The sequence below is a fragment of the Mesorhizobium sp. M0217 genome (assembly GCF_040321955.1).
In the GTDB taxonomy this organism is placed as follows: domain Bacteria; phylum Pseudomonadota; class Alphaproteobacteria; order Rhizobiales; family Rhizobiaceae; genus Mesorhizobium.
In genome coordinates, this window is the sequence record NZ_JAMYSN010000034.1 from 1 (window position 1) to 41,812 (window position 41,812).

Here is a 41,812-nt window from a genome sequence, read left to right on the forward strand (position 1 = left end):
GGCGTTCCTTCGCGGGAATCAGGTGACGTGAACAATCACCAGCCTGCCATGACCGCCCCCTCTCAGCGAATTTGCAGAACTCTCAGCACACTACCTCGCCTTCGGCGACATCTCCCCTAAAGGGGAGATTACCCCACCAGCGTCTCACACCCTCCCAGCCGCATATTCCAGCGCCACCACGCCATTGCTGAACTGTACGGTCGAGATCGGCTCCAACGCCACCGGCATATCGGGCGGGAACAGCTTCTTGCCCTCCCCGACGGAGCCAGGGTAGCTCAGCAGCCTGACGCGATCGACCAGACCATGGCGCAGCAATTCCCGCGCGACGCTCAGGCTGCCATGCACATAGATGTTGCCGCCGCTGCCTTGCTTCAGCGCCCGAACCGCTTCCGGCAACACACCCTTCAGCAACTCGGCCGGTTTCCAGTCGAGTGCCTTCGGGCTTGTCGACGCGACATATTTCGGCAGCGCATTGAACCGGTCGGCGAAGTCTCCGGTTTCCTTGGGCCAAGAGCCGGCAAAAATCTCGTAGGTCGTGCGCCCCAGAAGCATGGCCCCGCTGTCGGCAAGCTCGTCCTCCTTGAACCTTTGCATCTCATCGTTCCAGGTCACGCTGGGCAGCTTCTCGACCTCGGCGATGCCATCGATGCTGATGAATTCGGTGACAATAAGGTTTCTCATGGCGCTCTCCTTCTTCTGTCAAAGGACGAACCGTGTGAGCCTTTTGCGACCGCTCTGCGAAAAAAAAGCGCTTTGTTGAGCAGGCGTTGCTGTCGGGCGCTGGCCCATCGCGCTTAAAGGGGGGCGCTTCGGACACCATCGACAAACGCCAGAACGACCACACACGGAGCAACGCAGTAAACCAGTCTCGCTCTGCGGCCCGTCTTCGTCACAGCGTCGCTTGCGTCGAGATCGACGGTGATGTCCTCATAGCCCAGCACTTCGCCATCAAGCGGGTAGGCGGCCTTGTAGACAGCTTCCTTGGCGGCAAAAAGGATGCGACCGGCAAGATACGGGTCGGTTGCGTCGATCCGGTCAGCGGGGGCTGCAACCAGCGCGAAGATGTCGTCGGGCAGGGGCAAAGCGGGCTCGATATCGATGCCGAGCGAGGCGACGTGGGAGAGCGGCGCGACGGCCGCCACGGCCATCTCGTCGTCGTGAGCCAGCGACCCCGTTACTCCATGAGGCCATACCGGTGCGCCGGAGGAGCCGCGGAGGATAGCGACGTCGTTCAAGCCCATATCCGCCAGCAACTCGTGCGCGATCCACCGCGCCGCGCCACTCGCCCGCCGCATCAGCGGCAGGCGTGACGGGATGGAGTGTGCTTCCTGCGGCAGCAAATGGTTCTCATCGCCTTCGCGGATCGTGCGGCATCCGATCCGAACGCCGGCGGGTGCCATGGCGGCCATCGCCGCCAGCAACTGCGCCGACAGGCTGGCGCCGGCATCGAGCGGGCGCGTCATGGCTGTTCGCCCCGCAGAGCGAGGTCGGCGATCATTTCCCCGTCCTCGTCGGGCCCTTCTTCGACGAAACCGGCAGCGCGATAGAGGCGGCGTGCCGCTTCATTCCCAGGTTCGTAGCAGATCGAAACGTGGCTGATGTGGCCGAGCCGCATGATTTCATCCAGCACTTCGCGCAAAGCGGCCTTGCCGTAGCCTTGGCCCTGATGGACGCGATCGATCATGAAGCGGTAGATCCGCGCCTCGTCGTCGTCCTCTGGCGCCTCATACATCAGGAAACCGACGACGCGATCCCCTGCCATGACGACGCGCGGCCGTGCGTCCCCGTCGGTTTCGGCTTCGTCCAGCGACTCCGCATTGCTGGCGACAAAATCGATCTGATCCGCGGCCAGTTCCAGAGCCGCGACCAGGGCCCGGTTGGCCGCAGTCACCGAAACGAGACGGACGTCTGCGCCCATCAAGCCGTTGCCTTGACGCTATCCTCCGGCAGCGGCTCGACGAAGCGATGCAGCTTGGCCGGGTTGCCCCGCCAGATCGAGTTGGGTTCCAGCTCTTCGCCCTTCATCACGAAGGAGTCCGCGTCGACCATCGAGCCTTTGCCCATCACCACGCCGTAGTGGACAAAGGCGGAAGGTCCGAGCGTGCAACCATCGCCGATGCGGATGAAATCGGACTTGAACGCGCCTTCTTCCAGCGAGTGGGCCTGAATGACGCAGCCCTCGTTGAGCGTGACGTCGTCGCCGATCTCGACCAGCGAGCGCTCGGTCAGGTTGCTGCCGCCATCATAGACCCGGCTGCCGACCTTGACGCCGAGCAGGCGCAGGATCATCGGCCGGAACGGCGTGCCGGCGAACAGGCGCACGATCGGCGAATCCGCCAGCTTCCAGTGGCGTTCGTGGCGCCAGAAGGCGACGTCGTAGATCGTCGTCATCTGCGGCTTTAACCGGCCAAAGCCAAGGCTTGCCCGCTCGACCAGAATGTAGAACGGAATGGTGATCGCCGAGGTCAAAAGCACGGCGGCGAACAGGGCGACCTCCGCCCATTCCGTATAGTAGTTTAGCGCCCGGTCCCAGATCGCCAGCGTGACGAACAGCATGACCCATTGCGTTGCCAGGAACAGAAGAATGGTCACCAGGTTGTGGCGGTTCTTGTGCGGGATGCGCCGGCGCCGGTCGGCCTCGTCGACGCCGGCTATAAGCTCCTTGTCGCGGTTCACCATGCGCGGGATTTCAAAGGCAGGCGAACCGAGAAGGCCGACATTCTGGCGCACCGGCCCGTCGATGGGGATCATCACCTTGGTGCCGAGCAGCACGTTGTCGCCGGTGCGGCCGTCCGGCGGATAGTAGATGTTGTTGCCGAGATAGTTGCGTTCGCCGATGCGCGTCGGCTCGAGCCTGAAGGCCGAGGCGGACTTGTGCATGTTGATCATGAACAGCCCGTCCGAGACCATGGTCTCGGTGCCGATCTCGCACAGAAGCGGGTTTTCATGCTGCTGGTTGGAGCCGAAATTGGAGCCGGTCTGCACCACTCTGTTGAGGTTCCAGCCGATGGCGCGCATGTAGTGCACGATTGCCGAGCTGTCGCCGGCCAGGAGCCCGAGCACGCGGGAATTGCTGGCGAATTCGGCGACGGTCTGCAGCCAGTAGCGGAAACCGTAAAGCGTGTAGGTGCGGCCCGGCTTCAAGATGAGGCTGGTCAGGCGCGGCACCAGCGTCGCTGCCAGGAAAGCCGCCGCGATATAGCCGAAAAGCGTGACCGTGGTGCCGATTGCGACAAGGCCGATCGTCTCCTGATAGTCGTCGCCGACATATTCCCAGTAGCTGTGGAACAGGAGCGGCAGCGGGGTGACAAGGCCAAACAGGCCGACCAGCTGCAGCGCTTCATAGAGGAAGCGCCGGACCTGGTAAGGATTGACATTGCGCACCTTGCAATAGTCCGCCGTGGTCGGCACCGCCGGCGATCCATGCCAGTGCTCGCCGTCCGGGATGCTTTGCCCGCGATGCAGCGAGGACGAATGGCCGAGCTGGGCGCCGTTGCCGATCCTGGTGTCGATATCGAGCGTGGAGCCGACGCCGACGAAGGCATCGCGGCCGATGGTCAGCGGCCCGGTGTGGATATAACCGGACTGGGCCCTGAAGCCGAGGATCATCGATTCCTTGCGCAGGATGGTGTTGGCGCCGATGGAAATAAGATCCGTGCAGACGGGCACGGATTTCGATTCGATGACGGCGTTTTTCCCGAGCTTGGTGCCGAGCAGCTGCAGATAGAGGCTGTAGAGCGGGCTGCCGCGGAACAGCACGACGGGCGCGGTGCGGATCAATGTCTTGACCACCCAGAAGCGGAAGTAGCGCACGCCCCAGATCGGAAACGCCTCGGCCTTCCACCGGCCGATGAGCACCCATTTCGCAAGGACGGCAAAGCCCGACATGCCGAAGAACACGGCCGCCGAAAGCGCCACGCACCGGATATAGAGCTGCAGCGGATCGTCGAGCGCGTCATACATCCAGTTGAGGCCGTCATTGATCGCCCAGAGCGCCACGTAGCTGTAGAGGCCGTAGAACGAAAGCTGCGCCGCGCCGCAGGTCCAGTAGGCGAAATTCGAGGCCCGGCGGGTGAGGACCGGCTCGTTGGTTGCCGTCGTCATCTCCTCCGCTACCCCCAGATGCAGCGCCAGGCGCGCCACTGTGGGATAGAGATAGATGTCGCGCATCGACGTCGTCGCCCATTCCTTCCTGGTGCGCACGCGCGCGCAGAAATGCGCCATCAGCAAGGAGTTGGCGCCGAGATCGTCGAAGAAGTGATCCTCGACCGACACCGCGTCGAATTTCAGCACCGTGGCCAGCGCTTCCGCCAGGAATCGCTCGTCCTCATTGCCGGGCGGCACCATCGTGCGATCGGCCGAAAGCCGGACGCTCGTCGGCTTCGGCAGTTGGCGCAGGTCTACCTTGTTGGAGACGGTCATCGGGATGGCGGGCAGCTCCTCCAGATAGGCGGGCACCATATAGTCCGGCAGCCGCCGCTTCATCGTCTGGGCGAGATCCCCTCGGGAAATCGCCGCTACGCCGGTTTTAAGCGCGTAATAGGCAACCAGTTCGACGCGGCCGGGCTCGATCTCCCAGGTGGTGACGGCGGCCTGCGCGATCTCGGGCTGGTCGAGCAGCACCGCCTCGATCTCGCCGAGCTCGATGCGATATCCGCGAATCTTCACCTGCGTGTCGATGCGCCCGGCATACTCGATCTCGCCGCTATCGTTGATCCGGCCAAGATCGCCGGTGCGGTAGATGCGCTGCGACGGGTTGTTCGGCAGGCCGACGAAATCGGCGATGAATTTCTGGTCGGTCAGGTCCGGCCGGTTCAGATAACCGACGGCGAGCCCGATGCCGGCAATGCCGATCTCGCCCAGTTCACCGGGCTCGGCAAGTTGCGGCAGCGAAGCGTCGAGAATGACGATCGAGTAGGTCGGCAACGGAGCGCCGATGGTCACCGGACGGTCCGGCGTCAGCGCCCCCATCGTTGCGGTGACGGTCGCCTCGGTCGGCCCGTAGGTGTTGAGGATCTGCCGGCCCGGCTTCGACCAGCGCACCACCAGATTGTGGGGGCAGGCCTCGCCGCCCACCAAAAGCGTGCGCAGGCTGGGCACATCCGATGTCATCGATGACAACAATGTCGGGCTGCAGGCCATGCAGGTGATGTCATGGAGGCGCAGGAAATCCGCCAGTTCCTCGCCCACCAGCGGCATCTGGCCAGGTGCCGGCACCACCGTCGCGCCGGCGACGAACGGCACCCAGATCTCTTCGGAGGAAAAGTCGAAGGCAATGGTCATGCCCTGATAGACCCGGTCGCCCGGCCGGTAGCCATAGGAGGCGGCGGCGACGTGTATGAAATTGACGAAACTCTGGTGCGTGATGACCACGCCCTTGGGCTTGCCGGTGGTGCCCGAGGTATAGAGGATGTAGCAGATGTCGTCGTTCGCCTGCTGCTTCAGCGGCGCGGGCGACTGTGTGGAGATGTCGGCGGCGGCGCTGTCGATCAGTACATGGGGAACGGGCAGTTGACCGGCGCGCGACGCATAGGCGGCGATGGTGACGATCATGCTGACGCCGGCGTCTTCGATGATCAGCGCCATCCGCTCCTGCGGAAACGCGGTGGCCAGCGGCACGAAGGCAGCCCCCGCCTTCATCACCGCCAGCAACGCCACATAGGTCTCCGCCGACCGGTCGAGAATGAGCCCGACCCGGTGGCCCGGCCGCACGCCGTGCTTGATCAGCATGCGGGCGAACTGGTTGGCGCGGCTGTTCAGCTCCTGATAGGTCCACACGCGCCCGTCGGAGATCACCGCCGGCAACGTGGCGAATGTCACGGCGAGCTGCTCGAACACCGTATCGAGCCGCTCACCCGGCTGCAGGGCAAAGTCGGCGCCCGTCAGGACCTGGCCGTCCCTTGTCGGGCCGCGAGCGATCCGTGCCAGCGCATCGATGCCTGGCAGGCCGCCGATCGGCATTGCCGCGTCGCTGTCCAGTTCGGCGATATCGTAGTCCATGTCCATACTTTCTCGTCCTCGCCGGGCATCGCCCGGCTGTTCATGCCGCCGCTGGAGCAGGCACTGCGCCGCCGCTGCGATTTTGTTGGTGGAGGGCTTCCAAAAAGGAAGTGCCCGGAATCCCGACGGGGAAGCTTATGCCACCCGATCTTTTCGCCGGTTTTTCCGAACTGTTGAATTTTGTTTCTGGAGTGTGTCTGGGCGGGGATTTGCCGGGCCTCGTTGACCCTTGCGGGGCAGGGGTTCAGCCTCAGTGGCGACCCGGAAAGAGACTATGAGCGAACCTCATGCGGACGGCGCCGGCGAGCTGTCTATAATGGAGCGCTACGGCGACCCAGCAGCAGAGCGATGCCCAACGCCGGAAGCGTCGCCGCCGCGACGGCGAAGAAGACGAATTGCAGCCCGGTCGACGCAGCGACCAGGCCGAGCGCCGGACTGCCGAAGCCGAGCGCCACGTCGAGGAAGACGGTGTAGAGTCCCATGGCCAGGCCGCGGCTGCGCGACGGAAGACGGCTTACGGCCTCGGCGCCGAGGCCGGGATAGACCAGCGAGTAGCCGAGGCCAGTCAGGCCCGCTCCGATCGCGGCGACAACAGGCCCGGTCGCAAGCCAGATCAGCATCAGCCCTGCCGCCTCGACCACAACGAAGATCACAGCGACGCGTGCGCCCCCAAGCCTGTCGGGCAGGTGGCCGAAGCACAGCCTTGCCACGATCAGCGACGCGGCATAGGCCGTGAACGGAAGCCATACCGGCTGCCAGCCCCGCTCGGAGAAGAGCAGGGCGCCGAAGCCCAGAATAGCACCATAGCCGAGGCTGCTGAAAGCAGCTCCGACGCCAGGAAGCCAGACCGCTTTCGCCACGCTCCTCCATGACTGCGGCACGCTGCCCGCGACGGCGCTGGTGTCGCGCATCGGCAGGATGCCAAGCAGCGTCGCCAGCGGCAGGACGATCGTCGCGAGCGCGATCGCGGTGAAACCGCTCGCCGCATAGAGCGCAGATCCGACCGGCGCTCCCAGCGCGAGCGCCGCAAACATGGCCGTGCCCACCCAGGCTATGACTTTTCCGGAGTTCTGTCCGCCCGCAACGGAGAGGCCCCAGGCGACGCCGCCGGTGATGATGAAGCTCTCGGACGCGCCCAGTACTGCCCGGCCGGCGAAGAGCGCCGATGCGGACGCTACCGGCCGGTCGAGCAATGCCAGCGAGCCGAGGTAAAATAGCCCGGCAAGGGCAGCGGCAATGAGGCCGACGACGACGGCGCGCTTGCCGCCGCGTCCATCGGCATAGTTGCCAGCCCCGATGCGCGACAGCATCGAAGCGACGAACTGGCTGCCCGTCACCAGTCCCACTGCGAAGGGGCCGAAGCCGAGCTGCAGGTGAAGATGCAGCGGCAGGACGGGTAGCGCCAGGCCGATCAGCAGGAAGCCGGCGAAGACGGCCGCCATGATCGGCACCAGCTCCGCCATGACGCCATTTCGGTCTGACATCCGCGCCATTTTGGTCAATCGGTAATCCAACTGTTCGGATCAGTAGCGTTCGTAGGTCACGCGCCAGCCTTCGGTCGGGTTGTCAGGCGTGAGGACCAGTTTGTTGTCCGAGACCTCGAATTTGCGTTTCATGCTCTTGCCGACAAGGTTGCGGACCAGGGAGGACTCGATCGTGATGACGAAAGTCTTGTCCTGGTCGTTGATGGCGACCGGCCCGTAATAGGCTTCGTAGCCATTCGCCGTGTAAGGCGTGTCCGGCGCCTTGGGGTCGGGGTTCTGCGCCTGCACCGAGAGGGTGCCGGCCTCGGTGAAGATGACCTGGCCGGAATAGGGCACGGGCTTCAGGTTTCCCTCGGCGCCGGCCTCCAGCGACGTCATGCGCCATGCGCCGATGATCGCAGGCTCTTGCGAGAAAGCTGGCGTGGCGACCGAAAGCGCAAGCGCAAGGGCGGCAATCTTCAATCTCATCGTCATATGTTGTCCCTTTTCTGAGTTGTGGGTGCGCACAGGCCGTCCGCCCGATTGCTGCTCACACCGAAAGCATGACCTTGATGGCGCGACGCTCGTCCATGGCGCGGTAGCCTTCAGCGACCTCGGCCAGCGGCAGCTTGAGGTCGAAGACCTTGCCGGGCTTGATCCGACCTTGCAGCACACGGTCCATCAGGTCGGGCAGGAAACGGCGCACCGGCGCCGGGCCGCCCAGCATTCGTTTCTGGCCGAAGAATAGTTTTTGGCCGTCGAAGTTCACGCCATGCGGCACGCCGACATAGCCGATGGTGCCGCCGGGGCGGGAGCAGGCCAGCGCCTGGTCGAAGGATTCTCCCGTGCCGACGCATTCCAGCACGGAGTCCGCGCCGACGCCCTTGGTGAGTTCCTTGATGCGGGCCACGCCTTCCTCGCCGCGCTCGGCGACGATTTCGGTGGCGCCGAACTCGCGGGCGAGCTTTTGGCGGCTGGCGTGCCGGCTCATGGCGATGATGCGCTCGGCGCCCATCTCCTTGGCCGCAAGCACGCCCATCAGGCCGACCGCACCATCGCCGACCACCACCACCGTCGATCCTTCGCGGACCTCGGCTGCGTCGGCCGCATACCAGCCGGTGCCGAGCACATCGGACACAGCCAGCAGGTCAGGGATGAGTTCGGCCGGCGGCACCTCGGCGGTGGCGACCAGTGTGCCATCGGCCAACGGCACGCGGGCGTAAGGCGCCTGCGCGCCCGACATGAACTCGCGCTGCACGCAAGACGACTGGAAGCCGAAGCGGCAATGCGGGCAGGTATTGTCCGAGAGGCAGAATGACCCGACGACGAACTGGGCGGGGCGGACCGTGCGCACCTCTGCGCCGACCTCGACGACGATGCCGCAATATTCGTGGCCCATATGCATCGGCCCGGCGACCGGCTGCAGCCCGCGATAGGGCCACAGGTCCGAGCCGCAGATGCAGCTTGCCGACAGCTTGATGATGGCGTCCGTCGGCCGCATGATTTTCGGATCGGCGATTTCCTCGCAGCGGATGTCGCCCGGTTTGTGAAGAACGGTTGCAAGCATGTTGGTTCCTTTCGAGGGGAGAAGATCAGGCGCCGTAGTCGGCGTCGCTGACATGTTCCAGCCAGTCCACGACCTTGCCGTCCTTGACCTCCTGGAGGGCAATGTGGGTCATGGCGGTCTGAGGCGACGCGCCGTGCCAGTGCTTTTCGCCGGGCGCGAACCAGACGACATCGCCCGGATGGATTTCCTCGACCGGGCCACCTTCGCGCTGAACTCGGCCCAGGCCGGAGACGACGATCAGCGTCTGGCCGAGCGGATGCGTGTGCCAGGCGGTGCGGGCGCCAGGCTCGAAGGTCACCTGCGCGCCTTGAACCCGCTCGGCGTCGAAGGGATTGAAGAGCGGATCGATCCGCACCGTTCCGGTGAACCAGTCAGGCGGTCCCTTGCCGGAAGGCCTGGTGCCGGCGCGAAGAATGTCCATGGTGATCTCCTTTGCGTCCTCAAATGCGTTCGATGCGAAGCGGGAATTTGCCGCGAATGTGCAGGGCCTGCTCGCCCTCGTCGAAGCGGCCAAGCCTGATCAGCCCGGGATGGCGGTAGTCGGCGTAGAACATGGCCAGGTTGCCCCACGGCATGAAATAGCACAGGTCGTAGGGCTGCTCGTCGGCGAACGGGCCGCTTCCCTCCTCGGTCAGCTTGCGTGGCAGATAGGCGATCTTCTCGTTATGGGCGTAGTCATCGATCTCGAGGTCGAGCGGCAGCATGGAGAAGAAGTCGCGCGCCGAGGGATTGTCGTAGAGCGTGGCGGTCATGATGCGGCCGTTGAAAACCATCCTGATCTTCATTTCGGTGGGCTCCTGGCCGACGGGAGATTGGCTTTCCTGGCTGGCGGCTGTGCGAGGCAGGGCCGCCACCGCGAGCGCGACGCCGAGCAATGTCCGGCGGCTGAGCGGCGCACGTTCGATCGTCATGGCAAAGACCTCCGGGCCATATGCGCTGCGGCGAGGGCGGCGAGCGCCGATCCGCAGAGCAGCAGCGCGCCCAGAGTGAACGGTGCCCACCAGCCGACCGTATCGAACAGCGTGCCGCCGATCGCCGCGCCGCCGGTGATGGCGAGCTGGATCACGGCTACCTGCAACCCGCCGCCGGCCTCCGCGTCGTTCGGCAATGTTCGGCTGAGCCACGTGCCCCAACCAACCGGCGCGGCCATGCCGAAGAAGCCCCAGGCAACGAGCAGCAGCGCTGTGGGACCCGGGAGTGCACCGAAGGCGATGAGCGCGGCGGCCAGCGCAGCCATGACCAGCGGGATGACGGTGAGGATGCTGAACAGACGCGTGCGCAAGAGCCGGCCGACGCACCATGTGCCGAGCACCCCGGCCAGCCCCATCGCCAGCAGGACCGCCGAGAGGGCGGCGATATCGAGCCGGGTGACGTTCTCGAGGAAGGGCCGCAGATAGGTGAAGAGCGCGAACTGGCCCATGAACAGCATCATGATCGACGCCATGCCGGTGGCGACGGGAAGACGGCCGAGCAGCGCCAGCGGATTGCCGGCACGATTCCTGCGGCGCGGCGGCAGCGCCGGCAGGCTTGTCCACTGCCAGGCCAGCGCCAGGAGGCCAAACGGCACGACGAGGAAGAAAGCGCCGCGCCAGCCGACATAGGCGCCAAGAAAACTGCCCAGCGGCGCGGCGATGGTGGCCGCAATGGCATTGCCGGCGTTCAGCATGGCGAGACCCTTCGGAACCATGTCTTGCGGCACGAGGCGCATGACGATCGCGGTCGACATCGACCAGAACCCGCCGATCGCGATGCCGAGCAGCGCCCGGCCGACCATGAGCAACGCGTAGTTCGGCGCGAAGGTGACAGCCAGACCGGACACGATGAGGAGGAGGGTGAAGCCGGTCACGACCAGTCGGCGGTCGATGTGGCGCGGGAGGCCGGCGACCAGCAGGCTGGTCACGACGGCGAAAGCGCCCGAAATCGAGATCGCCTGTCCCGCCCGGCCCTCGGTGATGCCGAGATCGGCCGCTAGCGGCGACAGCAGGCTGACCGGCATGAATTCCGATGCGATGAGCACGAAAACACACAGCGCCATCGACAACACCGCGCCCCATGCGGCGCGGTTTTCAACAAGCCCTGTGTCGTATGTGGTTTCCATGATTGGCATCCTGGCAAAGCGCCGGACGGATCAGCCGCAAATTCCCGTCGCTGCTGGAAGATATTGCAGGGGAACCCATTTAAGTAGACTAAGCAATCCGCATGGACTTATCTGCTCATGATATGAATGTCCGACGGGAGGTGCCCTGTGCAGCGCGATGGCATGAAGGATCTGCTCTGGTTCGTGGCGGTCGCCCGGGAGCGCAGCTTCACCAGGGCGGCGGCAAAGCTCGGAACCTCGCAGTCGACCCTGAGTTCGACAATCAAGGAGCTTGAAGCTCGTCTTGGCGTCCGCCTGCTGACGCGTACGACGCGGAGCGTCTCTCCGACCGAGGCCGGCGAGCGACTTTTCCAATCTCTCGTTCCCCGCTTCGAGGAAATCGAATCCGACCTCGCAAGCCTGGTGGCGTTTCGCGACAAGCCCTCCGGAACGGTCCGCATCACCCTGTCCGACCATGCGCTCCAGACGACCGTCTGGCCGAAGCTCCAGCCCTTGCTCAACGACAATCCCGACGTTCGCGTCGAGCTCTACAGCGACAACGGCATGAAGAACATTGTGGAGGAGCGCTTCGACGCAGGCGTGCGGCTTGGCGAGAGCATCGACCGGGATATGATCGCGGTGCGCATCGGGCCGGATTGGAGGCTCGTGGCCGTGGCTTCGCCGGACTACTTTTCCCGCCATCCGGTTCCGACCGCGCCCCAGGACCTGGTCGACCATGACTGCATCAATATGCGGCAGGCGACGTTCGGCGGATTGTATGCCTGGGAATTCGCCAGGGACGGCCGCGACCTTCGGGTGCGGGTGGAAGGCCAACTCACCTTCAATTCGTCCATTCCCATGATCGAGGCTGCGGCAAGCGGCTTCGGGATCGCCTACGTTCCGGAAAACCTCGTCAGCCACCACATCGCCGAGGGACGCCTCAGGCTCGTGCTTGACGACTGGAGCCCGCCATTTGCCGGCTATCACCTCTACTATCCGAGCAGGCGACAGCTCTCCCCTGCCATGGCGGTGATCATCGACGCGCTCCGCCATCGCATCTGACGCCAGGACTGTTTGGATTATGAAGCTGACCTGGTGAATGCAGGTCCTACCTGGGCATCGCCCGGCTGTTCATGCCGCCGCTGGGGCAGGCGATGCGCCGCCGCTGCGATTTTGTTGGTGGTCCAAAAAGGAAGAACGCGGAATCCCGACTGGGAAGCTTATGCCACCCGATCTTTTCGCCGGTTTTTCCGAACTGTTGAATTTTGATTTGTGGAGTGTGTCTGGGGCGCACAAGATGCAGTAGGGTCTGGTGCTCAGAAGGCGGCGCTACTGGTGCTCGCGCTCTAAGCCGCATAAAGATCTTGCCAAACCCGCCAAGGAACTATTCATAGGGGTACAGCGAATTCAGGGGCGACTCGTGACTGCCAGGAAACTAAAGGCGATCGATCTCTACTCTGGCGTAGGAGGGTGGTCATTGGGCCTCCGACTGGCAGGAATCGATGTTGTGGCTTCGTATGAGCTTTGGGGGCCAGCAAACGAAACCAACTTCAAGAACAATTCCCATCAGGCGCAAACTGTCGACATCCGGCGGCTGTCCTTGGAGGATTTGCCAAAGGGGATCGACATCGTTGTGGGGAGCCCGCCTTGTACGCAGTTCTCGTTCAGCAACAGGGGGGGCGGCGGCGACATCGCTGACGGTTTGCAGGACATCATCAGATTCCTAAATATCGTAGATCGTCTTAAACCAAGGCTATGGGCGATGGAGAACGTCCCCCGCGTGGCCAAGATCATTGAAATGGAGCTCAGATCCGGAGGCGCGCTAGCGGAATTCGCCCACCTTGGCTGTGCCACACATATCGTTGATATGGCCGAGTACGGACTCCCCCAACGTCGGCGCCGATGCATCGCTGGCAATTTCGATGTCGACCTGCTGCAGTCCTATCGAGAGAAAGCGAAAATGCGTACGCTTGGGGACGTGATCACCGCCTTGGCGAACGACTGCGTGGACGATCCCCTATTTGGTATCACGATGCCGCGAGCGGAGGTGACAGATCACGTAGAAGAGGACATCCTCAGCACTGAGGAGGTACGCATCAACTGTGCAAACAAGATGACCCACACGGTCTATAATGCCATGCCTTTCCCGGATCCGCTCCATCGCAGCGTTCGCACGATTACGGCAACATGCACTCGGGTATCCCGCGAGAGTATTGTCATAGCCACGCAAGATCGCCCTGATGCGTTCCGTCGGTTGACCTTACGTGAGCGCGCTAGCTTGCAGGGTTTCCCAATTACATTCCAATTCTATGGCGCCAACTACAGTCAGAAGCTAAGGATGATCGGGAATGCAGTGCCGCCTGCCTTCGCCTATCTCATGGGTCACGCGCTCCAGGATCATGCGGCAAACGAAGTCCTTTCGCTCGACCAGGCTGGCAAGTATTTGAAACGGCCCGTGCCGTTACCGGTTGAGACGGCACCCGATAGAGTTGGCGCAAAGTATCCATCGGATAGGACCTTCAGGTTCGCTATTCCAAGCCTTCAACTCAAAAGCGGCGTCCGGTTTGAGCTGTGCAATGACCGCTCGGGCGATGTCGTCATTTGGCGGATGGCCTTCTATTTCGGGACTTCAAAGGCGATCCATGCAGTGGCGCTGGATGAGGCATTGGCACAGGACCTCGCGCACGGCATGTCGGCGGCATTAAGTGCTGTGGTCAAGACTGCGCTTGACGATGTGAAGCGCTTCATCGCGACCGCCGACATACCCAACATGCAAGCTGTGTGGGCTCACCGGGGACCGGGAGGTACACGCGCGTTTATGGTGCTGGACAAGCTTGATCAGGTCGGAGCAGCGCTTGTCGATGTGCTCTCAAAATACGACGGCGAGGCCCGCCTTCTGGTTGAGAAGGCGATCATCAACGAACACGGTTCAAAAGCTGAAAAACTGCCGGGTTTAGCAAAGCTAGCAAGAAACGCCACAACGATCCTTGCGGGATTGCTGATCGGCTCCGCAGTCAATCCGCTCTTCGACGGTCACGCGCATCGGAGCCCGGCTAGCAGAAAGCCAGCTTTTGGGATGGGGTGACTATGGTCGGGGAGACCCCCGCCCTATATTCGGCGTATGGTTGATCGTCTATCGCCAGCGGGGCGAAGCGCCCTCATGTCACGCATCCGAAGAGCGGACACCAAGCCTGAACTCATCGTCCGGCGACTGCTGCATGGTCTTGGGTACCGTTTCCGCACTCAGTTGGCGCAGGTACCGGGCCGTCCGGATATCGCGTTCCCGGCTCGCCGCAAAGGCATCCAGGTACATGGATGCTTCTGGCACGCGCATGGCTGCAGCCTGTCGCGGCTACCCAAGAGCCGTACAGCCTTCTGGCAAGCGAAGTTTGCTCGCAATAGGGAGCGCGACGAACGGCTGGAAAAGGCTGCCGCTGAAGTAGGCTGGGTAATCCTGACGATCTGGGAATGTGAGACACTTGATGCGGAGCATCTGCGCGATCGTCTGGTTGAGTTTATTGGCGAGACACGGTTGCGGCAATAAATTCAACCTAAGAGTGCAACGTGCTCGAACGACGTTGCCTCGACCTTCCAGCCGCTTCCCGGTAGTGCGAACATCTCAGGTGAGGGTCCTGAGATGATATGCGGAGAATAGCTGGACTGATAGGTCCGCGTACGATCCACAAGATAGAGAGCATACTCTTCGCCGAACTCCGCGGCAGTAGCGATCTCGTTCCTTGACCAGTGGAACGCCTTTGTCGCACCGTATGACTTAACCTCGATGAAGAGATCGTGCTGAAGCGAGGAATGTGCTGCAAACGACATGATGTCGTATCCTGCTGACACATCATCGACAGATATGCGCCGTATCTGGTCTTGGAATGGGTGATTTCGCAGCCGGTTTCGCTCGTACTCAAGTACCCATAGCTCGGCAGCCTCTCCCATTTCGGCCTGCCGCGCTAAATCCGCAGCGAGCTTTTCGGCTGATTTCGAGTGCTTCGGCCGTGCCGCATTGGCCTCTCGCACGGCTGAGATGAATACGGCTCGGTACCGCTCAGTGACTTCCCAGAAACGAGCCTCGGTCCGGTCGCGGGCCGCGATCTCGAAATCTGTCACCCACATGCCAAGACCATCACCCATCTTCGGCATGGTCATTGCGTCTATTGTCACCATGCCGCTGGGATCAAGCCGCATACATCCCCAAGCCCTCTCCTTGACAAGGCGGCCGACTAGCTCGCGCGCGATAGAATCCGAGATTAGGGTCATCGGATTCTCTGCGAAGTCGCCCGCGAGGCGGATCAACCCTGTGGAAGATGTGGCGATGACCCCATAGCCAAGCAGCTTGGCGACTGTGTTCCACGCTCGCGACCAGGAAATTGGAGTTGACGCCGCGAGATCGCGGATCAATTGCTCCTGTGTGGTTCCACCGGCCCGATCCCGAACGAGATCGACGAGAGCTAGGGTCGATGTCGCCGGCAACAGGCCGTCACTGAGTTTTGCGGCGTTCATAGGCTTCGAAGATCGCACGGAGATCGCCAAGGTTCTCATCGTCGGCAGCGGTCAACAACGGGATGTCAGCCGTATCTACAAGATCGGCGAGGCGCCGCTCCTTAACGGCCAAGCGCATGTCTATGTCCTGATCCACGGTGTTTGGGGTCACAAGATGATAGTAGGTTACCGGCCCGCCGCCGTCAGGATTGTAACGGTGGATGCGGTCCTTTGACTGGATGAACCTGCCGGCATTGAAATCACGATCGAAGTAGATTGCCGACCGACAGGCCTTGTGAAGCGAGATCGATTCCCCAACCGCCTGCGGATTTGCGATCAAGATTGCCTTGCCATCGGTCGCATGGAAGCGATCGATGATGTCCTCGCGGGTTCCAATCTCAACCGCGCTCTCGTCCTCGTCGCCCGCGACTGGCGTGGCGCCGGTCAGGACCTCCACGAAAGGCGCGACAGGCCCAAAGCTGCGCCGGAGAAGATCGAGGTTTCCAAGGAAATACGACCAGATTAGCACTTTGCCCTGTAATTGGAGGATGTCACTGACCAAAGTCTTGCAAACATCGAGTCTGGCGAGCTTGTCCACTGCGTGGAAGTCTCGAATAAGTTCGGCGACCTCGAGTTCGTTGAAATTGAGATCACCGGTCCCGCCTGTGTCGAATATGCCTTCTTCCTGTTCGAGCGGGCGCAAGAGCAACTCAGGGTTGACAACGGCCTGCCTCAATCGGATCAACCGGGCGCGCAAACGGACGTTGGCTTGAGGGTCGTCGAACTGCTGACGGAGATGAGGTACTATACGGCTTTCCAGGCTGCGGTAGATACGCTCTTGTTCGCCATCCAGGGGAACTGCGATCCTTTCCTCTTGCATGCTCGGCAGTCCCAAATCCACCTTTCGGATGCGAGTATAGAAGGGCTGAATCCTCGTTTTCAGCTCACTGACTGCGTTCGGCATCAAGCCGTCCGTCATCGCACGCAGGGAGGCCGTTGGAAATCCGATGATATTGCGGCTGGGGTAGATGAACTTGAAAAGGTTCGCGAGATCTTCGTACCCGTTTGGTGCTGGCGTACCAGTGAGCACGACCCGCGACCGCGCCATTGGCGCCAAGCGTAGCGCCGCCGCCGCCTGCATGCCGTCGCCACTCTTGATGTAATGCGCCTCGTCGAGCACCATCATGGTGCGAGGCCCTACATGCTTGAGGAAGATGCGGAATTCATCTTCCATGTTGGCTAGCGTCTGATACGTCGTCAGCGTCAGTTCCGTCGACCTCGATGTGATCGTGATGCCGCGGAGATGATCGGTCCGATCGAGAGCGGCAATGCCTCCAGAAATGCGCCGACTCGGGGGCTTGTTGCCGAAGATAGATGCATATTCGTCTTCCCAAGCTTTGAACGATGATAGCGGCCCTACAATCAGCAGCCGATCCACCGACTTAGGATTTTCCGCCGGAAGGCTGCGAAGGTAGGAATAAGCGGCGTAGACAACCGATGTCTTTCCGGATCCTGGGACCGAGAAATTGCAGGCATTCTGCGAAAATGCCAGATGGAAGGCCGAGAGGAGCTGTTTGCGGTAAAATGTCCGGTTCGGACATGCCTGCTCGACGACCTTGACGAATCCACGAAAGGCTTCGGTATCGATCTGGGCGTGCCAGATTTCATAGGCCTCGCGGGAAAACTCGGTGAACCGACGTTCTTCGCTTTCGACCTGATCGAGCGCGTCGGAGACATTGTTGCTGGTCTCAAGTGTGACACCAATTTTCTCTAACAAGCGCGTCAGGGTCGGATAGCGGGTAGTCAAGTCTTCGGGCGCAGTGGGGATTCGCAAAGTGCCGTCATCACCAAGTTTGCCACCGGCCTGCCGCATGAATGCCGCAAGCAAAGGATGACGCGAAGCGGCTCCAACCTCGCGGACAAGGAGGAATTCGTCCGCTGGATCGTACTCGACCTTCGCCATCGTATGGCTCAGCCAGCCAGCTTCTTGGGGCTGTTGCGGTCGAACCGCTTCTTGATTTCCCATGCAATACGGCTGATCTCCACCGCTAGGTCCATATTCTCGGACGACAGAAGCAGTGCATCGCTGTTGATGTCGATTTTGTCGAGCTGGTCCTTGGCTCGTTTCAGATATTCACCGGGCTTAAGTACCTCATTCGCGAGGGCGAGCTTGTAACTCGCCTGACGGAAATTGCCAGTCATTGGACCCTTGACCCTAGCGCTCCATTGGTTGTCCCGAGCGCGGGCGGCATCAAGTTTCGTTGCGTAGGCGTCTGGATCGGCCTGAATGAATTCTTCCAGCGAGCCTATGTCCATGGTGATCGGGTCGATCTCACCGGTATGGGAATCCCTGAACCGTTGCCAGATGTCCTTGCTCGCAAAGAAGTTCCTGTCCTTCCCCTGGTGGGAAATCTCGCGATAAACCTTTTTGGCGTCGGCAAAGTCGCCGAGACGTATGTAGTCGAACTGGATAAGGCGAAGCTGTAACGGGTCGATCTCCGCGTCGAACGCCCAGGGTATCTTTGCTTTGCCCGACCCGATCCGCTTCAGGTCCGCATGCAGGTCGACGAACATTCCCTCCTTCGTACCGTCCGCATCCTTCAACATCAGGTAAAGCCTGGGACAACCGATATGCTCAAGATAATCATCCATCAGTTGCATAATCTCAAGCAACTTCTTGGTGTTGCCCGCCGGCTCGCCCATCAGGCTGTCGATTTCATTCTCACCGATGTTGAGGTCATCGTGCAGCCGACGGGCGTGAAGGTACTTCTGGAGCGGTCCATATTCGACCTTGGAGTCTTCTCCAAGTTGATATTGTGTCTCTAGACGAACGATCTCCGCCTGATTGTCGGCGTAAGCATGCGGTAAAATAATTGCATCAAAATACTGTTTACCCTTTGGGTCCCCCAGCTTGCGCAAAAGCATGGCACGGCGGTTGCCATCAATGATCACACCATCGAGACTAACGATGCCGGGTCGCTGCTGGCCTTTGCTTGATAAATCGGTGAGGGTGGCCTTGTTGCGTCCCTTGTTGGACTCCCACAGAAAGCTTCCGATCTTGTCATGGAGCTCACTATCATAAGTGCCTATAGGAGCGGCATTCTCCTGCTCCCAAGTGAGCATCTCTGCTTCGATGCGGCCATTATGTCGATTATAGATCAGATAATCGAGATCGATGCGGAATACTTCAAAACTCTGAGTTTGGCCCATATAGTAGAGCTTTTGCTTATTTTGGCCATCTCCTGCCGCTCTGATCTCCGTAAGCTTCCTTTTGCGAACATCCGTTGACAGGACCATATTTCCCCCTCGTCGCGCCGCCAGCCTTAAAGAATCTTGGTTCACCCAAGCGGTCACCCGAGTTGATGCTATACTAATGACCCAGAGCCAAACAACCCGGCGATGGAAAGCATCCTAAGAACCGACAATGTTCTAAAGGCGCTAGTGGCTGGCTCAGCAAGGCGCGGAAACCAACAAGATAACTCCCCTTCTTACCTTTGGCCGGTCCTCTGTTGTCCCTGCCGAATGCAGCTTCAACACCACCATGCCCCCTTGCCATTCCCAAATTCTCATCCTAATCTCCCTTTGAGAAAACCTTTTCCCAAACTCCGCAGCATCCGCCATCCACCCACCCCGACACGCACCAGGCCAGTAAGAGAAAACCTTTTCCCAACCCTAGGACTTACACCCAAACAATGGCTTCCGACGCCCCGCCAGCACCCGCCAAACAACCCATCACCCTGCGTGAAGTCGCGGCGATGGCTGGTGTCAGTGTGGCCACGGCCTCGAAGGCGCTGAACGGGCAGGGGCGGATGACCGCCGAGACACGGCAGCGCATTCGCGAGACGGCGCAGCGGCTCGGCTTTCGCCCCAACAGCCTGGCGCAGAGCCTGCTGCGGCGGCGCTCCTTTACCGTCGGCCTGTTGACCAACGATACCTATGGCCGCTTTTCGCTGCCGGTCATGTCGGGCATTTCGGATGCGCTGGTCGATGCCGGCGTCTCGGTGTTCCTGTGCAATGTCGAGGACGATCCGCGCCTGGCGCAGCTGCATGTGGAGGCGATGCTGGACAAGCGCATCGACGGCATCATCGCCAGCGGCAAGCGAATCGACCGCCATTTGCCGGTCGACCTCGCCAATCTCGGCGTGCCCGTCATCTACGCCTTCAGCCAGCCCGATCCCGGCGCCATCGCCTTCGTCTCCGACGATGCCGGCGGCGCGCGGCTGGCGGTCGAGCATTTTTGCCGCCTCGGGCGGCGGCGCATCGCCCATGTCAGCGGTCCCGAAAGTTTTGCCGTGGTGCATGAGCGGGCACAGGCTTTTCGCGATGTGCTGGCCGAGAACGGCCTGCCGGTCAGCGAACCCCTGCTCGGTTCCTGGTCGGAAGCCTGGGGGCACGAGGCGGTGGGCAAGCTGTTCGATGGCAAGGGTGAAAAGCCCGACGCGGTCTTTTGCGGCAACGACCAGATCGCGCGCGGCGTCATCGATGCGCTGCGCGAGCGCGGCCTTGGCGTGCCCGGCGATGTCGGCGTCATCGGCTTCGACAATTGGGAGATCGTGGCGGAGGCAACCCGCCCGCCGCTGACCTCGGTCGACATGAACCTGGCAGCGCTCGGCCGCGAGGCCGGCCTCACACTGCTTTCGCTCGTCGGTGGCGAACCCGCCGCGCCGGGCATTCGAAAACTGCCGTGCCGGCTGGTGGTGCGTCAGTCATGCGGCCGTCCATTGGGCGGCTAGGAGAACGCGCGGCGCGATCTGCGCCGCAACAGGGAGGAGAAGAAAACATGAGGAGGAAAACGGTGAAGACCATGATTACCGGGTTCGCGCTCGCCGCGAGCATCATTGCCTTGCCTGCAATGGCCGCCGACACCGCCAACATCTGGGTTCGCGCCGACGGCTCGAACTTCATGCCGCGCATCGTCGACGCCTTCAACAAGGGCCATGAGAACCAGGTCAAGCTCGACATCATTCCCAATGCCGAGATCATCCCGAAATATGGCGCCGCCGCCGCCGGCGGCACGGCGCCCGACGCGCTGTCGCTCGACCTGATCTACACGCCGTCCTTTGCCGCCGCCGGCCAGCTCGAGGACATCACCGACTGGGCGAAATCGCTGCCCTATTTCGCCAGCCTGTCGCCGGCGCATGTCAAGACCGGCACCTACAAGGACCACATCTATGGGCTGCCGTTCTCGGCCGACGCCTCGGTGCTGATCTGGAACAAGAAACTGTTCAAGCAGGCGGGTCTCGATCCCGACAAGGGGCCGGCCAACTGGGCCGAGATCGAGGCCGATGCCGAAAAGGTCAACGCGCTTGGCGGCGACATCAAGGGCTTCTACTTCTCCGGCAATTGCGGCGGCTGCAACATCTTCACCTTCACGCCGCTGATCTGGGCCTCGGGCGGCGACATCCTCTCCGAGGACGGCTCGAAGGCGACGCTGGACAGCCCGCAGCTGCGCGGCGCCATCGACCTCTACCGCTCGATGGTCAAGAAGGATCTGGTGCCGGCCGGCGCGCAGACCGACACCGGCGCCAACTTCTTTGCCGCGTTCGCCACCGGCAATATCGGCATTTCGCCGTCCGGCGCCTTCGCCATCGGCGCGCTCAACACGCAGTATCCGGACATCGACTATGGCGTCACCTTCCTGCCGGGCAAGGACAGCGGCTGGTCTTCGTTTGCCGGCGGCGACAATTTCGTCGTCACCAAGGGCACCAAGAAGCTCGCCGTGGTGAAGGAGTTTCTCGATTTCGCCTATTCGCTCGAAGGCCAGACCATCCTGGCCAAATACGGCAGCCTGCCGGTGCGCGGCGACATCGCCAAGGAGGCGCTGAAAGATCTCGATCCGCGCTACCAGATCGCCGCCGAAGCCATGGCCAAGGGCCGCACGCCCTATTCCGTGGTGTTCAACGACCTGATCAACTCGGCCAACGGTCCGTGGACGCAGATGATCAACGAGGTCGTCTTCGGCGACGACGTCGATGGCGCCATCGCCAATGCACAAGAGACCATGCAGTCGATCATCGACCAGGCGCAGAAATAAGGACTGGCCGGCGGCGAGGGCGGTGCAACGCCCTTGCCGTCGCGGGTCCTGATCCGGCCGCCCGGTCCGTCTCCCTGGACGGGCGGCCGGCGCTCCTTACCCTCCCCCTTGTGGGGAGGGTCGCTGCGAAGCAGCGGGGTGGGGGAGGTGTGTCCCACCGCCCTACGAGATCCAACGGAAGAGCAGCATGACCTCTGGCATTCGCAATCATGGCACCGACGCCCTACCTCCCCCTTGTGGGGAGGTCGGACCGGTTCGGATGGGGGGGCGGCGCGGGGGGGGGGGGCCCCCCCCCGCCGGGCGCCCCCCCCCCCCCCCCCCCGGGGGGGGTGGGGTCGGGGGGTTGGGGGGGGGGGGGCCCCCCCCCCCCCCCACCCCGCTGCTGCGCAGCGACCCTCCCCACAAGGGGGAGGGTAAATGACCATCACCACCACCACCCCGTCACGCGCCAGAAAACTGGTCGGCGCCGGTCGCCGGCAGTGGATCGGCCTGCTCTATGTCGCGCCGGCCGTGGCGCTGGTGGTCGTCTTCTTCATCATTCCGCTCGGCATGACGGCCTGGATGTCGCTGCACAACTGGCCGCTGATGGGCGAGCATTTTTACATCGGCTTCGACAATTACCGGGCGATCCTGCGCGACAACCGTTTCTGGAACGCGCTGAGCTTCACCGCCTACTACACCGTGATCGTCACCATCGTGATCTTCGCCGTCGCCTTTCCGCTGGCGCTGTTCATCGAAAAGCCCAGGCGGCTGACCGGCTTTTACCGGACATCCTTCTTCATGCCGGCGGTCGTCGGTTTCGCTTCCGCCAGCCTGCTCTGGTCGTGGCTGCTCAATGTCGATTCCGGCCTGTTCAGCCCGGCCGCCTACGACCTCGGCCTGACCGGGAAAAAGTTCAACCTTCTGGCGACCTTCCAGCCGGCCTTCTGGTCGATCATCGCCATGGTCGTCTGGAAGGTGGCGGGATTCACCATGATCATCCTGATGACCGGCCTGCAGTCGATCCCGACCGATCTGCAGGAAGCCGCGATGATCGACGGGGCAGGGCCGTTCGCGCGCTTTCGCGCCATCACCCTGCCGCTGATGCGCCGCACGCTGGCGCTGGCGCTGATCCTGTCGATCGCCGGTTCGATCCTCGCCTTCGACCAGTTCTACATCATCCTGCGCGGCGGCCCGCGCAACCAGACGCTGACCGCCGTCTACTGGATCTTCAACCAGTCCTTCGTCTCGTTCAAGCTCGGCTATGGCGCGGCGCTGTCGATGATCCTGCTGGCCATACTGGTGGTGCTCAGCCTGGTTCAGCTGTGGCTGCTGCGCAAGCCGGAGGGCATCGACTGATGCCGCAGGCAAGAAGCCGCAGCAGCCGCCTCTGGCTCAGGGTCGCCGAGCATTCGACCGGCATGATCGCCTCAGTGCTGTTCATCGCGCCGATCGTCTGGGCCGTGCTGTCGACCTTCAAGCCGGCGCAGGAGGCGCGCCAGCCGCCGCTGCCGCCGTGGCCGACGACCGGCTTCTCGGTCGAGAACTATCGCACGCTCGACACCTTTGGCGACGGCCTCTGGCTGCCGGCGCAAAACAGCCTCTATGTCGCGTCGATGACGGTGATCCTGTCGGTCGTCGTCAGCGTGCTGGCCGGCTATGGCTTTTCGCGCTTCCGCTTTCCGATGAAGGATGTGCTCTTCATCGTCATCCTGTCGACGATCATGATCCCCTTCCAGTCCATCCTGACGCCGATCTTCCTGGTGCTGACCAAGGTCGGCCTGCACAACACGCTGACCGGGCTGGTCCTGGTCTACACCACGCTGCAATTGCCGTTCTCGATCTTCATGATGCGCAACGCCTTCGACGCGGTGCCGCGCGAGATCGAGGAGGCCGCGCGCATGGACGGCGCCAACAACGTCACCATGCTGTTGAAGGTGATGCTGCCGCTGGTCTGGCCGGGCATCGTCACCATCGCACTGTTTGCCTTCCTCGGCGCCTGGAACGAATTCCTGGCCGCACTCGTGCTGATGACCGATCAGTCCAAATTCACGCTGCCGATCATGATGACCGCACTTCAGTCCGGCCGCTTCGGCGCCATCGACTGGGGCGCGGTGCAGGCGGGCGTCACCGTGATGATGGTGCCGTGCCTGGTGCTCTTCCTGTTGCTGCAGCGCTTCTACATCCGCGGCCTGATGGCCGGCGCGGTGAAATGACCCCCGTGAAATGACCAATATCCAACGGAGTGACACGATGACCGCCAAACCAACCGCCAAGCCCGGCAAACTCGCCTTCCGCCCACTGCCGGTGCCGCAGGTCGACGTGCGTGGCTTCTGGGGCGACCGTGTCGATGCCGTGGCGTCGCGCACCGCCGACATCCTCTACGAGCGCTGCGTCGAGGCGCGCATGCTGGAGCAGATCGACCCGGACCGGCCCTCGCCGGGCGTCGTCATTCCGTTCCATTCGCCGTCGCCCGACGAGGCGGCCAGCCCCGGCTTCACCGGCTCGACGGTGACGACGCAGATGTTCTGGGACTCCGATTGGGGCAAGACCATCGAGACCGCGGCCTATTCGCTCTACCGGCGCAAGAACGCGGCACTCGAGACGAAGATCGATGCCGTCATCGACCTCTACGGCAGACTGCAGCAGGAAGACGGTTATCTCTCCAGCTGGTACCAGCGCATCCAGCCCGGGAAGCGCTGGACCAATCTGCGCGATTGCCACGAGCTCTATTGCGCCGGCCATCTGATCGAAGGCGCGGTCGCCTACTACCAGGCCACCGGCAAGCGCAAGCTGCTGGATATCATGTGCCGCTATGTCGACCATATCGCCGACACCTTCGGTCCGGAGCCGGGCAAGAAGAAGGGCTATTGCGGCCATGAGGAGATCGAGCTGGCGCTGGTCAAGCTGGCGCGGGCGACCGGCGAGCAGAAATACATGGACCTGGCCAGGTATTTCATCGACCAGCGCGGGCAACAGCCGCATTATTTCGACGAGGAGGCGCGTGCGCGCGGCGCCGACCCGAAGGCCTATCATTTCAAGACTTATGAGTACAACCAGTCGCACAAGCCGGTGCGCGAGCAGGACAAGGTCGTCGGCCATGCGGTCAGGGCGATGTACCTCTATTCCGGCATGGCCGACATCGCCACCGAATATGGCGACGATACGCTCAGGGTAGCGCTCGACCGGCTCTGGAACGATCTCACCACCAAGAACCTCTATGTCACCGGCGGCCTCGGGCCATCGGCGCACAATGAGGGCTTTACCAGCGACTACGACCTGCCCAACGAAACCGCCTATGCCGAGACCTGTGCCTCGGTCGGCCTCGTGTTCTGGGCCAGCCGCATGCTCGGCATGGGTCCCAACGCCCGCTACGCCGACATGATGGAGCGGGCACTCTACAACGGCTCGATCTCCGGCCTGTCGCTCGACGGCTCGCTGTTCTTCTACGAGAACCCGTTGGAGAGCCGGGGCAGGCACAATCGCTGGAAATGGCATCGCTGCCCCTGTTGCCCGCCCAATATCGGCCGCATGGTCGCCTCCATCGGCAGCTATTTCTACTCCCTGTCGGATGATGCGCTGGCCGTTCATCTCTACGGCGACAGCACCGCGCGCTTCGATATATCGAACCGGGCGGTCAGTCTGATTCAGACCAGCAATTATCCTTGGGATGGCGCGGTCTCGATCCGGATCGAAGCCGAAGCGCCGGTCGAGTTCACCTTGCACCTGCGCGTCCCCTCCTGGTGCGGCAAGGCGGCGCTCAAGATCAACGGCGCCGCGGTCGATCTGGACGGCATCACCAGCGACGGCTATGCCGCGATCCGGCGCGAGTGGCGCCAGGGCGACCGGGTCGAACTCGATCTCGAAATGTCGATCGCTCGTCTGTTCGCCAATCCGGAGGTGCGTCAGGACATCGGCCGCGTCGCACTTGCGCGCGGTCCGCTGATCTATTGCGTCGAGGAGACCGACAATGCCGGCCAGTTGCATCGGATCGCTCTGCCGCGAACGGCAAAAATCCAGGCGCATGCCGAGCCGAACCTGCTCGGCGGCATCGTCACGCTTTCGGCACTTGCCAGCAAGGAAGCTCAGGAAAACTGGGAAACCGGGCTCTATCGCACCGATCCGCCGGCGGTGAGCGAGACGAAAATCACCGCCGTCCCGTACTTTGCCTGGGACAACCGCGAACCCGGAGAGATGCTGGTCTGGCTGCGGGACGGATGAGTTACAGGCTGACGAACGCCGTCAGCGGCAAATGATCCGACGCAACCCGCGACAGCGGCGTGTCATGGGCTTCCACCGACGAGACCATGCCGTGCCGGTTGGCCATGATCCGGTCGAGCGCCAGCACCGGCAGGCCTGAGGGAAAAGTCGGCACCGCCGCCGGCGTGAAACCAAAGGTGGCGTGCAGCGTCTTGAGCGCCGAGCGGTTGCCCAGCCGCCATTCGTTGAGGTCGCCGAGCAGCAGGGTCGGCCTTTCATCCTGGTTGCTCATGATGTCGAGCACGACGCGGGCCTGCTCCGAACGCGAGCGGCGCAACAGGCCGAGATGCGCGGCGATGACGCGCAGAGTGCGCGTTTCGTCGAGGTCGATCTCGGCAACCAGCGCGCCGCGGGGCTCCAGTCCCGGAAGCTTGATCTGATGGACGTCGCGCACGGTGCCGCGCTTGAACAAAAGCACATTGCCGCGCCAGCCATGGCCCTTGCCGCTTCCGGAAACCGGCACCGGCATAAGGCCGGTTTCGTGTTCGATCCGGGCAAGATCGAGCAGCCCGGCGCGATCGCCGAAGCGGTTGTCGGCCTCCTGCAGCGCGATGACGTCGGGGCCGATCTCGCGGATGACGCGGGCGGTGCGTTCGGGGTCGAACCTGCGGTCGGTGCCGATGCATTTGTGGACGTTGTAGGAGGCGACCACCATCTGGGCGCCTTCAATGTGCTTGCGCGGCGTCGCGTTCGCCTTGCGCGCTTTCCTGCCGCGGATCGACAGGAGCACTGTTTCAGGAAGGCTGCGTCCGTTTATGTCCATAGGCCTGCTATTCTATGTCCTGATTCTTTGTTCTATGCATATCGTTCTCTCACAACCGGGACCACTTCGAGGCGGTATGCATTAGAGATAGGGCGATCCCAGCCATAACAACCGGTCAAAAACCCGGATGAGAAATGGCCGCGCTTTCAAGGTTGCGAGTGTGACGGGTTTGGCGGAAGCGATTGCCGCTCCGATGCGCCCTTCGATCTCGGCGGCAAAGCCGGTATCCAGCACCTCCAGGTCGATTTCGAAATTCAGCCGCAGCGACCGGGCGTCGAGGTTGGAAGAGCCGACATAGGCCCAGACGCCATCGACCGACAACAGCTTCGAATGGTCGAATGACCCTTCATGACGCCAGACGCGGCAATAGTGCTTCAGCACCTGGTCGTACTGCGCCGTCATGGCGCGGCCGACCAGGAAGAGATTGTTGACCGCGGGCACGACGATGTCGATCTCGACGCCGCGCCGGGCAGCCGTGACCAGCGCGCTGACAAATTCCCGGTCCGGCAGGAAATAGGGCGACATGATGCGGATCGATTTGCGGGCGACGGAAAATGCCCCCGTCAGCAATTTGTGGTTGGTTTCGATGCTGGCGTCCGGCCCCGACGCCACCGCCCGCACCAGGATCGGCTGACCGGGAGGCGGCGAGGGCTTTGCCACGTGCCAGACCTCGTCCTTGAGGGCCTCGTTGCCGGCAAAACGCCAGTCCTCGGCGGCAACCGCGAACAGGTCGGCCACGACCGGCCCCGTCACCTGGAAATGCGTATCCGCCGAACTGGCGCTGCCGGCGAATTCAGCCGAGAACCCCTTGCGGATGTTCATGCCTCCGGTGAATGCCACCGCGCCATCGACGATCAGGATTTTCCTGTGCGTCCTCAAATTCGCATAGGGAAGTCTCAGGCCCATGACGATGTTGCCGTTGAACAGATCGACGGTGACGCCGGCTTCCCGGAGTGTCCCAAGGATGCTGGGCACGGAATAGCGCACGCCGACCGCATCGATCAGCACGCGAACCGTCACGCCGCGCCGGACCGCGCCGGCCAGCGATTCGACAAAACGTCGTCCGATCTCGTCATTGTCGAAGATGTAGGTCTCGAGCAGAATGCTGCGCTGTGCGCTGTCTATCGCCCGGCACATTGCTGCGTAAGCTTCGTCGCCGGTCCTGAGGATCGTGATCGTGTTTGCCGACGTCAGTGCGCGCCGCGCCACCCTGTCGCCTAGCGTCTTCAGACCGGCAAAGCGCTGGCCGAATTCGGCTGAGATGAGTGTTTCGAGCGCAATGTCGTGGTCGTGTTTGGCTGTCTCGGCTTCACCGGCGACCGGCCGCATGGCGCTGATCGTGGCGCGGCGGATGCGGTTGATGCCGGCAATGGCATAGATGATCGCGCCAAGGAATGGCGACAAGATCATCACGCCGACCCAGCCGGTGGCGGCGCGCACGTCTTCCTTGGTCATGATTGCGTGGACGATGCCGATGGCGGCCATCAGCATCGGAATGATCACAAGGATCAGAGGCCAGTAGGTCACAAAGGTCTGCCACATCGGCAGGACTATCGAGCCAGCGGCCGCAGAAGGCAATGCAACGGATCAACCAGGACGGAAGCGCTCGCGCGTCAGTCCTTCGCCCGCTCCACATAAGCACCGTCAGCCGTCATCACCACCACGCGGGTGCCCGGCGCGATGTGCGGCGGCACCAGCGTGCGCACGCCGTTGGAAAGCACGGCCGGCTTGTATGACGAGGACGCCGTCTGGCCTTTGGTCGTCGGCTCCGTCTCGACCACTTCGAAAGTAGCGCGCTGCGGCAGCACCAGGGCTATGGCGATGCCGTTGAACTGCGAAATCTGCACCGCCATGCCTTCGAGCAGGTAGGGCGCCATGTCGCCGACCACGCTTTCCGGCACCGCGACCTGGTCGTAGCTTTCCGGGTTCATGAAGTGATACCCCTCGGCGTCGGCGTAGAGGAAGGTGTGCTCGCGCTCCTCGACATAGGCGCGCTCGACCTGCTCGGTGGTGCGGTAGCGCTCCGAAACCTTCACCCCGTCGGAGATGCGGCGCATGTCGAGCTGGGTGACCGGCGTACCCTTGCCAGGGTGGATGTTTTCGGCAAAGAGGATCACGTAAAGCTTGCCGTCCTTGTCGACGACATTGCCTTTACGGAGCGAACTGGCGATGACCTTCACCACGGTTTTCAATCCTAGACTTCGTTGGCCTGAAACGATCGTTCGGCGCAAATCGGCTGCGAGAGCCGTCGCCGTAGCGCATCTTGGCCCGAACCGCCAGCCCTGTCAGCAATTCCGTTGCCCGGCAAACCCATGACTGGCGCTTCGCCCTGGTGGACGCCGGATGTTCACGCCGACCGCCGGCCGCGGCTGATGGCGCGTAACGCCATAGCTGCCGCAATGCGCAGCTGGTTTGGCGAGCGCGACTTCATCGAGGTCGAGACGGCGGCGCTGCAGATATCACCGGGCAATGAGGCGCATCTCTCCGCCTTTGCCACCGAGGCTATCGGCGCCGACGGTGCGCGCCGGCCGCTTTACCTCCACACCTCACCGGAATTCGCCTGCAAGAAGCTGCTTGCCGCCGGCGAACGGCGCATCTTCAGCCTGGGCGCCGTCTGGCGCAACCGCGAGCGCGGTCCTTTGCATCACCCGGAGTTCACCATGCTCGAATGGTACCGAGTCGGCGAAACCTATGAGAGCCTGATGGCTGATTGCGCCGAACTGCTGAAGCTCGCGGCTGAGCGGGCCGGCGCCAAAACCTTCCGCTTTCGCGGCCGCGAGGCCGATCCGTTTGCCGAGCCGGAACGCGTGAGCGTGGCGGAAGCTTTTGCGCGTTACGCCGGCATCGATCTTCTTGCCACCGTTTCTGCCGATGGCGGCACAGACCGCGCCGCACTTCATGATGCTCTGGTCAAGGCCGGCCTGCGCACGGCCGACGATGACAACTGGGCCGATTTGTTCAGCCGCGTGATGGTGGAAAAGGTCGAACCGATGCTGGGGCAGGGGCGGGCCACAATCCTCTATGGCTATCCGATCTCCGAGGCCGCCTTGGCCCGGCCGAGCGCGGAGGACCAGCGCGTGGCCGAGCGCTTCGAGCTCTATTGCTGCGGCGTCGAGCTCGCCAATGCTTTTGGCGAACTGACCGATCCGGCCGAGCAGCGCCGGCGCTTTGCCGCCGAGATGGACGAGAAGGAGCGCGTCTATGGCGAGCGCTATCCGCTGGATGAGGATTTTCTCGCCGCCCTCGCCATCATGCCGCAAGCCAGCGGCTCGGCGCTTGGCTTCGACCGGCTGGTGATGCTGGCAACGGGCGCGACGAGGATCGATGACGTGATCTGGACGCCGGTCGCCACTCCTTGACGGAAATCGGCCTCGGTTAAACTCACAAACCGGTCAAGCCGCGCGTCTGTGGCGCCGCCGCGGATGGCTTTGCGGGCCGCTTGGGCGCTATGCCGCAGCGGGACAATTGCCCGTGCGCCATTGCACAAGCCGCATTGGGACAATAGATGGTGCAGCAGCCGCTACCGCCCGGCGCGGCTTCAGCCAGGACCACGCGCATGACCGATACATCAGAGGCAGCGAAATTGACCGACCGCGTCGCGGCACTGGTCGAGGCTGCCAAGCGGGCCGGCGCCGACGCCGCCGACGCGGTTGCCGTGCGCGGCCGTTCGATCGGCGTGTCGGTGCGGCTGGGAAAGGTCGAGCACACCGAAGCGTCCGAGGGCGACGATGTCTCGCTGCGCGTCTTCGTCGGCAACCGGGTGGCGAGCGTCTCGGCGACGGCGGCATCGGACCCCAAGGCGCTGGCTGAACGCGCCGTGGCCATGGCCAAAGTCTCGCCCGAGGACCCCTATCAGGGTCTCGCCGATCCGGCTTTGCTGGTCGGCAAGGTGCGCGACCTCGATCTGTTCGACGCCACCGAGGTTTCGGCCGATCAGTTGAAGGAAGCGGCCCTTGCCGCCGAGGAAGCGGCCCTTGCAGTCAAGGGCGTCACCAATTCGGCCGGCAGCGGCGCCAGCGCCGGTCTTGGCGGGCTGGTGCTGGCCACGTCGAACGGCTTCGTCGGCCACTATGTCGCATCGCGCTTTTCGCGTTCGGCCAGCGTTATTGCGGGCGAAGGCACCGGCATGGAGCGCGACTACGAATACTCCTCGAACCAGCATTTTTCCGATCTCGACGCGCCGGAGCTGATCGGCCGCAAGGCCGGCGAGCGCGCCGTGCGCCGCCTCGGCGCCCGCAAGGCGGCGACCGGTCCGGTCAACGTTGTGTTCGATCCGCGCGTCGCGCGCGGCATTGCCGGCCATCTCGCCGGCGCCATCAACGGCGCTTCGGTGGCGCGCAAGACCAGTTTCTTGCGCGAGATGATGGGCAAGCAGGTTGCGTCGGCTGCCATCACCGTCACCGACGAGCCGCTACGGCGTCGCGGCCAGGCCTCGCGCCCGTTCGACGGCGAAGGCGTCGAGGGCGAAAAGCTGTTGATGGTCGAGAACGGCGTGCTGAAGCACTGGTTCCTGTCGACGTCCGCCGCGCGGGAATTGGGGCTGACCACCAACGGACGCGGCGCGCGCAGCGGCTCGTCGGTATCGCCGTCTTCGACCAATCTCGCCATCGAGCCGGGCGACAGGACGCCGGAAGACCTGATCAGGTCGCTGAAATCCGGCTTTTATGTCACCGAAGTGTTCGGCCAGGGCGTCGACATGGTGACCGGCGAATACAGCCGTGGCGCATCCGGCTTCTGGATCGACAATGGTGAGCTTGCCTATCCGGTGGCCGAGGTGACCATCGCCTCGAATTTGAAGACGATGTTCCTCAACATGGTGCCGGCGAGCGATCTTGACCGCGATTTCGGCACCGCCGCACCGACGCTGCTGATCGAAGGAATGACCCTTGCCGGAGCGTGACCCGGTCATATCGGCCGGGGCCTCGGACGACCTCGATCTGCTGCGCGACGCCGCCCGCGAGGCGGGCGCGATCGCCATGCGCTATTTCGGCAAGAACCCGCAAGTGTGGATGAAGGGCGGCACCTCGCCGGTCAGCGAAGCCGACCACGCGGCGGACGCCTATTTGCGCGAGACCCTGCTTGCGGCGCGGCCGGACTATGGCTGGCTATCAGAGGAAACGACTGACGATCCGGCGCGGCTTCTGGCGCGGCGCACCTTTGTCGTCGACCCCATAGACGGCACCCGCGGCTTCCTCGAAGGCCTGCGCTCGTGGTGCGTCAGCGTCGCGGTGGTCGAGAATGGCCGCACGCTCACCGGTGTGCTCGAATGTCCGGCCAAGGGCGAAACCTATTGGGCGCTGCCTGGCCATGGAGCTTTCCGCAACGGCAAGCCGATTGCCGTGCGCGGCCTGGGTAAGACGGTCGAGATCGGCGGGCTGAAGCAGTTGATCGACCTGATGCCGGCGCAATGGCAGGGCCGGGTGCGGCGGGCGGCGCACATTCCCTCTCTCGCCTACCGGCTGGCGATGGTCGCCAACGGCACGCTCGACGCAACCTTCGTCAAGCCCAACGCGCATGACTGGGATATCGCCGCCGCCGATCTCATCTTGCGCGAGGCTGGCGGCGCCGTGCTCGACGGCCATGGCCGCGCGCCGCTCTATGCCGGGGAGATCATCCGTCACGGCGCGCTGGTCGCCGGCAGCGGGCAGTTGCTGACCGTGCTTGCCGGCGTCATTGCCGATACGGAAGCGTGATCGAAGGTTCCAAAGTCGGCAGCTTTGGGCTAGACCTGTCGCAAACTCACAATATGTGAAGGACCGAAATGGCCGCGGAAGACGGAAAGAAACAGCTTTTGCACCTGGTGTTCGGCGGCGAGCTGAAGAAGCTGGGAGGCACCGAGTTCCGCGATCTCGACGCGCTCGACATCGTTGGCGTTTATCCGGACTATCAAACCGCGCACACCGCGTGGAAGGCAAAGGCGCAAGCCAGCGTGGACAATGCCCATATGCGCTATTTCGTCGTCCATCTGCACCGGCTGCTCGACCCTGAAAGCAAGGCCGCCGGTTGACAGCGATGGAGCATGAAGCGGTGAAAGGGCAGCCCACCGGCGCCGCGGTCCGAAGAAGACGCGGCGGCAGTTCGAAGACATTCTGGCGCAAGATCCGCGAGCCGTTGGCGCAGTCGCGAATCGTCAAGAGCATGATCGTCAGCCTGCTCGCCCAGTTCGTCCGCCTGGTGCGCCTGACCAACCGCGTGGTCGAAGGCTCGGCTAAATTTTCAGGCGGCGACTACGCCGAATTCGAACCCGGCATCATCGCGCTCTGGCATGGCCAGCATCTGCTGACCCCAGCCTATTATCCCAAGGGACGGCCGCTGGTCGCCATGGTCTCGCGCAGCGCCGACGCCGAACTCAACGCGCTGATGATCGAAAAATTCGGCATCGAGGCGGTGCGCGGCTCCGGCGGGCGTGAAAGCACGAAGCATCTCGACAAGGGCGGCGCCAAGGCGCTCATCGCCCTGAAAAAGTCACTCGTGGCCGGCAAGAACGTCGCCATGATCGCCGACATTCCCCACGGCACGCCGCGCGACGCGGGGCTTGGTATCGTTCTGCTGGCACGCCTTTCCGGCCGGCCGATCATGCCTGCCGCCATCGCCACCAGCCGCCGCAAGGTGCTGGAAAGGAGCTGGGACAAGACCACCATCAACCTGCCGTTCGGCCGCTCCTCGATCGTCATCGGAACGCCGGTTTTCGTGCCGGCCAATGCCGACGAGGCCGAAATGGAGCGCAAGCGCCAGGAAGTCACGGCCGCGCTCAATGCCGCAACCGCCGAGGCCTATCGGCTCGTGGACGGCAGGCCATGAGCGTCGGCTGGGCGCGCGCCTTCCTGGCGGCCTACCGCCTTGCCGGTGCAGCCGCCTATCCGCTGATGGGTCCCTATGTCGCCTGGCGCACATCGCAGGGCAAGGAAGACCGCAGCCGCAGCCGTGAGCGCTACGGCGTTGCCGGGCGGCCGCGCCCCGAAGGGCCGGTGATCTGGATCCATGCGGCAAGCGTCGGCGAGACCCTTGCGGTCGTGCCGCTGGTGCAAAGCATCCTCGACTACGGTGTCAACATCGTGCTGACGACGGGAACAGTGACCTCGGCGCAGGTTGCCGACGAACGGCTGGGCGACCGCATCATCCACCAATATGTTCCGCTCGACCTCAAGCCGGCCGTCAGCCGCTTTCTCGATCACTGGCGGCCGGACCTGGCTATCATCGCCGAATCCGAGATATGGCCGATGACGATCCTCGAGCTCGGCGCCCGCCACGTGCCGCAGGTGCTGGTCAACGGCCGGCTCTCCGACCGTTCGTTCAAATCCTGGAAGAAGCGCGCCAACATCGCCGAGGCGCTGTTCGAGAACCTTGCACATGTCGTTGCCCAGTCGGATGTCGACGGCGAACGGTTTCGCGCGCTTGGCGCCCGGCCGGTCACCGTGTCCGGCAACCTCAAGGTCGACACCTTGCCGCCGCCGTTCGACGAACGGGCGCTGGCGACGCTGAAGCGACAGATCGCCGGCCGCCCGACCTGGGCGGCAATTTCGACCCATGACGGCGAGGAGGTGGTCGCGGCGGAAGTTCACGTCACGCTCTACAAGCGCCACCATGGCCTGCTGACGATCATCGTCCCGCGCCATCCCGACCGCGCCGAAGCCCTTGCGGCGCAGATTTCCGGCATGGGGCTGAAGCTGGCGCGGCGCAGCAAGGGCGACAGGATCACCGCCGACACCGATATCCTGCTCGGCGATACGATCGGCGAGATGGGGCTTTATCTCCGGCTGACGGAAATCGCCTTTGTCGGCCGCTCGCTGACCTCGGAAGGCGGCCAGAACCCGCTGGAGCCGGCCATGCTCGACACCGCCGTGCTTGCCGGCCGCAACGTCCAGAATTTCCGCGAAGCCTATCAGCGTCTGCTCGACAGCGGCGGCGCCAAGCTGGTGCGCGACCGCGACATGCTGGCCGGCGCCGTCAATTTCCTGTTGAGCAATGAAGTCGCGCGCCATGAGATGATGGCGGCCGGTGCCGCCACCGTCGACCAGATGCGCGGTGCGCTGGCGCACACGCTGAAATCGCTTGAGCCTTATATCCAGCCATTGATCGTCAAGTCGCGCCTGAAGGGCGCCGACGGGCGATAGGTGGCGTCCGAAGCACCACCTTTCTGGTGGGAAGCGCCGGACTGGCGGGTCTTTGCGCTGTCGCCGCTATCAGCGATTTATGGCATGGTCGCCGGCCGCCGTATGCACCGGGCGGTACGTGAAAAGATCGACGCGCCAGTGCTTTGCGTCGGCAACTTCACCGTCGGCGGCAGCGGCAAGACGCCGGTCGCCATCGCGCTGGCCAAGCAGGCCAGGCGCATGCAGCTCAATCCCGGATTCCTGTCGCGCGGCCATGGCGGCTCGTTTGCGCAGCCGCATGTTGTCGATGCCAGTCACGACGCCGCCAAGCATGTCGGCGACGAGCCGCTGCTTCTGGCCGAGCATGCGCCGGTTGCGGTAAGCCCGAACCGCGCCGCCGGCGCCAAGCTGCTCATGGAAGCCCATGGCTGCGATTTCCTGATCATGGATGACGGTTTTCAGAGCGCGCGCATCCATATTGATTATGCGCTGGTCGTCGTCGACGCCCGCTACGGCATCGGCAATGGCCGCGTCATTCCGGGTGGGCCGCTGCGCGCCAACGTCGTCGACCAACTGGTGTTCACCGATGGGCTGTTGAAGATGGGCGAGGGCACCGCCGCCGACCAGGTCGTGCGCCAGGCGGCGCGCGCCGGCCGGCCGATCTTCGAGGCGCATGCTGAACCGGGCGGCAAGGAGCGGTTCGCCGGCCGGCGGTTCCTCGCCTTTGCCGGCATCGGCCATCCCGAAAAATTCTTCGAGACGCTGCGCGGCACCGGTGCGGAAGTGGCGCTGACCCGGTCGTTTCCGGACCATCACTTCTATGCCCCTGATGAGCTCGCGGAACTGGCGGCAACCGCGCGCCGCGATGGACTGGGCCTCGTCACCACCGCCAAGGACGCCGCCCGGCTGCGCCACGGCGCTGCCCCGGCCGATTTCCTCGCTGAACTCGCCGTGCTGGAGATCGACGCCACGTTCGAACTCGACACTGTGCCGGAGCGCATCATCGACGAGACGCTGGATGCCTGGAGACAGCGCAGGCTGCGAGGGTAGGGCGTGCAGCGTCACGCGGAGATGCTGGCGGACAGCACCCCCCTCTGGCCTGCCGGCCATCTCCCCCGCAAGGAGGGAGATCAGCAGCTTTGCCAATGGCGCTCATTCTGCAACGCTGGTGATTTGGCGAAAGCAAAGATGATCATCCAATCTCCCCCGTTGCGGGGGAGATGTCCGGCAGGACAGAGGGGGGTGTGAAGGAACGCGACCAACGGCTCTGTGCGCGCCTTTAACCCCGGCTGCGCAGGTCCGGATGCATCTCGATCTCGCGGCGCAGCGAGGCGGCGGCGCTGACATAGGGCTCCTGCCTGGCGACGCTCCAATATTTGAGCTCGTCCAGCGGAATGCTCTCGCCGGTCACCGCGCAGCGCACGAAGGCGCCGGGGCTGGTGACCTGGAAGTCGCCGTCGAGATAGCGGATACGGGCTTCCTTGCCGCCGGGGCCTTCGAAGCGGTTCATCATGGGGTGGTGCCAAGGTTCATGCTGATTTCATCGCCATAAATTGCCGGCAAGGTCAAGCTTGACGCAATGCTGAGGCGCTATTGTCGCTCCAAACCATTCTTATGGGACCGGTATGGACATTTCACCCGCCCGCCTGACCGCGCTGCTGCGTGAGGCCATGATGTTGGCAGCGTTGCCGTCGGCGAAGGCCAATCCGGCGAAAGCAGCACTTATAAAGGCGCTGGTGCAGCCGCCGACGCCATCCGGCGCGCCTTTGCAGCCGGCAGCGGCGCCGGCGCTGCAGGCGCTGTTGTTCGCGGCAACCGCAAAGGGGCAGCAGACGGGTTCTGCCGAGATCCTCCAGGCCTATCTGGCCCTTGCCGAACCTGGTGACGCGCCGCCCGACGTTTCCGGGCCAATAGCGGCTGCGATAGGCAAGGCGACGCCAGCGAACGACGATGCACAGCGCGGTCTGCCGCTGCCGCCGGCCAAGGCCGAAGATGGCGCTGCCGCAAAGCCCGCAGGACTGCCCTGGTTTGCGCTTCTCGCACCCGTGGTTTCGCCGCTGCGCCGCGCTGCCACCACCGATATGCCAATGAAGCGGGAGCAGGCGACGTCTGGGCCGAATGATGCGGCCCAGCCGCAAGGCCGACAGCAGACGCGTGTCGGTCTGATGGCGCTGGCAACCGGGTTTCTGGCCGTCGCCATTGTCGGGCTAGCCCTGCTGGTGCTTCGCTGAGCACCGAACGATCGCCGCTATCGCTCGGCTTCGAGGAATGCTTCCATCTTGTCCATCGCCAGCCCCGCCTCGACAGCGATACGGCGTGAAAGTTCGGCGGCAGCCGTGCGTGGCCGCCCCAGCGGCCGGTCGAGCCAGTACGACACCGGGTTCAGCGCCGTGCGCTCGTCAACGGCGACGATGCGGCCTGCCTCCAACTGGTGTCCGGTCAGCGGTGGCCGCGCCAGCGCGATGCCGAGCCCGTAAGCTGCGGCGTCGAGCACCAGATTGTAGTCCTCGAAGCGGCGATCCTGCGGGCGCGGGCGGTAGTCCATCCCTTGCGCGGCAAACCAGGCACGCCACCCCGAAGCGTCGGAATCGTTGATCAGCGGAAATTTGAGCAGCCGGGCCGGGTCGCCGCGACTGATCTCGTAGGCAAGGCCGGGCGCGGCGACGGGAAAGACATGTTCCTCGAACAGCTTCACCGAGATGCGGCCCGGAATGCCGCCGCGGCCGCAGCGGACCGACAGGTCGATGCCTTCATCGGCAAGGTCGGCCTGGCGGATGTCGACGTCGAGGACGATGCGCAGCTTGGTGGGATTGTTCTCCAGCGCCGCCATGCGTGGCATCAGCCACAGCCCGCTGACGGAGGGTATCGAGGTCAGCCGCACCACGGCGGTTCCGCGCGGCTCGACCCAGCGGTCGGAATGGCTGGAGATCAGCGCAAAGGCTTCCGCCGTGCGCAGATGCAGGCGGTTGCCCTCGATGGTCAGCGAGACGCCGCGCGCGCCGCGGTCGAACACTTTCAGGCCCAGCCAGTCTTCCAGCTTGGCGATCTGCCGGCTGACGGCGCCGTGGGTGATGTTGAGCTTCTCGGCCGCGGCCGAAAAGCTCCCCGTTCGCGCCGCCGCATCGAAGGCGCGCAGGGTCTCGAGCGGCACCATTGTGTCTGAGCTGTGATCCACAGTCACAGGTGATCCTCGATTTGATCGTTTGTCAACCGCGCCGAAAAGGCGCTTTCTGCCTTTCAACACTCTGGGAACCCGAGGACAGGCAGATGAGCGCAACGACCAGCACGTCGAATCCGACACAGCGGATGGACACCACGGCGGCCATCGCCGTGGCGTTGACGGTGGTTGGCTGGGCCTCGGCCTTTCCCGCGATCCGTGCCGGCCTCGCCGCTTTCGGGCCGCTGGAACTCGGTGCGCTGCGCTTTGCCATTGCCGCGGTGCCGGCAGCGATCTTTCTTGCCGTCAAGCGCCCGGCGCTGCCGAGGCTCGACGAAGTGTGGCGCCTGGTTTTTGGCGGCGCCATCTTCGTCGCGCTCTACACTGTCATGCTCAATTTCGGCGAACTGACCGTGTCGGCGGGTGCCGCCGGTTTCATCATCAATGTCAGCCCGATCTTCACCGCCATCATGGCAATGGCATTGCTGGGCGAGCGCTTCTCAAGCTGGGCCTGGTTCGGCACGGCGATTTCTTTCGCCGGCATCGGCATCATCGCTGTGGCTGACGGCAATGGCTTGAGTTTCGACACCGGCGCGCTGCTGGTTCTTGGCTCCGCGCTGTGCTCGGCCGTCAACACGATCGTCCAGAAGCCGCTCTTTGCCCGCCATCACCCGCTGACCATTTCGGCCTCGAACATGATCCTTGGCGCGCTTTGCCTGGCACCCTTTCTGCCAAGCGGCTTTGCGCAGGCCGCGGCCGCCAACACGGCCGGTATCGGCGCCGTGATCTTTCTTGGCATCGTGCCCAGCCTGATCGCCTATGCCGCATGGGCAACCGCTCTGTCGCGTCTTCCGGCAGCGCGCGCCTCGAACTTCCTCTATCTGGTCTCGCCCATGTCAGCCCTGATCGGCTTCTTCTGGCTGGGCGAAGTGCCGACGCTGCTCGGCATAATCGGCGGTGCGCTGGCGCTCGGCGGCGTCATCGTCGTGAATTTGATGCGTTAAAACAAATGATTGGAGCTGTTTCGGACTCAAACCGGGAACCGCTTCCATCAGAACGCAGACACCCAGAGGAAGGACAGCTATGGTACGCTGCCTTCACTGGGGGACGGAATGGGAAGACTGTTCATATCGGCAATGTTTTGCGTTTTGCTGCTGACCGGGAAAGCCGCCGCGGGCTGGTATCAGGTCGAAAACTACGAAGGCTCCATCGGACCTAACCCCGTCCACCTATCGCTGCAGAGATATGACAGTTTCGGCAGCGGGATTACGGTCGAGGGGAGCTATTTCCACGACGCGAAGCAAAGCCCGATAGCGGTGTACGGCAAGATCAGTGGCACCAGCGTCTTCCTTTGCGAGATTGCGGACGACAGGGAGTTCGACCGGGTGCTGGTCATGGGATCGAAAACGCCCGTTGGCACCGCCGGATGTCCGTTTTCTCTCGACCTTGGCGAAAGCGGCGCAACAGGGACTTGGAGCAAGGGCTCGGACAAGTTCCCGATCACGCTGAAGAAGGTCGCAAGCCTCGACGATACCGGTGAGGCGAAGGTTGACGGCACCGTCGAGATTCCCTTCTGGGCGCAGACAGCCACCCACAGATTTGCCGGGGTCTACGAGAAAGCGGGCTTTCTCGTCTGCATGAATAAGCTGCGGGTCATCGATAAGAAGAAAAAGAAGGTCGTTCAGGAGATCGCTTTCGATGACGACGATTGTGATGCCGGCATGCTGATGACTCCCATCTACATGAATGTTCAAAAACAGGTTGGGAGAAGCTTCGAGATAATCTCCGTGAATTTTCGCGGCGGTGGCGCCGGTTACTCAAGGGATTACGTTTTCTCTCATAGGTTCAAGGATTATCGCCTGTTGGTGAATTGAGCGTGTGGCCTGACCTGGCTTGTGCTCACCGCCTTCCGAACAACCGCTCGATATCGGCGAGCTTGAGTTCGATATAGGTCGGGCGGCCGTGGTTGCAGGTGCCGGAGCCGGGAGTCGCCTCCATCTGTCGCAGCAGTGCGTTCATCTCCTCGGGTTTGAGCAGCCGGCCGGAGCGCACCGAGCCATGGCAGGCCATGGTGGCGGCGATCTTGTCCAGCCGCTCTTTCAGCGTCTCGACGGTATCGTTGTCGGCGATCTCATCGGCAAGGTCGCGCACCAATTGCTGGACATTGGTTTCGCCGAGCATGGACGGCGTCTCACGCACCGCCACCGCACCGGGGCCGAAACGCTCGATGCCGAGGCCGAACCGGGCCAGCGTTTCGGAATGCATGGCCAGCCGCTCGGCGTCCTCCTCCGGCAGGTCGACGATCTCCGGCAGAAGCAGCATCTGCGAGGGCACCGCGCGCGAGTGCAGGGCATTCTTCAGCGCCTCGTAGACCAGCCGCTCATGCGCCGCGTGCTGGTCGACGATGACAAGCGAATCCCTGGTCTGGGCGACGATGTAGTTCTCGTGGACCTGCGCGCGGGCGGCGCCCAGCGCGGTGCCGAGCAGCGTCTCGGCCGGCTCGGCTAAGCCGGCACGCGCATCGGCGCTGGCGAGCGGACCGGCGTCGAATGCAGCCTGGTCGTTTTCGCGGAAGCCGGCGCCGTCAAATCCCATATCCAGCGGCCGCTGTGGCGAGCGGTCAAAGCCCGAAAAGCCCGAGGCCCGGTAGGCCGCGTCATAACTGCGATGACCGTTGGCAGGACCCGCATGGGCGTAGGAGGCGGCTCCCGGCCGGAACGCCGCCACCATCCCGGCGGCCCCGCTGGTGGCGGCGCGGATGCCGGCATTGGCCAGCGCCTCGCGAATGGCGCCGACGATCAGCCCGCGCACCAGGCCGGGGTCGCGAAAGCGCACATCGGCCTTGGCCGGGTGGACGTTGACGTCGACGGTCGCCGGATCGAGCGTCAGGAACAGCACGGTCACCGCGTGCCGGTCGCGCGGCAGCACATCGGCGAAAGCGCCGCGAATGGCGCCGGCAATCAGCTTGTCGCGCACCGGACGGCCGTTGACATAGGCATATTGCTGCAGCGCGTTGGCGCGGGTGAAGGACGGGATCGAGACGTGGCCGGTCAGGTGCACGCCGTCCCGGCTGGCGTCGATAGCGATGGAATTGTCGGGAAACTCGGCGCCCATCACCTGGGCGACGCGGCGCAGGCTGCCCTCGGTACTGTCATCGGTCGCCGGCAATTCCAGCGTCGAGCGGTCCGAGCCGGCCAGCGTGAAGCGCACGGCGGGGAAGGCGATGGCGATGCGCTTGACCACGTCGCTGGTGGCCGAGCTTTCGGCCCGCTCGCCCTTCATGAATTTGAGCCGCGCCGGCGTGGCAAAGAACAGGTCGCGCACCTCGACCGTTGTGCCGCGATTGGCCGCCGCCGGTTTGACCGCCGAAACGCGGCCGCCTTCGATGGCGATCTCGGCGGCAGCGTCGCCTGCGGTCGTGCGCGAACGGATCGACAGCCGCGCCACCGAACCGATCGACGGCAGCGCCTCGCCACGGAAGCCGAGCGAGCGGATATCGTGAATGTTGTCGGCAAGTTTCGAGGTGCAGTGGCGCGCAATGGCCAGCGCCAGTTCCTGTTCGGGGATACCGGAGCCGTCATCGGTGACGCGGATCAGGTTCAGCCCGCCGCCGGCAGTGACGACCTCGACGCGGGAGGCGCCGGCGTCGAGCGCGTTTTCGACCAGTTCCTTCACCACGCTCGCCGGACGCTCGATGACTTCGCCGGCGGCGATCTGGTTGATCATCGTTTCGGAAAGCTGGCGAATGGGCATGGGGGTATTATAGGCGGATTCGAAGGGTGTGCGGAAGGCTTCAATGAATGCCGTACATTGGAGACGCCAGCGGGACAGCACCCCCGGTTGTGTGCGTCAAGTTCTGCAAAAAGGGGCGGCCATGATGCTGGTCATGCGGCTTGGCGCAGAGCGAGCTTCTTGTGCTCGCGCAGGTCGT

37 protein-coding genes are annotated in these 41,812 nt (G+C 63.4%); 18 read left to right on the forward strand and 19 right to left on the reverse strand.

Annotated elements, in window-relative coordinates:
* Positions 1 to 144: 144 nt before the first annotated feature.
* From NKJ18_RS29780 to NKJ18_RS29825, 10 genes are all read right to left on the reverse strand, one after another.
* Entirely contained in the window at positions 145 to 681 is a 537-nt protein-coding gene (locus NKJ18_RS29780) for a dihydrofolate reductase family protein (protein ID WP_023712768.1), read from the reverse strand.
* 113 nt (positions 682 to 794) lie between these two features.
* Positions 795 to 1,463, reverse strand: a complete 669-nt coding sequence (locus tag NKJ18_RS29785) for a 4'-phosphopantetheinyl transferase family protein (protein WP_023832847.1) — start codon at positions 1,461 to 1,463, stop codon at positions 795 to 797.
* A complete protein-coding gene (locus NKJ18_RS29790; protein ID WP_031199606.1) occupies positions 1,460 to 1,918 on the reverse strand; it encodes a GNAT family N-acetyltransferase in 459 nt (152 codons plus the stop codon). Before NKJ18_RS29790 ends, NKJ18_RS29785 begins: the two co-directional genes overlap by 4 nt.
* Positions 1,918 to 6,006, reverse strand: a complete 4,089-nt coding sequence (locus NKJ18_RS29795) for a Pls/PosA family non-ribosomal peptide synthetase (protein ID WP_352761129.1) — start codon at positions 6,004 to 6,006, stop codon at positions 1,918 to 1,920. The genes NKJ18_RS29790 and NKJ18_RS29795 overlap by 1 nt, the downstream gene beginning before the upstream one ends.
* A 305-nt stretch (positions 6,007 to 6,311) precedes the next feature.
* Entirely contained in the window at positions 6,312 to 7,493 is a 1,182-nt protein-coding gene (locus NKJ18_RS29800) for an arabinose transporter (RefSeq protein ID WP_352761131.1), read from the reverse strand.
* Positions 7,494 to 7,523: 30 nt separating this feature from the next.
* Positions 7,524 to 7,952: a lipocalin-like domain-containing protein gene (locus NKJ18_RS29805; protein WP_352761132.1), complete on the reverse strand. Its 429-nt coding sequence runs from the start codon at positions 7,950 to 7,952 to the stop codon at positions 7,524 to 7,526.
* A 61-nt stretch (positions 7,953 to 8,013) separates the two neighbouring features.
* The gene (locus NKJ18_RS29810; protein ID WP_352761133.1) at positions 8,014 to 9,030 is read right to left on the reverse strand and encodes a zinc-dependent alcohol dehydrogenase family protein; all 1,017 of its coding nucleotides are present in this window, start codon (positions 9,028 to 9,030) and stop codon (positions 8,014 to 8,016) included.
* A 25-nt stretch (positions 9,031 to 9,055) separates the two neighbouring features.
* Positions 9,056 to 9,451, reverse strand: a complete 396-nt coding sequence (locus tag NKJ18_RS29815; protein ID WP_352543686.1) for a (R)-mandelonitrile lyase — start codon at positions 9,449 to 9,451, stop codon at positions 9,056 to 9,058.
* Positions 9,452 to 9,470: 19 nt separating this feature from the next.
* Positions 9,471 to 9,941, reverse strand: a complete 471-nt coding sequence (locus tag NKJ18_RS29820) for a cyclophilin-like fold protein (RefSeq protein WP_352761136.1) — start codon at positions 9,939 to 9,941, stop codon at positions 9,471 to 9,473.
* Positions 9,938 to 11,128 carry an MFS transporter gene (locus NKJ18_RS29825; RefSeq protein ID WP_352761138.1) on the reverse strand — a complete coding sequence of 397 codons (1,191 nt, stop codon included), beginning with the start codon at positions 11,126 to 11,128 and terminating at the stop codon, positions 9,938 to 9,940. The genes NKJ18_RS29820 and NKJ18_RS29825 overlap by 4 nt, the downstream gene beginning before the upstream one ends.
* Positions 11,129 to 11,290: 162 nt before the next feature.
* Between NKJ18_RS29825 and NKJ18_RS29830 the strand changes: the two genes are divergently transcribed.
* From NKJ18_RS29830 to NKJ18_RS29840, 3 genes are all read left to right on the forward strand, one after another.
* Entirely contained in the window at positions 11,291 to 12,169 is an 879-nt protein-coding gene (locus tag NKJ18_RS29830; RefSeq protein WP_502906189.1) for a LysR family transcriptional regulator, read from the forward strand.
* A gap of 358 nt (positions 12,170 to 12,527) precedes the next feature.
* On the forward strand, positions 12,528 to 14,192 hold the full coding sequence (locus NKJ18_RS29835) for a DNA cytosine methyltransferase (protein ID WP_352761141.1): 1,665 nt from the start codon (positions 12,528 to 12,530) through the stop codon (positions 14,190 to 14,192).
* A 36-nt stretch (positions 14,193 to 14,228) separates the two neighbouring features.
* A complete protein-coding gene (locus NKJ18_RS29840) occupies positions 14,229 to 14,651 on the forward strand; it encodes a very short patch repair endonuclease (RefSeq protein ID WP_352761142.1) in 423 nt (140 codons plus the stop codon).
* Positions 14,652 to 14,653: 2 nt separating this feature from the next.
* On the opposite strand, the gene NKJ18_RS29845 is transcribed toward NKJ18_RS29840, so the two are convergent.
* From NKJ18_RS29845 to NKJ18_RS29855, 3 genes are read right to left on the reverse strand one after another with little or no spacing between them, the layout of a single operon-like run.
* On the reverse strand, positions 14,654 to 15,616 hold the full coding sequence (locus NKJ18_RS29845) for a protein NO VEIN domain-containing protein (RefSeq protein WP_352761143.1): 963 nt from the start codon (positions 15,614 to 15,616) through the stop codon (positions 14,654 to 14,656).
* The gene (locus NKJ18_RS29850) at positions 15,594 to 17,558 is read right to left on the reverse strand and encodes an SNF2-related protein (protein WP_352761144.1); all 1,965 of its coding nucleotides are present in this window, start codon (positions 17,556 to 17,558) and stop codon (positions 15,594 to 15,596) included. The genes NKJ18_RS29845 and NKJ18_RS29850 overlap by 23 nt, the downstream gene beginning before the upstream one ends.
* Positions 17,559 to 17,566: 8 nt before the next feature.
* The gene (locus NKJ18_RS29855) at positions 17,567 to 18,949 is read right to left on the reverse strand and encodes a hypothetical protein (RefSeq protein ID WP_352761146.1); all 1,383 of its coding nucleotides are present in this window, start codon (positions 18,947 to 18,949) and stop codon (positions 17,567 to 17,569) included.
* 338 nt (positions 18,950 to 19,287) lie between these two features.
* Between NKJ18_RS29855 and NKJ18_RS29860 the strand changes: the two genes are divergently transcribed.
* The 5 genes from NKJ18_RS29860 to NKJ18_RS29880 all read left to right on the forward strand — a co-directional run bounded on the left by NKJ18_RS29860 (position 19,288) and on the right by NKJ18_RS29880 (position 25,829).
* Positions 19,288 to 20,328 carry a LacI family DNA-binding transcriptional regulator gene (locus NKJ18_RS29860; RefSeq protein WP_352761148.1) on the forward strand — a complete coding sequence of 347 codons (1,041 nt, stop codon included), beginning with the start codon at positions 19,288 to 19,290 and terminating at the stop codon, positions 20,326 to 20,328.
* A 47-nt stretch (positions 20,329 to 20,375) separates the two neighbouring features.
* Positions 20,376 to 21,629: an ABC transporter substrate-binding protein gene (locus NKJ18_RS29865; RefSeq protein WP_502906187.1), complete on the forward strand. Its 1,254-nt coding sequence runs from the start codon at positions 20,376 to 20,378 to the stop codon at positions 21,627 to 21,629.
* Between the two features lie 417 nt (positions 21,630 to 22,046).
* On the forward strand, positions 22,047 to 22,967 hold the full coding sequence (locus NKJ18_RS29870; protein ID WP_352761150.1) for a carbohydrate ABC transporter permease: 921 nt from the start codon (positions 22,047 to 22,049) through the stop codon (positions 22,965 to 22,967).
* Positions 22,967 to 23,824: a carbohydrate ABC transporter permease gene (locus NKJ18_RS29875; RefSeq protein ID WP_352761151.1), complete on the forward strand. Its 858-nt coding sequence runs from the start codon at positions 22,967 to 22,969 to the stop codon at positions 23,822 to 23,824. Before NKJ18_RS29870 ends, NKJ18_RS29875 begins: the two co-directional genes overlap by 1 nt.
* Before the next feature lie 37 nt (positions 23,825 to 23,861).
* A complete protein-coding gene (locus NKJ18_RS29880; protein WP_352761153.1) occupies positions 23,862 to 25,829 on the forward strand; it encodes a glycoside hydrolase family 127 protein in 1,968 nt (655 codons plus the stop codon).
* Between the two features lies 1 nt (position 25,830).
* Here NKJ18_RS29880 and NKJ18_RS29885 read toward each other — a convergent pair whose 3' ends face one another.
* The 3 genes from NKJ18_RS29885 to efp all read right to left on the reverse strand — a co-directional run bounded on the left by NKJ18_RS29885 (position 25,831) and on the right by efp (position 28,814).
* Positions 25,831 to 26,631: an endonuclease/exonuclease/phosphatase family protein gene (locus NKJ18_RS29885; RefSeq protein WP_352761155.1), complete on the reverse strand. Its 801-nt coding sequence runs from the start codon at positions 26,629 to 26,631 to the stop codon at positions 25,831 to 25,833.
* Between the two features lie 81 nt (positions 26,632 to 26,712).
* A complete protein-coding gene (locus tag NKJ18_RS29890) occupies positions 26,713 to 28,173 on the reverse strand; it encodes a phospholipase D-like domain-containing protein (RefSeq protein ID WP_352761157.1) in 1,461 nt (486 codons plus the stop codon).
* A 71-nt stretch (positions 28,174 to 28,244) separates the two neighbouring features.
* Entirely contained in the window at positions 28,245 to 28,814 is a 570-nt protein-coding gene (gene efp / locus NKJ18_RS29895) for an elongation factor P (protein ID WP_023682947.1), read from the reverse strand.
* A 129-nt stretch (positions 28,815 to 28,943) separates the two neighbouring features.
* Here efp and epmA point away from each other — a divergent pair, with 129 nt between their 5' ends.
* The 7 genes from epmA to lpxK all read left to right on the forward strand — a co-directional run bounded on the left by epmA (position 28,944) and on the right by lpxK (position 35,774).
* Positions 28,944 to 29,990, forward strand: coding sequence for an EF-P lysine aminoacylase EpmA (epmA, locus tag NKJ18_RS29900; protein ID WP_023745485.1), 1,047 nt, complete (start codon positions 28,944 to 28,946; stop codon positions 29,988 to 29,990).
* 197 nt (positions 29,991 to 30,187) lie between these two features.
* Complete coding sequence (locus tag NKJ18_RS29905) at positions 30,188 to 31,531, forward strand: TldD/PmbA family protein (protein WP_031194038.1); 1,344 nt, start codon at positions 30,188 to 30,190, stop codon at positions 31,529 to 31,531.
* Positions 31,518 to 32,324: a 3'(2'),5'-bisphosphate nucleotidase CysQ gene (locus tag NKJ18_RS29910; protein WP_023689592.1), complete on the forward strand. Its 807-nt coding sequence runs from the start codon at positions 31,518 to 31,520 to the stop codon at positions 32,322 to 32,324. Before NKJ18_RS29905 ends, NKJ18_RS29910 begins: the two co-directional genes overlap by 14 nt.
* A 68-nt stretch (positions 32,325 to 32,392) precedes the next feature.
* A complete protein-coding gene (locus NKJ18_RS29915) occupies positions 32,393 to 32,638 on the forward strand; it encodes a DUF4170 domain-containing protein (protein WP_023682943.1) in 246 nt (81 codons plus the stop codon).
* A 5-nt stretch (positions 32,639 to 32,643) separates the two neighbouring features.
* The gene (locus NKJ18_RS29920) at positions 32,644 to 33,432 is read left to right on the forward strand and encodes a lysophospholipid acyltransferase family protein (protein WP_023682942.1); all 789 of its coding nucleotides are present in this window, start codon (positions 32,644 to 32,646) and stop codon (positions 33,430 to 33,432) included.
* Complete coding sequence (gene waaA / locus NKJ18_RS29925) at positions 33,429 to 34,745, forward strand: lipid IV(A) 3-deoxy-D-manno-octulosonic acid transferase (protein WP_023730486.1); 1,317 nt, start codon at positions 33,429 to 33,431, stop codon at positions 34,743 to 34,745. The genes NKJ18_RS29920 and waaA overlap by 4 nt, the downstream gene beginning before the upstream one ends.
* Positions 34,746 to 35,774 carry a tetraacyldisaccharide 4'-kinase gene (gene lpxK / locus NKJ18_RS29930; RefSeq protein ID WP_352761159.1) on the forward strand — a complete coding sequence of 343 codons (1,029 nt, stop codon included), beginning with the start codon at positions 34,746 to 34,748 and terminating at the stop codon, positions 35,772 to 35,774.
* Positions 35,775 to 36,003: 229 nt separating this feature from the next.
* On the opposite strand, the gene NKJ18_RS29935 is transcribed toward lpxK, so the two are convergent.
* A complete protein-coding gene (locus tag NKJ18_RS29935; RefSeq protein ID WP_023694434.1) occupies positions 36,004 to 36,237 on the reverse strand; it encodes a DUF2093 domain-containing protein in 234 nt (77 codons plus the stop codon).
* A gap of 112 nt (positions 36,238 to 36,349) precedes the next feature.
* On the opposite strand from NKJ18_RS29935, the gene NKJ18_RS29940 reads away from it, so the two are divergent.
* On the forward strand, positions 36,350 to 36,955 hold the full coding sequence (locus NKJ18_RS29940; protein ID WP_352761162.1) for a hypothetical protein: 606 nt from the start codon (positions 36,350 to 36,352) through the stop codon (positions 36,953 to 36,955).
* A 17-nt stretch (positions 36,956 to 36,972) separates the two neighbouring features.
* On the opposite strand, the gene NKJ18_RS29945 is transcribed toward NKJ18_RS29940, so the two are convergent.
* The gene (locus NKJ18_RS29945; protein ID WP_352761165.1) at positions 36,973 to 37,878 is read right to left on the reverse strand and encodes a LysR family transcriptional regulator; all 906 of its coding nucleotides are present in this window, start codon (positions 37,876 to 37,878) and stop codon (positions 36,973 to 36,975) included.
* Between the two features lie 113 nt (positions 37,879 to 37,991).
* On the opposite strand from NKJ18_RS29945, the gene NKJ18_RS29950 reads away from it, so the two are divergent.
* Together NKJ18_RS29950 and NKJ18_RS29955 are read left to right on the forward strand one after the other, a co-directional pair.
* Complete coding sequence (locus NKJ18_RS29950) at positions 37,992 to 38,885, forward strand: DMT family transporter (protein WP_023694431.1); 894 nt, start codon at positions 37,992 to 37,994, stop codon at positions 38,883 to 38,885.
* 108 nt (positions 38,886 to 38,993) lie between these two features.
* A complete protein-coding gene (locus tag NKJ18_RS29955) occupies positions 38,994 to 39,755 on the forward strand; it encodes a hypothetical protein (RefSeq protein ID WP_155923615.1) in 762 nt (253 codons plus the stop codon).
* 25 nt (positions 39,756 to 39,780) lie between these two features.
* Here the strand turns inward: NKJ18_RS29955 and mutL are convergent, their stop codons facing one another.
* Positions 39,781 to 41,634 (reverse strand): DNA mismatch repair endonuclease MutL, encoded by a 1,854-nt coding sequence (mutL, locus tag NKJ18_RS29960; protein ID WP_023745493.1) that lies wholly within the window; start codon positions 41,632 to 41,634, stop codon positions 39,781 to 39,783.
* Between the last annotated feature and the right edge of the window lie 178 nt (positions 41,635 to 41,812).

Coding starts and splice junctions, on each gene's coding strand:
- NKJ18_RS29825 (WP_352761138.1), bottom strand. CDS start 11,128: ATGGAAACCACATACGACACAGGGCTTGTTGAAAACCGCGCCGCATGG.
- NKJ18_RS29880 (WP_352761153.1), top strand. CDS start 23,862: ATGACCGCCAAACCAACCGCCAAGCCCGGCAAACTCGCCTTCCGCCCA.
- epmA (WP_023745485.1), top strand. CDS start 28,944: ATGACTGGCGCTTCGCCCTGGTGGACGCCGGATGTTCACGCCGACCGC.
- NKJ18_RS29810 (WP_352761133.1), bottom strand. CDS start 9,030: ATGCTTGCAACCGTTCTTCACAAACCGGGCGACATCCGCTGCGAGGAA.
- NKJ18_RS29860 (WP_352761148.1), top strand. CDS start 19,288: ATGGCTTCCGACGCCCCGCCAGCACCCGCCAAACAACCCATCACCCTG.
- NKJ18_RS29905 (WP_031194038.1), top strand. CDS start 30,188: ATGACCGATACATCAGAGGCAGCGAAATTGACCGACCGCGTCGCGGCA.
- NKJ18_RS29950 (WP_023694431.1), top strand. CDS start 37,992: ATGAGCGCAACGACCAGCACGTCGAATCCGACACAGCGGATGGACACC.
- NKJ18_RS29820 (WP_352761136.1), bottom strand. CDS start 9,941: ATGACGATCGAACGTGCGCCGCTCAGCCGCCGGACATTGCTCGGCGTC.
- NKJ18_RS29920 (WP_023682942.1), top strand. CDS start 32,644: ATGGAGCATGAAGCGGTGAAAGGGCAGCCCACCGGCGCCGCGGTCCGA.
- NKJ18_RS29945 (WP_352761165.1), bottom strand. CDS start 37,878: ATGGTGCCGCTCGAGACCCTGCGCGCCTTCGATGCGGCGGCGCGAACG.
- NKJ18_RS29935 (WP_023694434.1), bottom strand. CDS start 36,237: ATGATGAACCGCTTCGAAGGCCCCGGCGGCAAGGAAGCCCGTATCCGC.
- NKJ18_RS29785 (WP_023832847.1), bottom strand. CDS start 1,463: ATGACGCGCCCGCTCGATGCCGGCGCCAGCCTGTCGGCGCAGTTGCTG.
- NKJ18_RS29890 (WP_352761157.1), bottom strand. CDS start 28,173: ATGTGGCAGACCTTTGTGACCTACTGGCCTCTGATCCTTGTGATCATT.
- NKJ18_RS29845 (WP_352761143.1), bottom strand. CDS start 15,616: ATGAACGCCGCAAAACTCAGTGACGGCCTGTTGCCGGCGACATCGACC.
- NKJ18_RS29870 (WP_352761150.1), top strand. CDS start 22,047: ATGACCATCACCACCACCACCCCGTCACGCGCCAGAAAACTGGTCGGC.
- NKJ18_RS29885 (WP_352761155.1), bottom strand. CDS start 26,631: ATGGACATAAACGGACGCAGCCTTCCTGAAACAGTGCTCCTGTCGATC.
- NKJ18_RS29800 (WP_352761131.1), bottom strand. CDS start 7,493: ATGGCGCGGATGTCAGACCGAAATGGCGTCATGGCGGAGCTGGTGCCG.
- NKJ18_RS29780 (WP_023712768.1), bottom strand. CDS start 681: ATGAGAAACCTTATTGTCACCGAATTCATCAGCATCGATGGCATCGCC.
- mutL (WP_023745493.1), bottom strand. CDS start 41,634: ATGCCCATTCGCCAGCTTTCCGAAACGATGATCAACCAGATCGCCGCC.
- NKJ18_RS29840 (WP_352761142.1), top strand. CDS start 14,229: ATGGTTGATCGTCTATCGCCAGCGGGGCGAAGCGCCCTCATGTCACGC.
- NKJ18_RS29815 (WP_352543686.1), bottom strand. CDS start 9,451: ATGGACATTCTTCGCGCCGGCACCAGGCCTTCCGGCAAGGGACCGCCT.
- NKJ18_RS29940 (WP_352761162.1), top strand. CDS start 36,350: ATGGACATTTCACCCGCCCGCCTGACCGCGCTGCTGCGTGAGGCCATG.
- NKJ18_RS29915 (WP_023682943.1), top strand. CDS start 32,393: ATGGCCGCGGAAGACGGAAAGAAACAGCTTTTGCACCTGGTGTTCGGC.
- waaA (WP_023730486.1), top strand. CDS start 33,429: ATGAGCGTCGGCTGGGCGCGCGCCTTCCTGGCGGCCTACCGCCTTGCC.
- NKJ18_RS29790 (WP_031199606.1), bottom strand. CDS start 1,918: ATGGGCGCAGACGTCCGTCTCGTTTCGGTGACTGCGGCCAACCGGGCC.
- NKJ18_RS29805 (WP_352761132.1), bottom strand. CDS start 7,952: ATGAGATTGAAGATTGCCGCCCTTGCGCTTGCGCTTTCGGTCGCCACG.
- NKJ18_RS29955 (WP_155923615.1), top strand. CDS start 38,994: ATGGGAAGACTGTTCATATCGGCAATGTTTTGCGTTTTGCTGCTGACC.
- NKJ18_RS29865 (WP_502906187.1), top strand. CDS start 20,376: ATGAGGAGGAAAACGGTGAAGACCATGATTACCGGGTTCGCGCTCGCC.
- NKJ18_RS29850 (WP_352761144.1), bottom strand. CDS start 17,558: ATGGCGAAGGTCGAGTACGATCCAGCGGACGAATTCCTCCTTGTCCGC.
- NKJ18_RS29795 (WP_352761129.1), bottom strand. CDS start 6,006: ATGGACATGGACTACGATATCGCCGAACTGGACAGCGACGCGGCAATG.
- NKJ18_RS29830 (WP_502906189.1), top strand. CDS start 11,291: ATGAAGGATCTGCTCTGGTTCGTGGCGGTCGCCCGGGAGCGCAGCTTC.
- NKJ18_RS29875 (WP_352761151.1), top strand. CDS start 22,967: ATGCCGCAGGCAAGAAGCCGCAGCAGCCGCCTCTGGCTCAGGGTCGCC.